The following is a 47,664-nucleotide window of genomic DNA, read 5'->3' as shown; positions in this document are numbered from 1 at the left end:
CGACACGCTGACCTCCTCGACCACGGGCCATCAGTTGGTCGGCGGCGACGGCGATGACGTCTATGTCGTCGGCGACCCGAGCGTCACGATCACCGAAGCGGCCGGCCAAGGCTATGACGAGGTCCGCACGGGCTTTTCTGCGCTTAGCATCGCCAACTGGGCCAATGTCGAGCAATTGACCTATACCGGCACCGGCAACTTCAACGGCATCGGCAATAGCGGAAACAACATCATCGTCGGCGGCATCGGCAACGACGTGCTGACGGGCGGCGCCGGCGCGGACGTGCTCAATGGCGGCAACGGCACCGACACCGCCGGCTATTCGAACGCAGCTGCGGCGGTAACGATCAACCTGAAGACCGGCGTCCACACCGGCGATGCCACCGGTGACACCTTCATCAGCATCGAAAAGTTCATCGGCTCCGGCTTTGCCGACACCTTCATCGCCGATGCCAACGCCACCGATTTTAATGGCGGTTCCGGCACAGACACCATCGACTACTCCACCTCGACCGCTGCCGTGCAGGTCAATCTGACGGCAGGCACCGGCGCCGGTGGCGATGCCGAGGGCGACAGCTACGGCAGCATCGAAAAGGTGATCGGCACCGCCTTCAGCGACACGCTGACCTCCTCGACCTTGGGGCACCAGTTGGTCGGCGGCGACGGCGATGACGTCTATGTCGTCGGTGCCCAAAGTATCACGATCACCGAAGCGGCCGATGAAGGCATCGATGAGGTCCGGACAACGCTCCCCAGCTACACGCTAGGCCCCAACCTCGACAATCTTACCTACACCGGCTCCTTAAACTTCGTAGGAAATGGCAACGGCTTCGACAACGTTATTACCAGCGGCGCCGGGAACGATATGCTAACCGCCGGCGCCGGAAACGACACGGTGATCGGCAACGACGGCGCAGACAAAATCGATGGCGGTGATGACTCTGACACCTCCGTCTACGCCGGCTCTGATGAGGGTGTGAGCATAGACCTGGCAAACAACACGGCAGCCGGCGGATATGCCGACGGTGATGTGCTGATCGGCATTGAAAATCTCCTGGGGTCGCAATATGCTGACAGCCTGCTCGGCAGTTCGGCCGCAAACTGGCTCAACGGGCAGGACGGTGATGACACGCTGGATGGGCGCGAGGGCGACGATGTACTCATCGGCGGCGCCGGCGCGGACATCCTTATCGGCGGAACCGGTACAGACATGGCAAGCTATACGATGGCTTCGTCCGCTGTCTCGATCGATCTCGCTATCGGCGTTCACACCGGCGATGCTGCTGGAGACACCTTCGCTAGCATCGAGGAATGGCACGGCTCCAATTACGATGATGTCCTCGTCGGCAGCGCTTCCGGCGAGACCTTCCGCGGCGGTGCTGGGGATGATCTGCTCGACGGCGGTGCCGGCGCTGACATTCTCGATGGCGGCGCTGGTTTCGACTCGGCCGGCTATGCTGCGTCCTCTGCAGCGGTCTGCGTCGACCTTTCAACGAATGTCAACTCCGGTGGCGATGCCGAGGGCGATATTCTGCTTTCGATCGAATACATCGCCGGTTCGTCCTTCAATGATACGCTGATTTCTTCCACCACCGGACAGGTCTGGGAAGGCGGCCTCGGCGCCGATACAATCATCGGCGGCGCGGGCTTTGACACGTCGAGTTATCAAAGCTCGGCAAGCGGCATCTCTGTCAACCTCGACACCGGAACCGGAACCGGCGGCGATGCCGAGGGCGACATTCTGACGTCGATCAACCGCATCATCGGCACGGCCCACGCCGATACGCTCACCGCTTCAGCTCAACAGGTCCTCGAGGGCGGAAAGGGCGATGATGTCTACATCGTCGGCTCCGTAGACGTCGTAATCGTTGAAGACACTGGAGCAGGAACAGACGAAGTCCGCACCGCGATCGCAAACTTCGCGCTTGCCGCGAACGTGGAAAATCTCACCTACGCGGGGACGGGCTCGTTCACCGCTCAGGGCAACGCGCTTGCCAATGCCCTCACGGGAGGAGACGGAGATGATGTGCTAATCGGAGCCGGCGGCGCCGACACTCTCATCGGAGGCGCAGGCATCGACACCGCCAGCTACGCTACGGCCGGCGCTACAGTGACAATCGATCTGCAAACAGGTATTCACACGGGGGACGCCGCAGGCGACACCTTCTCCAGCATCGAGAAGTTCAGGGGGTCGAGTTACAACGACACCTTCGTGGCCGACAGCCCGGCAAATAATTTCGATGGCGGTAGCGGTATAGATACGGTCAACTACAGTGCATCAGCGTCGGCAGTAACCGTGAACCTCGCTACAGGCGTGAACAGCGGCGGTGATGCCGAAGGCGACATCCTCTTCTCCATCGAAAAGGTGGTCGGGTCGGCTTTCGATGACCACCTTACAGCTTCGGCGGGTGGCCAAGTCCTCCAAGGGGGTGCGGGCGACGACGTCTATGTCGTCAATGTTTCTTCCGTTACTGTGACCGAGTCGGCATCCAACGGCAATGACGCAGTCTATACCTCGCTGAGCTCCTATAGCTTGGGAAGCAACTTAGAGACTTTGATCTATACTGGAAGTGTCAATTTCATAGCGATCGGCAACTTGGGTAACAACACCATCGTGGCCGGCGGTGGCGACGACACGTTGCGCGGCGGAGGTGGTGGGGACTTGCTCGTTGGCGGCGCCGGAACGGACACGGCCAGCTATTCCAATGCTGGTATCGGCGTTGGCATCGACCTCGGAACCGGCATTCACACAGGCGATGCCGCAGGCGATACATTCGACAGCATCGAAGCCTTCCAGGGGTCGAATTATGCCGACGCCTTTGCTGATGGCAGCATTGCCACAACGTTCAGGGGCGGAAGCGGTGACGACAAATACGTCGTAGATTCTGCTTCGACAGTCATAATCGAGCTTTCTAGCGGGGGCTCGGACTCCGTCGAGACCACCTTAGCCATCTACGCCCTTGGCGCAAATGTCGAGAACCTGGATTATACGGGCACATCGTCCTTTATCGGCTCCGGAAATGATCTGGACAACTCTGTTTCCGGGAACGCCGGAAACGACATCTTGAACGGCGAAGCCGGACTGGATGTTCTCTTCGGCGGCAGCGGTGCCGATACCTTCGTCTTCGACAGCGCAAGCGAAGCGACGACAGCGGGACAGGGCGACCTGATCCAAGATTTTGCGCAGGCGCAGGGGGACTTGATTGATCTCAGCCAGCTCGGCTCCCTAAAGTTCGTGGGCACGGATGGATTCGCTAATACAGCCGGCGAGCTCCGTTATGAAGCGAGCGAGGGTCTGACTACTATCTTCGGTGACCTGGATGGTGACGGAACTGCCGATTTCCAGATCCAGCTCACCGGCTCCATCACGCTAACCGCAGCGGACTTCATGATCTGATCTAAACAACGAAGCGGTGCGGACGTCCATAGTCCGCGCCGCTCTTCACTCCGATGAAGCCTCCTCTTGATGCGCGAAAGCCGCACCTCTCGCAAGGTGCGGCTTTCTACCACTGGCCATTCCGAACGCGAGGGATCGTCGAATCCCTGGTACGACGCTGCCGATTAACGGAAGAGCTGGAGGATATTTTCCGAGCTGCTGTTCGCGATCGACAGCGATTGGATGGCGAGCTGCTGCTGCGTCTGCAGAGCCTTCAGTCGGGTCGATTCCTCGTTCATGTCGGCGTCGACGAGACGGCCGACGCCAGAGTCGATCGAGTCCGACAGTTTCGCGACGAAGTCCTCCTGCAGGCCGATGCGCATGGAGATCGAACCGAGCTCCGAGGCGGCGCTTGTCATGGCCTGAAGACCGGCCTCGACCAGCTTCAGCGCCTCGGCGATACCCTGGGTCTCATTGGCAGCAGTGAAGGCGCCGATATTGAGCGTATAGATAGATGAGGCACCGATCACGCTCGCGGCATCTACACCGGCCACGCTATCGTTGAAGTCCACGCCGGTCCAGGCCGATGCCGCGGTGCCGAGGATGCCGGTGGCGCTATCGATTGCGCCCGTCGCGTCGCCACCGAAGAGCACATTCATAGAGCCCGTCGCGGCCGCGGCTGTGGTACCATCGAGCGTGTAGGTCGTCGTCTTGACCGAGACAGCGCCGCTAGCGTCGCGCACGAAACCAGAGACGACGGAGACGTTAAGCGTCGCGGTTCCGGTGTTGAGACCGCCGGCGATCCAGTTTTCGCCCGAGAAAGAGGCGGATTGCCCGATCGACATCAACTGTTGCTGAAGCTGCGAAATTTCTTCCTGCACCTTCTTCTTGTCGACGCCTTCTTCGGTGGCGGCGACGATCTTCTTCTTGATTTCCTTCACGACTTCGATGGCCGATTCCATACCCGCGTACGCCGTATCGACCTTGGCGGCGCCGAGGCCGAGAGCGTCTTCTACAGCGGAGAGCGCCATGTTGTCGGAACGCATGGTGGTCGCGATCGACCAATAGGCGGCGTTGTCGGAAGCTTCGCCGACGCGCAGGCCGGAGGAGACGCGGCCCTGGGTGGTTTCCATGTTGGTGCCGATGGTCCGCAGCGTCTGGAGTGCGGACATGGCTGCGATGTTGGTAAGAATGCTTGTCATTTTTGAGTGCCCCTTAGTGGCTGATTAAGAAGGGACATTCCGGAGTGCACCGGGAAGCGACGGTCAGCGTCATGCCTGCTAACCACTTAATTTTCTTGGTTAACCCGCCGTTTCGATGGTGCTAGGAAACAGCAAGATGGTTAAGGAATACTGAAGCGAAATAAAAAACATGAAAAAGCCGCGACCGGGTTCGGTCGCGGCTCTTTTTCAGCGTTGCGGCACGGTCAGCCTCCGTGCCGGTTCGCCGATTAGCGGAAGAGCGACAGGATGTTCTGCGAGTCCGAATTGGCGATCGAGAGCGCCTGAATAGCGAGCTGCTGCTGCGTCTGCAGCGCCTTCAAGCGGGTCGACTCTTCGTTCATGTCGGCATCGACGAGGCGACCAATACCGCGCTCGATCGAGTCGCTGAGCTCGGCGACAAAGTCTTCCTGCAGGTCGATGCGGGTGGAGATCGAGCCCAGCGACGAAGCGGCGCTGGTCATTGCCGTCAGCGCGGATTCGACGTCAGTGAGCGCGTTGGCGAGCTGGGCCGCAGTCATGGCGGAAATATTGAGGGTTGCAACAGTGTTGCCGTTGGCTTGCGCCGTGCCGAGGACGCCGCCCGTGCCGGCAGTCGCGTCAGTGAAAAGGAGCGTGCCGTTGGCCGCATCCGTCAGCGCATAGTTGGTCGTCTTGACGGATACCGCACCAGCCGAATCGCGTACAAAACCGGTAACGACGGTCTTGGTCGCGGCAGCACCCGCGATCCAGTTTTCGCCATTGAACGAAGCCGATTGGGCCACGCTCAGCAGCTGTTCCTGGAGCTGATCGATTTCCCCCTGGACTTTCGCTGCGTCGACGCCCTCTTCTGTCGCGGCGACGATCTTTGCCTTGATTTCCGTGACGACATCGATTGCCGCTTGCATACCGGAATAGGCTGTATCGACCTTCGCGGCACCCATGCCGAGTGCGTCGGTCACGGACGACAGAGCGGCGTTGTCCGAGCGCATGGTGGTCGCGATCGACCAATAGGCGGCGTTGTCGGAAGCCGAGCCAACACGAAGGCCCGACGAAATCCGGTTCTGCGTGTCTTCCATGCCGGAAGAGATCGAACGCAGCGTCTGCAGCGCGGCCATTGCGGAGCTGTTGGTGAGAATGCTTGCCATATTCGTTGTCCCTTTTACGAAATACTGATGGGGGGACATACCGGACTAAAGAACGTTACCGGTCACGACGGCCCGGCATCATGCCACTCGGCTCCGCTCAACTCGTGAAGGACACCAAACCCGTCGTGTGAGGACGAAATTCGCAGCCATTCATTGCCAACTACTTAACCGGAAAGGCGCGTCTGAGCCCGCGCAAAAACGTGGTGAATCGCGCGTGAAATCCTATACTTAACGGAATCTTATTGCGGGCCGAGCGCGGCCGGAAAGGCGATGCGGACGCCTCCCCGGCTTGCGTCAGATGAACGATCGCACCAGGCTGCCGACGAGCAGGTTCCAGCCGTCGATCAGCACGAAAAAAAGGATCTTGAAGGGCAGCGAGATCGCCGTCGGCGGCAGCATCATCATGCCCATGGCCATGGTGATCGTCGAGACGATGAGGTCGATCACCAGGAATGGCAGCATGATCAGGAAGCCGATCTCGAAGCCGCGGCGGATTTCCGAGATCATGAAGGCGGGCACGACTGCGCGCAGATCAACCTTGTCGTCGACGACGACCGTCTGGCCTTTTTCCTTGGCAATATCGATGAAGAGCTGCAGGTCCTTGTCGCGAGTATTAGCGAGCATGAACTCGCGGAAAGGTTCCGCCATGCGCTGCATTGCGTCGGTCTCGGAGATCTCGTTCTTCAAGAGCGGATCGATGCCGTCGCGCCAGGCGCGGTCGAAGGTCGGCGCCATGACGTAGAAGGTCATGAAGAGTGCCAGCGACACCATGATCATATTGGAGGGCGTCGTCGCGAGCCCCATGCCCGAACGCAGGATCGCGAAGGCGATGACGAAGCGCGGGAAGCTCGTCACCATGATCAGGATCCCCGGTGCCACCGAAAGAACGGTCAGAAGACCGAAGGTGCGGATGATCCACGAGGCGACGGAGCCCTCGACCGGCGTGTTCAGGATATCGGCGGGAAACCCTTGAGCCCCGGCAATTCCCGACATCGCCATCATGGCGACTATAAAGGTGGCAATCCGGAGCATCAGCGAATCATTGGATGACGAAGGTGCGGAACATCACATTCGTTACGCGTCCCTCGGAGCGCAGGTCAACCCGCTCCTGGATGTCATCCCGGAGATATTGAAAGCCGCGCGGCCCCTGGATTTGCTGCAGCGACACGGTCTTGAGATAGGCGGCAATGTCCTGGTGTATCGTTTCCGCCAGCGTGACGTCGGGAGCGCCATCGAACTGAAGCGCGACTTCGAGGCGGACCCAGTTTTCTGACGGATAGGCGAGATTCGTCGTGATCGGCTCGAGCTCGACGATACCGTTTGCTTCCGTGGCGATCTTCGGAACCTCTTCCTCGCCGGTGGCGTTCGGCGCGATTTCGGCTGTCCCCGTCTTTTCCGCCGGTGGCGGCGCCAGCATCGCGCCGACGAGCCAGCCGCCACCGCCTGCGACGAGTGTCAGCACGGCCACGGCTGCAATGGTCATCACCAGCGAGGGGGACTTCGTTTCTTTGCTCTCGGTTTCTTCCATCGTGTCGTTCCGTACGGTCTCGTTCTCCGGGTTTCGTCGATCAAATCGGCGAGACGAGATCCACGACCTGCTGACCCCATGGCGGCTGCTGCACTTCCATCAGGCGGCCGCGACCGCCATAGGAGATGCGGGCTTCGGCGATGCGGTCGTAAGAGATGACGTTGTCTGCATCCACATCCCGCGGCCGGACGATGCCGGCGACGTTCAAGATGCGCAGTTCGTGGTTGACGCGCACTTCCTGGGAACCGCTGATCAGGAGGTTGCCGTTTTCGAGAACGCCGGTGACGACGGCGGCGACGAGCAGCCTGAGCTTCTCCGAGCGCTCCGTCTTGCCGTCGCCCTCGGTCTTGGTGTTCGAGCCGTATTCGAGATCGCCCGACCAGGCGAAGTCGCTCGTCTGCGACTCGCCGCGGGCGCCGAGATTGAAGCCGCTCGAGTTGGTTCGGCTGCGATCCGTCTCGTTTTCGAAGGACGCCTTGTCGTCGATCCTTATATCAACCGTCAGGATGTCGCCGATGTTGATCGCGCGCGCGTCCTTGAAGAGCGCCGCCTGCTGATCGTTCCAAAGCGAGTATCCATGTGTGACCTGGCGCGGCTGCTTCGGATACATGGCGAGCTGCGGTGTCTGCGTGTATTGCAGGCCGCTGCCGATCGGGCTCATGGAGGGCGCCCGTCCGATTTCGTTGAAGGCCTGGTTCTGGCACCCCGCCAGGAGACCTGCGGCCAGTACGGCCGTGATACGCGTTCTCATGATGGCTCCTTCGAGGTGTTGGGGTCGCTCGCGCTCGAGATGATGTTGGTGAGCACCGCTGCCTTGTCGTCGCTCATTTCGCTTAGGATCAGCGAAGACTGGCGCGGCGGCAGCTTCATGACGATCGCCGCGGCGATCTCAGGGCGCACCATCTCGAGCTTGCCCGCGGCGGCATCGGGCTTCATCGTCTTATAGATGTCGACAAGGCCCAGCTCCGCCTGCTTCAGGAAATCGTTGCGGCGCTTCAGCCAGTCCTCATATTCGGCACGGCGCTTCTCGAGCGTAGCGATGCGCCCGTCGACGCTCGCCTGCAGCGCCTCCAGGTCCTTGCGCTGCAGGAGATAGCGCTGGTCGCGTGCGGCGTCGGCGATATTGGTGCAGAACTTCTCGATTTCGCTTGCAGTGGCGTCTTCCGCCGGCGCCGCCGTCACGTCCTGCGCGAAGGCGCCCGGCATCGCCAACATCAGCGCGCCGGCGACCGAGGCGAGGAGAGGGCGGAGCGGAGTGCCGCGAAGATGGTCCAAATGTCCGGTCATTGCAGAACAAGCTCCGCCTGTAGGGCTCCCGCCGACTTGATGCTCTGGAGGATCGCGATGATCCCGTCCGGCTTGACGCCGATGCTGTTGAGGCCGGCGACGAGCTGACGAAGGCTCGACCCGTTGAGGATCGCCACCGTGCCGCCATCGGCCTGGGCCTCGATCGTCGTGTTGGGTTCGTAGGCCGTCTGGCCGCGCGAGAACGGCTCCGGCTGCACGATGGTCGGCGTTTCGGTGACCTGTACCGTCAGCGTACCGTAGCTCACCGCCACCTCGGAGACGCGGACATCCTGACCGATGACGATCGTTCCCGTCCGCTCGTTTATGACGACGCGAGCCGGCGCATCGGTCTCGATCACCAGACTCTCGACATCGGCCATCAGCCGCGCGAGATCCGCCATCTTCGGTTTCTGGACCAGGACCGATTGCGAGTCCAAGGCTTCGGCGATGCGGCCGCCGAACTGCGCTGCGGCATATTTGTTGATCGCCGCCGCCATGCCGACGGCCGTCGAAAAGTCGGGGTTGCGCAATTGCAGCACGAGGTTGAAACCGTCCTTGAACTTGGACGGCAATTCCCGCTCGATGATGGCGCCGTTCGGAACACGACCAGCCGTGGTCACGCCCTGCGACAGTTCAGCGGCTTCCCCTTGAGCGTTGAAGCCGCTGACGACGACGGAGCCCTGCGCCACAGCGTAGATCTGCCCGTCGGCGCCTGAAAGCGAGGTCATGACCAGCGTACCGCCGCGCAGCGACGTCGCATCGCCCAAGGAGCCGACGGTCACGTCGAGGCGACTGCCGGGGCTTGCGAAAGGCGCCAGCGTCGCGGTGACGAGGACCGCCGCCACGTTGCGCGTGCGCGACTGGCCGCCTTGGGTGGAGATGCCGAGATTCTGCAGCATTGCGCGGATGGACTGATCGGTGAAAGGCGAGGAGCGCAGGCTGTCGCCGGTTCCCTGCAGCCCCACGACCAGGCCGTAGCCGATGAGCTGGTTGTCCCGGCCCGCCTGCAGCGAGGCGACATCCTTGATGCGCGAGGCGGCATGGACAGGGGTCAGGGCCGCGGCAAAAGCCACCGCGAAGGTCAACAGCCAATTCAAGGCGCGCATCTTCATTTCGCCACCACATGGATCGTACCGTCCGCCATCACCGTTCCCGAAACGATGACGCCGGTATCAATGTTACGCACGCGGATCAGCTCGCCGACCGCAGCATCCTGCAGCGGAGAGCCAGCCGCCGTGATCATCAGTCCGCCGTTGTTGAAAACGAGCCGTATCGTGGAACCGCGCTCGACCGCGTATTGCTCGCGCAGCGCCGAGGCGAGGATCACACGCCCGGGAAGAAGGGTGCGCTTCGTCACCTTGCCTTCGATCTCCTCGAGCGAGCGCACATAGCCGTCGCGCAGATCCGGATTGGTGACGTCGACGACCTCCAGCATGCTCGCATCAAGCGCTTCGCCGGGATAGATCGTCTGCTTCGGGATGACCGCCGTTGGCGGCTCGGCGGAGGCGGCCGAAGGCGACAGGAAGGCGATGGCCATCGCGGCGAATGCGATGGTCCGCAGCCGGGCGGCGAGGCCGCTTCCGACAGCTGTCCTTTCGACGGATCGGCGAAACGTCATGTTTGCCTCCTCTTGCCCTTACCTGAGGTTCTTGCTCACCGTGGCCGCCATTTCGTCCGCGGCCTGAATGATTTTGGAGTTCATCTCGTAGGCGCGCTGGGCCGAGATCAGGTCGGTGATCTCCTTCACCGGATCCACGTTCGAGGCCTCGAGATAGTTCTGCTTGATCTGCGCGAAACCCGGGTCGGCCGGCGTACCGACGATCGGATCGCCCGAGGCCGGCGTCTGCCGGAAGAGGTTCTCGCCCATCGGCTCGAGGCCGGCCTCGTTGACGAAATTCGCGATCGTCAGCTGACCGATCTCCTGCAGTTCCGTGTCGTTGCCGATGCGCACCATCACCTGACCCGAGGAGGTGAAGGTGATTTCGGTCGCATCCTGCGGCACGGTGATGCCAGGGACCACGGTGTAGCCGTCGATGGTGACGAGCTGGCCGGTGGCATTGGTGTTGAAGGCGCCGGAGCGCGTATAGACCGTCTCGCCGTCCGGAGTCTCGATCTGGAACCAGCCGCGACCGACGAGCGCGAGATCGTAGTCGTTGCCGGTATTGACGAGGCTGCCCTGGATATGGAGGTTGCGGACGGCGGCGGTCTGCACGCCGAGCCCGATGATCGCGCCTTCCGGCACGATCGCCTGGTTGGAACGGTTCGGCACGCCCTGGGCGCGCTCGGTCTGGTAAAGCAGGTCCGAAAACTCGGCGCGCGCCCGCTTGTAGCCCGTCGTGTTGATGTTCGCGATGTTGTTCGCGATGACCTCGAGGTTCAGTTGTTGGGCGCTCATGCCCGTGGCGGCGATGGAAAGGGCCTTCATGTCTCGTTCCCTCAGATCTGCATGCGCGCGATTTCGAGATAGGCGGTGACCACCTTGTCGCGGATGGCGAGCGCCGTCTGCAGCGACTGTTCCGCATTCATGACGGCGTCGACCACTTCACGGGTGTTGGCTTCGCCGCGGACCGCCTGTAGCGACACCCCTTCGGCGGATTTCATCGACTGGACGACGTCGGTGGTCATGTTGCCGAGGACTTCCGCAAAGCTCTGCGATTGCGGGACGGCAGTCCCGGCTGCCGGCGTGACGAGCGCGGAGGATGAGGTGAGGCTCGTCCCTTCGGCCTCCTTCATGGCCGAAAAGGCGCCGATGGACTGGATTGCGTCGATCATTATTGCGAAGCCCTCAACAGGTCGATTGTCTGGGAGATGAGATCGCGAGACTGCTTGATGGTTTGCAGGTTGGCCTCATAGGCGCGGTTCGCCTCGCGCATGTCGGCCATTTCGATCAGGATGTTGACGTTCGGCATCTTGACCATGCCTTTCTCGTCAGCCGCCGGATTGCCGGGATCGAACTCGATATTGAAGTCCGAATCGTCGGTGCCGAGGCGCTGCACCTCGACGAGAGCTGCGCCGCTCGCCCGATCGACCTCTGCGGCGAAACTGATCGTCTTGCGGCGGTACGGATCGGCGCCGGGCACGTCGCCGGACGAACGGGCGTTGGCGATGTTTTCCGACACGATGCGCAAGCGGGTCGATTCCGCCTGCAGACCGGAGGACGAGACTTTCAGCGCAGAGGTCAATGGATCCATGGTTCTTACTTCCGTACCGTCATGAGCATCATCCGGTGAAAGGCCTTCACCAGCCCCGCATTGAGCTCGTAGTCGCGCTTGATCTCACCGGTCTTCATCATTTCCTCTTCGAGCGCGACGCTGTTGCCGGACTGCTGCACCGCGACGTCATCGAGCGCACTCACCTCGGTCACCTGGGCGGCTTCCGGGCTCTGGGTGAAATGGGCGCGATGGGTCGCGGCCATCTGGATGCCGGTGTTCTGGAGAACGCTTTCGAAGGGCTGCACGTCCTTCGCCTTGTAGTGCGGCGTGTTGGCATTGGCGATGTTGCCAGCCACGACGTTCTGGCGAACGGTCAGCCATTGGGCCTGCCGTGACGCGAGTTCGAAAAGCTGAATCGGTTCCATCAAGAGCTCCTGCTGCTGATGGCGAACCTAGGCAGGCAATCTTGCGTGGGACTTGTCGGGAGATGCCGAACACGAGAATGTTCGTGTGTTTCCGGGCGGGCCTCCCGCGGTGGCGCGCCAAAATCCTCCGACCCGGATGCGGCGAGCGACAACAGAAGGTCGTGGAGAGGGGGAATAACAGCGTGGCCGGGATTCGCAGGACGACCTGCAGCCGCGCTACCTGGCCTCGTAGACCTCACCCTTGGAGGTGACCATCACCCAGCGGCCGCCGCGCTCCTCGAAGGTGGCGAGCCGGCTGTTGTCCGGCAGAACCGAACCGACGCGGACGATATACATGCCGCTCGCATCCTCGATCAGGGCGCGGCCATTGGCGACGTGCATCAGCTTGAAGCCCGCACGTCCCGGAAAAGGCTGGTCGAGGCCCTCTTTCGCGCTCTCCTTGTCCTTGGCCGTTTCCCCATCGAGACCGGGTACCGTCGCCGTCGTCAGACGATCGACCGCAGCGGCGGTCTCGCTGTCCATGTCCGTCATCGCCAATGGCGAGACCGACACGACCGAGCGGCCCGGGCGTTCCGGCAGGTCGCGCGTCGTTCCTTGCCAGAGCGGAGGAATCGAAAATTTTTCCGGGTGCAGAAAGACGTACCAGGGTAGGAAGGTCGCGGCAGCGGCCATCGCCAGCCCGATCGCCCCCAGGATCTTGTCGATCAAGGGCATCTTGGCTTCGCGCCGCCGTTGGCGAACGATTTCGTCTGCGTCGGAGTCCCTCATTCCTATCCTCCGGATCACGATGACCTCCAGTGGCGGCGATCGGAAATCAACGAGCCTAGTAAGTTGAAGCGGGATGCGCGCGGAACACGGCGCCTGCGTTTTCTCATCCCGCTCTTCCCCGCATGCCGGCACCGGCGCCCGGCTGGTTCCCCATTGCTGCCGCCTTCAGCGCATTGGCGAGATCGGTGAAGGCGTCGAAGGCCGGCCGCTCGCCGGGAGTCTGCTTGAGGACATCGTAGACGACGGGCACTTGCTTGATCGCCATGTCGAGATCGGCGTCGCCGCCCGGGCGATAACCGCCGATCAGCCTCAGATCGCGCGTTTCCTCGAAGCGGTGGATCAGCGATTTTAACCGGGCGACGAGCTTCTCCTGGTCCGATGTCCAGGCCTTCCTGGCGAGGCGCGATATCGAGGCGAGCGGGTTGATCGGCGGATAGCGCCCCTCCTCCGCGAGACTGCGGTCAAGCACAATGTGCCCGTCGAGAATGCCGCGCGCCGAATCGGCGACCGGATCGTTGTGATTGTCGCCGTCGACGAGAATCGAAATGATCGCGGTGATCGTGCCCGTCCCCTCCGCGCCGGGGCCGGCGCGTTCGAGCAGGCGCGGCAGTTCGGTGAATACGGAGGCCGGGTAGCCGCGCGCGATCGGCGGCTCGCCGGCCGCCGTCGCGACCTCGCGGATCGCATGGGCGAAGCGGGTGACGCTGTCGACGATGAGCAGGACATTGTCGCCCTTGTCGCGGTAGTGCTCGGCGATCGTGACGGCGGTAAGCGGCGCCATTTTCCTGAGCATCGGGCTTTCGTCACTGGTGGCGACGACGGCGACCGATTTGGCGAGGTTGTCGCCGAGCGTATCCTCGATGAATTCGCGCACCTCGCGCCCGCGCTCGCCGACCAGCGCGATCACCACCTTGTCGAAGGCGTCGGCACGCGCCAGCATGGAAAGCAGCGTCGACTTACCGACGCCGGAGCCGGCGAAGATGCCGAGACGCTGCCCGAGGCAGAGCGGCGAAAAGATGTCGATCGCGCGCACACCTGTCTTGAAACCCCGCTCGACGCGCTTGCGAGTCATGGATGGCGGCGCGGTGTTCGAGATCGAACGGCGGATGTCGCCTTGGAGGAGCGGGCCGAGACCGTCGATCGGCTCGGCCAAGGCGTTAATCGTGCGGCCGCACCACTTGTCGGTCGGCGCAATCCGGAAGGCGCCCTTGCGGATGACGACGTCATGAATGCCGATCGGATCGCCTGGCTCGATCGGGCAGACGACCACCCGCTCGGGCTCGACCCGCACGACTTCGCCGAGATGCGTGCCGGTTGCGCTCTTGTGGGCGACGAAATCGCCGAGCCGGACGTGGCGGGAAAGGCCGGTGACGGTATAGTGCCCCGGCGAAATCGTCTGGACATGGCCCCCTGGCGCGATCGCAAAATCGGGTTTCGCATAACGTTCGACAAGGCCGGCAAGCGCCGCCAGCGATGTCGAGGTCGCGATGGTGTCAGAGCTTTGGCGTTCCATGATTTCCGTCAGGTCAGCACTGGTCGAGACGCGGGCGAAGACCGCCGGCGCATATCAGAGGTGGGTCTAGCGGCTACCGCCGAGCGTCTTGATCGCTTCATCGAGCGATCCCTCGCTGTCACGCATCAGCGCGGTGATGTTGTCGAAGGCGCGGGTAATCATGATGAGCTGCGACATTTCCTGAATGGCATTGACGTTCGATTCTTCAAGGAAGCCCTGCATCACGCCGACGCCGAAGCGGTCCACGACAGGCTCGGGCGGGGCGGCCGGCATCACGGCGCTATTGTCATAGCGCATGAAGCCCTTGCTGAAATCGGCTTCATAGAGCCCCAGCAGCGCGACCTGGACGCCGTTCTGGTGAATGGCGCCGTCGGCGCCGACGGTGATCTCACCCGCTCCGCCGTTCAACTGTATCGGCGCGCCGCCGGCATCGAGCACCGGATACCCCTTGATGGTCACGAGTTCGCCGGTCTCCGTCAGCATGAACCGCCCGTCGCGTGTCAGCGCCGGCCCGCCTGGAGTGTCGATCGAAAACCAGGCCTCGCCCCTGACGGCAAAATCGAGCGCAGCGCCGGTGCGCGCAAGAGCGCCGTTATTGGTGTTGAGAAATTCCTCGCCTTCGGAAACATAGGAGACTTTCGTCGGCTTCGTATCGCCCAGCACCTGGTTGAACTTCACTTCCGTGCCGCGGAAGCCGACCGTGTTGGAATTGGCGACGTTGTCGGCAAGCGTGTTCAGGCGCTTTTCGAGCGCCATCTGCGACGAGAGCGCCACATAAAGGCCGGTCTGCACGTCAGCGTCCTCCGAGTTTCAGGTTGTTGATGGTGAGAAGCAGGTCGGGAGAAATTCCGTAGCCGCTCGACGAACCGAATACGGCAAGCGGATCGTAGCTATCGGAGGAATTTTCGATTTCCCAAAGAGCGGTGAAGCGATCGAGAAAAGCCGCGAGCTTTTGGGGATCCTGGAAGTCCTTGAGATCGATCGCCGTCTCGTAGGCCTCCGCCTGGCGATCCACGTCCGCGGCCGCGAACTCGTCCGGCAATTGCAGCGCGGTCCGGAACACCTCGGAAAGCGCCTCGTCGGCAATGATTTCGTAGCCGTTGGTGATCGTCGGCGCCATGCGCTGAAAGTAGAGCGCCAGCCGTACGCCGGTATTTTCCTCGCCGGCATTCTGCTCCAGCGTCTGGCGCGTATATTTGTCGACGACGCCTTTCTGCGCGCGGTCGAACGAAGTCGCCGCTTCGCCGTGGCGGGCAAAATCCAGGGACTCGACCAGAGCTTTGTAGCGCGAGTCCGCGAGCTTGTTGGCGAAGGCGTCCTCTTTGTCGACGCCTTCGGAAAGCACCTTACGGATAAATGCCTTGGCATAGGCCATGTCCTCGAGGCCATGCGCCTTCATCGCGTAATTGTAGAGCCGGTTATCGGCAAAAAAGTCGTCGATCGTTTTGATGCTGCCGATCTTCGCCAGGTAATATTCGGTCTCGCGGGCGACGTCCGGCTGTTCGGAGACGCGCTGCAAAGACCTCGTAAGGTCTGCGGTTATCAGCCTGTAGCTCGTATAGGTCGTGGTCACGATCGGTTCGCCCTGTCCCATAAACGGGCGCCGCGGCCCGAGCTTGCAAAATCTGACCGCGTTGGCTTGCGCGAACCTGTCTCGACCGCCGCATCCGCACCGGATTCGGGGCCAGCCTCACGCAAGGATCAGAGCCTATTCCCTCGGAGGAAAATCAAGGATCGCGACAGGTATCGGCAATGAACATCATCATCGGGCTTCTTGTGACTTTCGGCTGTATCCTCGGCGGATACATGGCGATGGGCGGCCATCTCGAAGTCCTGAACCAGCCCTTCGAGCTGATGATCATCGGTGGGGCAGGTATCGGCGGCTTCATCATGGCCAACTCGATGAAGGTGGTCAAAGACACCGGCAAGGCGCTTTTGGAGGCCTTCAAGCACAAGGTTCCGAAGGAGCGGCACTATCTCGACACGCTCGGCGTGCTCTACAGCCTGATGCGCGACCTGAGGACCAAGTCTCGCAACGAGATTGAAAGCCACATCGACAATCCGGAAGAATCCTCGATCTTCCAGTCCGCACCGACCGTCCTGCAGAACAAGGAACTGACCGCCTTCATCTGCGACTATGTGCGCCTCATCATCATCGGCAACGCCCGCTCGCACGAGATCGAGGCGCTGATGGACGAGGAAATCCAGACGATCACCCACGATAAGATGAAGTGCTATCACGCTCTGACAACCATGGGCGACGCACTGCCGGCGATCGGTATCGTCGCGGCGGTCCTCGGCGTCATCAAGGCGATGGGAGCGATCAGCGAAGCGCCGGAAGTGCTGGGCGCCAAGATCGCCGCCGCGCTCGTCGGGACGTTGCTCGGCGTGTTCCTTTCCTATTCGATCGTCAGCCCGCTCGTCTCGAACATCAAGGCCGTACGCGAGAAGCAGAACCGGCTTTACGTCATCGTGAAACAGACGCTGCTTGCCTATATGAATGGCTCGGTTCCGCAGGTCGCGCTCGAATACGGCCGCAAGACCATCTCCGCCTATGAACGGCCGTCTATCGACGCAGTCGAACAGGAGATGATGAACCCGGGCGGTGGCAGCGAGAGCAAGGCGGCTTGATCATGAGCATCGCATCGAACGTCCACGCATTCGACAAAAGGCTACTTGCCCGCATGATCGGTGCGCTTGGTGAAGACAAGATCATCGGCCGTATTGCGCTCGAGCTCGGCCAGGTCTTCAGCGAACTTCTGCCGGACATGCTCGAGGCGGAGACCGGGTGCGACATCACGATCGGCTACGCAGGCTTCCGCACCGGGCTTCGCAACGAAGTGATCGCGGATCTCGGAGACGGGGCCGTGCTCGGCGACGTTTCACTGCGCAACTGGTGCACGGATTTTCAGATCGGCTGCGACAGCCCGGTGCTTATCGCCCTGGTCGAAGCCGTGCTCGGAGCCGAGCCGACGAGCATCGAGGAGCCGCTGCCGCGGCCTCTCTCGAAAATCGAGATCGATGTCGGCGTGCCGGTGTTCCACAAGGTCGCGGAGGTTCTGCGGACCGCGGTAGACGCGCCAGGCGGGTTCGAACCGGTCGTCGGCCGCCCCTACAACAGCCCCGAACGACCGAAGCCTGACCCCACGATCGAGGATGTCTATGCGGCCGCGATCGACATGACCATTGGCCTTGGGCCAGTGCTTTCCACTTTCTCCGTGATCGTTCCGCAAAGCGTGCTTCTCAAGACCGAGATCGCCTCCGTCAGAGGCGCAGGCGAGAACCAAAACGCGAAGAGCGAGTGGGCGGAACAGCTCGAAGAGCAGGTTCGCCGTTCGGCAGTGACGCTCGAGGCGCGCATTCGACTGGAAAGCCTGACGCTGAACACGATCAGTCGCCTGCAGCCGGGGGACGTGATCCCGTTTCACGATGGCTCTGAGGTGCGTGTCGACGTGAACGCCAATGGCCGCGACCTCTATGTTTGCGAGTTCGGCCGCTCGGGTTCGAAGTACACGGTCCGCGTCAGGGATACCCACGGTTCCGAACAGGACATCCTTCGCCACATCATGAGTTAATCAGCCTCGTCGGCAGAATGCCTGAGGCAAGGTTCAACTGGAATATTCCGCACATGGCACCAAAGAAAGCAGCACCCACCGCAGAACCGGCCGCATTCACGGCAGACGTCGAACTCGACCAGGCGATCGACGACCTGCGCGGCGTTCTCAAGAAGGACGGCGGAACGAGCGACTTCGGCGCAGACTTCGCCGCCGAGCCGCTCGCTTCGCCGGCGGATTTCGGCAGCGACTTTGGGGCTAGCGGCGGCGCCGCATTCGGCGGCGATTTCGACGCCGGCGGTTTCGGCGGCGATTTCGCCGATACGGGCAACGTCGGTGGCTTCGACGCCGGCACCGGCTTCATGGGCGGCGATTTCGATTCGGCAGCAGCTGTGAGCGAACCGGCACCGGGAAGCGCCATGACGGCCAATATGGACCTGATCATGGACATTCCGATCGATGTCCAGATCGTGCTCGGCACCAGTCGCATGCAGGTTTCGGGTCTGATGGGGCTCAACGAGGGCGCCACGATCGCGCTCGACCGCAAGATCGGCGAGCCGGTCGAGATCATGGTCAACGGCCGGGTGATCGGCCGCGGCGAAATCACCGTCCTCGAGGGCGATGTGACCCGCTTCGGCGTCAAGCTCATCGAGATAATAGGCAGCAAGAAGTAGCAGCCCGATGATTGGGCGAGGGATGAATCCATGACGGATTTCGGAAGTTTCGAGCAGGCGTTGGCGCAACCGCTGAGCCAGACGGAAAAGGCGGCGGCCGTGCTGCTCGCCATGGGCAAATCCGTGGCCGGGAAGCTCTTGAAGTTCTTCACGCAGGGCGAGTTGCAGGCGATCATCGCCGCGGCGCAATCGCTCAGAGCCATCCCCCCGCATGAACTCGAAGCGCTCGTTAACGAATTCGAGGATCTCTTCACGGAAGGGGCCGGCCTGATGGACAATGCCAAGGCGATCGAGAGCATCCTCGAAGAGGGCCTGACGCCGGACGAGGTGGACGGCCTGCTTGGCCGCCGGGCCACCTTCCAATCCTACGAGGCGAGCATCTGGGATCGGCTCATGGATTGTGACCCAACCGCCATTGCTCAACTGCTCGCCGAGGAACATCCGCAGACGATCGCCTATGTGCTGTCGATGATGCCGTCGAGCTTCGGCGCCAAGGTACTGCTGCAGCTCTCCGACAAGCAGCGGCCGGATGTCCTCAACCGCGCCGTCAACATCAAGAACGTCAGCCCGAAAGCGTCCGCCATCATCGAGGCGCGCGTGATCGAGATGATCGAGGAGATGGAGGCCGAACGCAATTCGCCCGGACCGGCCAAGATCGCCGAAGTGATGAACGAGCTGGAGAAGCCGCAGGTCGATACGCTGCTTGCCTCGCTCGAAAGCATCAGCACCGATTCGGCCAAGAGGGTCCGGCCGAAGATCTTCCTCTTCGACGACATCCTCTACATGCCGCAAAGAAGCCGCGTGCAGCTCTTCAACGATGTCTCGACGGACGTCATCACGATGGCGCTCAGGGGCTCGGCCCCGGAACTGCGCGAATCGATTCTAGCCTCCATCGGCGCCCGCCAGCGGCGCATGATCGAAGCGGACCTCGCGATCGGCGACGCCGGCATCAACCCGCGCGACATCGCGATCGCCAGACGCTCGATCACCCAGGAAGCGATTCGTCTGGCCGCCAGCGGACAGCTCGAGCTCAAGGAAAAAGAAGCAGAAGCCGCCTGACGCCGAGTCATCTCCCGCTCGGCAAGCCGGCGCCTGGTGCTGATTTCTGTTGAACCTAGGCAATTGCCGGCTTTCGGCTCTTGCGCGCGAATGCCTCCGGGTTCACGACAGGAGCCGGCGTCAGCAATTCCGAGCGCTGCGGTGACCTTTATCCGTCCAACTAGGTGCTCGGCTGCAGCTCCGCCTCGTTGACGTTCGTTTGCCAGGCGGCCGGGGGCTTCCTCTTTCATGTCGGAAGAGCAGGACAAGGAAAGCAAAACAGAGGCGCCGTCGGAAAAGAAACTGTCCGATGCGGCCGAAAAGGGCAACGTCCCCTTCTCTCGCGAAGTCACCGCGTTCGCGTCGATGCTCGCGATCTACATCTTCGTCGTCTTCTTTCTTTCGGACGGCGCGGCCACGACGGCCGAAGCACTGAAGGACATCTTCGAACAACCGGAAGCCTGGCGCCTCGATACGGCCACCGACGCCGTCGCGCTGATTTCACACGTCCTCCTGAAGTCCGCAGCGCTTCTCGTGCCGATCTTCATCCTGCTCATCCTCTTCGGCGTCGGATCGTCGATCTTCCAGAACCTGCCGCGGCCGGTGCTCGACCGCATCCAGCCCAAATGGAACCGCGTGTCGCCGGTCGCAGGCTTCAAGCGCATTTACGGCGTCCCGGGACTGGTGGAGTTCGGCAAGTCGCTGTTCAAGATCATCGCCATTTCGGCCATCGTCGTCTTCGTTCTGTGGAACGACTACTTCGCCGCGCTCGACCTGATGTTCTCGGATCCGGTGACGATCTTCACGGCAATGGTCTCAGACCTCAAGCAGATCATCATCGTCGTTCTTTTCGCGACCGCGGTGCTTGCGATAGTCGATCTCTTCTGGACCCGCCATCACTGGTACACAGAACTCAGGATGACCAGGCATGAGGTCAAGGAGGAGCTGAAACAGTCCCAGGGCGACCCGATCGTCAAATCGCGATTGCGATCGATGCAGCGCGATCGCGCCCGCAAACGCATGATCGCCTCGGTGCCCCGCGCCACTTTGGTGATCGCAAACCCGACCCACTATGCCGTCGCGCTGCGCTATGTTCGCGAAGAAAGCGAGGCGCCGGTCGTCGTCGCGATGGGACAGGACCTCGTGGCCTTGAAGATCCGCGAGATTGCCGAAAAGAACGGCATCCCCGTCTTCGAGGATCCGCCGCTCGCACGCTCCATGTTTGCACAAGTCTCGGTAGATAGTGTCATTCCACCGGTGTTTTACAAGGCAGTCGCCGAGCTCATTCACCGGGTTTATTCGGCTCAGCCGCAACAGAGACGGGTGACATAATCTTGAGAAAGAGCGAATTCTCCGAAAAACGCGAACAGATTGTGGCGGAAGCGATCCGCCCGATTGCAACGGAACTGCGCCTGATCGACGCTGCGGATTTCATCGCGCTGCTGCGGTTTGAGTCCTATGCGAGCCTGGCCGATCTCGTGGAATCGGCGGCGGAACTCTATTTCCTGCCCGGCACCGTGAACTTCGGTCTCGGCGGCAACTACAATCTGGACTGGAACAGTTGCCCGGAGATCATCCTCGACCTTGAGCTGAAGCCGCGCGGCGTCACCGTCTATGCGCGTCTTGTGCTCGCGGCCGACACGGCGGGCATCGAGATCAGCCACATCAACTTCCAGCAGCCCTCGAGCGATCCGGACGAAAACACGGCCTTTCTCGCAAAGAGCCTCGAGGAAGCGAAGTTCGTCAAGTCCTACCCGCTGCCGCTGGCGAGCTGATCGGGAGCAGGCTCGCCCCCTAACCCTCTCCCCGCGCATGCCCCCGCGCGGCGAGAGGGACTTAAGCGAAGCGCTACCGCGAGTTCCCGTCGCCCGCTCGCGGGAGAACGTGGCCGGCAGGCCGATGAGGGGCGAATTTGATGAACAGCCGCTGTTAGCTGATGTAACCGAGCCGTATCGCCTTGGCGATCGCCTGGATCCGGTTGACCGAATCGAGCTTCGTCGTCGCCGCGCCGAGATAGGCGTTCACCGTGTGCACGGAAAGGCCCATCTTTTCGGCAATCTCCTCGCTGATATGACCGTCGCCCGCCATCTGCAGGCAGGCGATCTCGCGATCGCTCAGGGCCTCGGCCTTGAAGAAGCGTTTCTCGTCTGCCGCGAGCATGTCGGTCATGATGTGCGCGCTGCGGCCGTGCAGGTCGACGATCTGTTCGCCCGAGGCGTCGAGGTAGCTTCCCGCAAAGACGACATAGCCATTGCCCTGCGCGCCGAGCCGTATCGGAAACGCAATCCCCGAATAGGAGAGCTGCCGCCCCTCCAGCCGCCGGGTGAATTGACGGAAATCGGTTGCTTCGGCGGCCTGGTGCTCGCCCTGCCCGTCCCAGAGCACGGGCAGCAGCGAACGATCGAGATGCTGAAGCAGTTCGTCGCCGTAGACCTTGATCAGATCATATGCGTTCGCTTCCGAGGCGACGCCCCAATTGTGGAGGACGCAGGTGAGCTTGCGCGCCGCGGGCATGCCCCTTCCGTTGATGCGCAGGACGGCGAAGTTCTTTGCGTTGATCTGCCGCTGCATCGCCTGCAGCCGCGTCACCAGGGTTGCGGCCCGCGCCGCGCGCCCGGTTCGGCCGGATCGGCCGGCGTCGTCGCCATCTTCCATCACGAAATAGGACATCCTCGTCACTCCTAAACGAGATTGTTGCGCACCGCGTGGGCGATCGCTTCCGATCTGGTGCGCGTCGCCGTCTTCCGCATCACGCTGGTGATGTAGTTGTTGATCGTGTTGCGGGAGATGCCGAGGATGACGGCAATCTCCTCACTCGTCTTGCCTTCAGCGATCCAGAAAAGGCATTCGAGTTCGCGCTCGGTCAGCTCGAACTCCCGATCCTGGCGGATTCCGACTTCGGTCTTCAGGCTTGCGACATAGCCCGCCAAGACGGCGACGTCGCGCAGCGCCTCCTGCGAGAGAATGACGTCCGCGGGAAACAGGAGCATCAGGGAGAACCGGCATCGCCCCACGTTGAACGCGACGGCGCAATAGGTTCGGCTGACGCCACGCGGCAGATCGATGTCGTCGGGCACCGTTTGGAACGTGGGCTGGAGGACGGCGAGGCACTTTTCCAGTTCCGTCGTCTTCGCATTCAGTCCGGCGACGATGCCCGACAGGCGCCGGACGATATCGAAAGGCCAGTCAGAGCAGACGACAAAATCAAGCCCGCCGTCCTGGGAAAGATCATGGCGGGCGAGAAGGTAGTGCGTTGCGCCGACATATTCCGTCAGCGCCGCCAATCCGCTGCCGAGACCGCTGCGCCCAGCCAGTTCCCCGAGCCTTCGGATCAATTGTTCCCGCGAAATTCCCCGACCAGACACCCGCGACACAGCGGTCTCAAAAGACCAGACTGCGTCGACCCGCGACATCTCCATGACTTTCAGCCCCCGTGCCCCGATTCACCGCCCTTAATTTTGCCCTGCCGGTCCAACCCGGTATCTGTGCCACCACTCGCAAATCAGGACGCGAATCAATTGCTAAACTATACATCGCTTCCCCCCAAATGACACGGGCGCGTGTCGGCCGTTTACTTGCGCATTTTCTCGTGAAGGAACCTCGCATTCCGCCATCGCTCTCCTATTGAAAACATGACTCTCCGGAGCGGAGGCGAGTTGAGCAATAATATGATATTTAAAGGTTTTCCGAAAAATCGCAGCCCGCTGCGCGTTGCGGCGCGGGCTGGAATGCGGCGTCCGTGAGAAGCAAAGCGAGGCGCTTTCTGCAGCGCCGACGCCGTCGCGCACGTCAAACGCTTCGAAATGATAACGCGCAACATTACTTTATCGTCTCCGCTGTTGCCAAAATGCATCAAATCGACAGCGGAGAAACCACAGCAACACGAGGAATAACAGGAACTATACACGAAATTATATTTCATCCTTTCGAAGTTATAGTTACTGGAAACCTCGAGAGCTGCAAACAACGGCCAGTAATCGGCTGCCCCACCCGGGCGGCATCGGCGCTCTCGAATCTAAAAGCGTTAAATTTCTATTAAATTGTGTGAGGAATGCAGGGACCGTGACTCCGACGCGCAATATGGATTCTTATCGCGGATTCCGCCGCGCCAGCGTCGAAATCTATTAGACTTCGCCAATATTCACCGCGCGAGTTACGTTGCACTATCCGCGCAAGGCGGCAGCGCAGGCGCCAACGCGAAGCGGGCCGAAAACAAGGCCCATCTTCCGATACCCTCAAAAGAGAAATCCCGCCTCCAGGGCGGGATATGTCTTTTCCGTTGCGACTTGCGTCAGGCGGCGCGGTCGAGAGCCCATTTGCGCAGGATTTTCGCGGCCCGCTCCTCGCTGATCTCCACCATCCGCGCCAGCCGCCGTTCCGGTCCTTCCTTGACGCGGCGGTTGAAGCTGCTTTCGTCGCCAAGATTGAGCAGATCGTCCGCGCCATCGAAGCCGAAGTCGGAACCGAAGCCCTCCATGAGGGCGCCTCCCGCACCTGCACCGGCGGGCGAGAAATCCGGCAGCTCCAGACCGGCGGCTTCGCCTTCGAGCTGACCGGCCCGGCCGCCGAAGCCCAATTGGCGCGCAAGCGGCCGCATGCCCATCCAGACGACCAGGAAGGCGACGGCGACGAAGGCGAGCGCGTTGATGATGCCGCCGAGATTGCGCGTCAGCATTTCCATGATGCCCGGCCCCGGGACCGCCTGATCGAGCAGTTGCGTCTCGACGAAATCCATCGCATTGAGCGTGACGACGTCGCCCCGGCTCGGATCGACGCCAGCGGCCGAGGACACGATCCCCTGCATTTCCTTGAGATAAGCGTCGATCTTGGCCTGATCGGCCGCCTCGCCGACCATGGCCGCAAGCCGGCCGCGATTGACGACGACAGCAATCGACAATCGCTCGATCGAATAGCTGTTCTTGACGGTGGCGATCGTCTTGCTGTTGATCTCGTAATTCGTCTGCTCTTCCTTTTTCGCCGCCTCATCGCTCGACTGCGGCCCGGCGCCACCGCGCGGCGCCGCCTGAGGAATGTTCTGCTGCACGGTTGCGGCATTGTCCGGCTGCTGCTGACTGGACTTCTGCTCTTCCTTGATCACCCGCGTGGAGCGCTCGACCCGCGATTCGGGGTCGAAGACGGTTTCCTGGATTTGCTGCGCGTCGGTGTTGAGCTTGGCAGTGACGCTGGTACGGAAATTGTCCATGCCGAGAAAGGGCGCCAGCGCATTGTCGATCTTCTTCTCGAGGTCGCTCTGCACGTTCTGGACAACGCCGAGCGACTGGTTGAGGGCGCTGTTCGCCGGGTCGTCGCCGGAGGCGAGAAGCTGGCCGGTCGAATCGAGCACGGTCACGTCGTCTACATCGAGCCCCGGCACCGACGATGCGACCAGATGGCGGATCGAGGCGGCGGCGTTTCGGCCGACCGTGGCGCTCGCGCGGATCATCACCGACGCCGTCGGCGTCTGTTCGGCTTTCCGGAACCTGCCGCGCTCCGGCATGACGATGTGCACGCGCGCGGCGGCGATACCGGAGATCTGCTGGATCGTGCGGGCGATTTCGCCTTCAAGCGCGCGCACGCGCGTCACTTCCTGCATGAAGGAAGTGAGACCCAGCGAGCCGACATTGTCGAAGAGTTCGTAGCCGGCGTTGGCACTGCTCGGCAGGCCGCGCTCGGCAAGCAACAGACGGGCCTTGCCGGTCATACCGACCGGCACCTGAATGCTGCCGCCATCGGTACCGACCTCGAAATCGATATTGGCCTCGGCAAGCGCAATGCTGATCTGGGTGACATCGCTGCGCTCGAGACCGACATAGAGCGTCTCGTAGGACGGCCTGTTGACGTAAATGCCGGCGCCGAGAACGAAGCCAATCGCCACGATGCCAGCCACAGCAAGCGCAATCAGCTTGCCCTGCCCGAGATTGCTCAGATTTTTCGTGAACGCCGAAAATTGATCGAACAGATTCATTCTGTTTCCGCACCCAGTATCGCAGGGCAACCGATCCGTCTATCCGGCCGGCGCCATGCGCAGCTCCAACATTCGGGTTTGCTGGGTATCGGCCTGCGCTCAGCCGATCGTCGATACGCGCGAATCTACCAGCCCCGATGCGAAGCTAGGGAACGAAACTTGCGCGAACTTGACGAAGTGCAGGGATCGGGCGAGCTGCGCGGGGACTCCGCGGCCCTTCATCCGCCCGCCGGCATCTTGTCCCCGCAAGCGCGGCCGCCTGCAGAGAGGGCAATGGACGGCAATACCTATCGTCAGAACGCCTCGAAATCGCCCGCGACTTTCGTCAGCGGCTGCGAGTGTCCGTGGCGCAGCATGCCGCTGGCGAGAGCCTTCTTCATATCGGCAAGTTTGACCAGATTGACGGCCGTGCTGATATCGACCAGCCAGTCGTCGGGGATGGAGGCGGTGATGGTGTCGATGAATTCGGCGAGACCGCGCGTCTTCTGAACCGCAAGGTCGATGCCCTGGAGCACCATCATCTTGTCGGCCGCATCCGCGGATGTTGCGCCATCGAGGAGTTGGGGCTCGATGCGTTCGATGAGGTAGGCGACGTCATGAAGCTCGGTGACGATGCGCATCAGCACGTCCGGCAAGGATTCGTCCGCGAGAGGCGTAGTGTTATAGTCAATCTGCATCATCTCTCTCACGTGGCTTGGGGACGCGTTTCGGTTCGCCTGCCCGTACAGGCGGCATGCTCAAAAGAATTCGATCGAACTTTCCGCTGGCTTCGGCACGGGCGCAGGTCGCTGATCCATCTGGATCGCGCGCTGGGCTTCCACGCCCGTGAGCGCATATTGGCGCGCGCGCCCCGAGAAGGGCCAGTACTCGAGCTTGCGCCCATGCTCGCCGCCGGTGCTTTCGCCGACGATGCGGATGCCCTCATCCATCAGGAACTGGCGCGCGAAGGCGGCATTCTGCTCCCCGACATTCGAGAAACGCGCGATCGTCCTGGCGCCGCCGAAGATCTTCGCCTCCAGCCGGTCGCGACGCGCGCCCTGCTTCAGAAGACCGTTTATGAGCAGCTCCATGAGATGCACGCCGTAGCGCGTGGCATCGCCGCCCGAGCTTGGCGAGGTCGCCGAGCCCGGCAGCAGGAAGTGGTTCATGCCGCCGACGCCCGCGACAGGGTCGCGCATGCAGGCGGCCACACAGGAGCCGAGAATGGTCGAAAGAACGATATTCGGATCGTTGACGACCTTGAACTCGCCCTGAATGACGTGCACGCGCTTGCCGGCAGCTTCCATGCTCATTTCAGCGCTCCGAACACGGCTTCGATCGCCGCCTTCATCTTTTCGATCGTGAACGGCTTGGCGAGAACATTGTTGGCGCCGAGCGCGGCCGCCTTCTGCACCAGCGCCCGATCGCCCTGGGCGGTCAGGATGATGAAGGCCGCTTTTTTGGTGGCTGGGTTCGAGCGCACCGCCTGCAACAGGCCGAGGCCGTCCATCTTCGGCATGTTGAAATCCGAGATGACCAGATGATGCGGGTTCTGAGCCATGATCTTCATGCCCTGCTCACCGTCACCGGCGGCAGTGATCTGCTTGAAGCCGAGTTGCTGCAAGGCGTCACCCAAGAGTAAGCGGCTCGTGACCTGATCGTCGACGATCAGTACTTTTATCTTTTCAGCGAGGGACATTATTCGCTTCCTTCTTTGCGGGCTGCAGCCGTCTTCAATATTTCCTCCCCGATCGATCCGAGGGGGAGCTGTGTTTCGACCGCGCCCAATTCATAGGCGACTCTCGGCATGCCGTAGACGACACAGGTTTTCTCGTTCTGGCCGAAGGTGCGCGCTCCGGCATGCCTCATTTTAAGCAGGCCGGACGCGCCGTCGCGGCCCATGCCGGTCAGGATGACGCCGATGGCGTTACGTCCCGCCACTTCGGCAACCGAATCGAACAGCACGTCGACGGACGGGCGATGTCCGTTGACGGGGTCGCGGTCGACAAGGCGGCAACAGGGTGCGGCGGCATTGGCGACCATAAGATGCCGTTCGCCACCAGGCGCCAGATAGATCTTGCCGATCTCGAGCCGCGCTCCGTCGGTTGCTTCCTGGACGGTCGGTGCGCAAAGCCGGTTCAGCCTTTCGGCAAAGCTCCTGGTGAAGGTGTGCGGCATGTGCTGCGTGATCACCGTCGGCGGGCAATTGGCCGGAAACTTCTGCAGCACCGTGATCAAGGCTTCGACACCGCCGGTCGAGGCGCCGATGGCGATGATCTTGCGCCCTGCCCTGTATTCGGAAACCGCGGTCGCCGCTGGTGCGGCTGCCCTGTTGCTGGTGATCATCGCCTTTCGCTGCGAGCGCGCCGCCGCCTTGACCTTCTCGATCAGGCCGCCGAAAGGATTGGGGTCTCCCGGATGAGGCTTGCCGACGCAATCGAAGGCGCCGATTTCGAGGGCGGCAATCGTCGCTTCCGCGCCCTTGTGGGTGAGCGTCGAGACCATGATGACCGGCATGGGCCTTAGCCGCATGATCTTGTCGAGGAATTCGAGGCCGTTCATGTTCGGCATCTCGATGTCGAGCGTCACGACATCCGGGTCGAGCTGTTTGATCGCCTGGCGCGCCTCGAGCGCGTCGGCCGCCTGACCGACGACTGTTACCTCCGGATCGGCGTTCAGCACGGCCGAGATCAGGCCGCGCATTGTAGCCGAGTCATCGACGACGAGAACACGTGCGGGAGCGCTCATGCCCGACCTCCATGGAACTTGCCGGTATGGCGATAGGTGGTGATGCCGATATTGTCGAAGAGCGCCTTGGCTTCCCCTGAAACGCGCTCCGAATGGCCGATGTAAAGATGCCCGCCGGTATCGAGCACGCCGGCGAAGCGCGACCAGATCTTCATCTGCGTCGGCTCGTCGAAATAGATCACCACATTACGGCAGAAGATGACGTCGAATGGTCCCTTGAGCGGCCATTGCGCCATGAGATTGAGCTCGTTGAAGGTGATCAGCCGCTTGACGCGGTCATCGACCTGCCACTTGCGGCGGCCGGCGACCTCGACCTCGCTGAACCATTGCTTGCGCATGGCGGGGTTGACCGTTTCGAGCGCGGTCGCGTCATAGGCGCCGGCGCGCGCGAGTGCCAGAATCTTCGGGTCGATATCGGTCGCGAGGATGCGGAAGTCGTAATCCGCGGCATTCGGCAGGAGCGACAGTACGGTGAGCGCGATCGAATAGGGCTCCTGGCCGTCCGAACAGGCGGCCGACCAGATGCGCACCCGGCCGCCGTTTTTCGCGCGCGCGATCAGATCCGGCAGAACCTCCGTCTTCAGATGCTCGAAGTGATGATTCTCGCGGAAGAAGCGGGTGAAGTTCGTCGTCAGATGCGAGAGCATGTCGCGGCGGGCAGCAGCACCCGCGGGAGACGCGACGAGCTGGCAATAATCGCGAAAGCCCCCGAGCGCCAAGTTGCGAATATGCTTCGAGAGCCGCGAATAGACGAGCGACGCCTTGGATTCATTCAGATAGATGCCGGCATCGGCATAGATCATCGCCGCGATTTCGGTGAGATCGCGACGGGTCAGCGGATATTCGCCGCTTGCAAGACATTCGTCCGGAGACAATCGTTGTTCGAGAGTGGCCTGGGCTTTCATGCCGCCTCCCTTTCTTCGTGAGGGAATACGGAGTCGAGCTCGACGAGGCAAATCATTCGACCCTCGATCGCCAGCACGCCGCGCGCGAAACTTCTTTCGAAATCGGAGGCAATATCCGGCGTCGGCTGAATGTCGCTGTCCGAGACCGTCAGGATATCGGAAACGGCGTCGACCAGGAGTCCGACCACCTGGCTCTTCACCTGCGCGACGATGATCACATGTCGGACCGTCGGCTCGGCAGGTTTCATGCCAAGGCGAGCAGAGAAATCGATGATCGGCAGCACGGCGCCGCGCAGATTGATGACGCCGAGCACATAGGCGGGTGCGTGCGGCATGGGAGTTGCCGGCGTCCAGCCGCGAATTTCGCGGACTGACATGATGTTGACGCAGAATTCCTGGTCGCCGACGCGGAAAGCGATCAGCTCCCGTCCGCCAGTGGTCAGATTTTTTGCGGCATAGGTCATGAGTATTATCCGGCTGCAGCAAGTGACATTTCAGGTTTCAAGGCTTGGCCGCGCGATGCGGCGACAATGGCATCGACGTCGAGAATGAGCGCAACCCGCCCGTCACCGAGAATGGTCGCCGCCGCGATCCCGGGAACGTGGGTGTAGTTGGCTTCGAGGCTCTTGATCACCACCTGGCGCTGGCCCTGGATCGCATCCACCATCAGAGCCCGCTGTCCACCGCCCTCGGATTCGACGAGGAGCGCCACGCCGTCGACGGGGTTCGCCTGCGTCGCCCGGAAGTTCAGGATCCGGCCGACATCAACGAGCGGGCAGAAGGAGTTGCGAATCGAGATCAGCCGCTGGTTGGCGCCGAAGCTGTGGATTGCCGACGCCTCGGGCTGCAGGGTTTCCACGATTGCCGTCAGCGGCACGACGAGAGTCTGGTTGGCGACCGTCACCACCATGCCATCGAGAACGGCAAGCGTCAGTGGCAGGCTCATCGTGAAGACCGAGCCCTGCCCCGGCTTCGAGGAGATATTGATGCGGCCGCCGAGCGCCTGGATCGAGCGCTTGACGACGTCCATACCGACGCCGCGGCCGGAAATGTCGGAGATCTTGTCGGCGGTCGAGAAGCCCGCGTGGAAGATCAGGTTGTCGATCTCCTCGTCGGAAAGGTTTGCATCCGCCGCGATCAGATCGTTGTCGATTGCCTTCTGCCGCACCTTCTCACGGTTGATGCCGGCGCCGTCGTCGGCAAGCTCGATGACGATGCGGCCAGAGCGGTGCTTGGCCGTCAGCCGCACCGTGCCTTCCGGGTTCTTGCCGGCGGCAATACGCTTTTCCGGCGTCTCGAGGCCGTGATCGACCGCGTTGCGGATCATGTGCGTGAGCGGCTCGGCGAGCTTGTCGATGACCGTCTTGTCGACTTCCGTATTCTCGCCCTCGGTGACGAGACGAACGGACTTGCCGGTCATGTCGGCGATTTCGCGCACGATGCGGGACATGCGCTGGAAGACCGGCTTCACCGGCTGCGCACGGATCGCCATGACGCTGTCCTGGATTTCGCGGGTGAGCTGCTGCAGCTCCTCGAGACCCATGTTGATCGACGACGTGCCGTTGGTGTCGTTCTCGATCACGCTCTGCGACAGCATCGCCTGGTTGATGACGAGCTCGCCGACGAGATTGATCAGGCGGTCAACGCGATCGAGGTCGACGCGGATCGTCGGCGTCGCCGCCGAGGCGGCCTGCTGGGAAGCGGCCGACTGCGCTGCGGCCGACGCCGCGCTCCTGCCGCTTTCGGCGGGCACGCGTGCAGCGCTCGGCGTCATCTGCACCACGTTCGAGGTCGCTTCCGCGGCCGACCCCGCCAATTCGCGAATGTCGCGCTCTCCCGCAACGGTCCGATCCTCTTCCTCGACAGACGCGCGCGGCTCTTCGTCGAGCATAGAGAGATCGAACGGCACGGGCTGCATCGGCAGTTCCTCGTGCGCCTGGGCCTGATCGTCTGCAAGCATCACCTCGAGCTCGCAGTCCCATTCGGCGAACTCGAAAACGGAGCGGATCGCCTCTTCAACCTTGTCGGTCTTCAGCGAGATCTTCCAGGCGAAATAGGCCGCCTCCGGGTTCATGCGGTCGAGCGCCGGCAGGCCGTCCATGTCGCAATGGATGCTCATCTCGCCGAGACGCGACAGATCGCGCAGGAGCAAGGTCGCGTCGTTGCCCTTGGCGTAGAGATCGGACTTGGGCCTGAAGAGGATCTCGTAAGTGGGCAGATCGATCGCCGGCTCTTCGCCCGTTTCGAACTCCTCGAAGGAGAAGGCAACGGGCTGGAAGCCTTCCTCGTTCACCGGAGGAACAGGCGCGGCAGCAGCCGGCGGGGCTGCCTTCGGCGCGGGTTCGGCGGCGGCTTGCGGCACTTCGCCGTTCGCGAGCGCCTCGAGTTCCTTGATCAGTTGCCGGCTGCGCGCCTCGTCGACGCTGCCACCGTCGCGGGCGGCATTGGTGAGGTCGGCGAGCACGTCGGCCGATCTCAGCATGACTTTCAGGACTTCCTGATTGGGCTCCAGCCTGTTGGATCGAACGCAATCGAGCGTTGTCTCGAACACGTGCGCGAACGAGACGAGGTCATCCAGCCCGAACGCGCCGGCGCCACCCTTGATGGAATGGACTGCGCGAAAGACGGCATTGACCGTTTCCGGATCGCGGTCGCCGTCGTTGAGCTTGAGGAGACCCGACTCCAGTTCCGCGAGTTGCTCCTCGCATTCCTGGAAGAAAATCTCTTTGATTTCGTTCATATCCATTGGAGGCTATCCCCGGATTTTCAGGCCGTTACGCGCTCGATCGCATCGATCAGCTTGGTGGGGTCGAACGGCTTGACGATCCAGCCGGTGGCGCCTGCCTGCCGCGCGCGGTTCTTCTTCTCCGCGTCGCTTTCCGTGGTCAGCACGAGGATCGGTACGGCGCGATAGCGGTCGTTCCTGCGTACGCCCTCGATGAAGCCGAACCCGTCGAGGCGGGGCATGTTGATGTCCGTGACGATCACGTCCGGGTTGGCGTCCTCGAGCTTTTCGAGCCCCTCGACGCCATCCTCAGCCTGGATCGTTTCGAATCCGGCATTGTTGAGGGTAACGAGAAGCATGTTCCGGATTGTCCGGGAATCATCGACAGTCAGCACTCTCTTCTTCATGGCTCAAATCTCCTTCGCCATCAGGGGGGCAACGTCCACGCCGATGAGCTGTGTCGTTTTAATGAAAGCGTCCGACACCTCGGCAAAGGTGAAAGACAAGTGATCCTCTTCCCAGCTTCTGGCGGCAGCCATCAGCACCTGGACGCAGAGCGCACCTACCCGCTCGACGGCGGATGCATCGATCGTCACGGCGCCGCCCTTCAGGGCCAGGAGCCTTTCATGCAGCGCCGTCGCCTCGTTCAAATCCAGAACCGGAGCGAGCTTCAGCTTTTTTCGAGCGGTATTCCTGCTGGCCATTTTGTTCCCTCAACTAGCGCCGCCATCCGGCGAAATGCCGCTCCGAGACGGCGTCATCGCCGAACGGCATCTGCAGTTCGTCTTCGTGCTTTTCCGGCAGCAGGGCGGGCGATTGGGCGAAGGCCGCTGCCGAGGATCGCGCCTGCCGCTCGAAACGGAAGCGGCGGATCGTCTGCCCGAGTTCGAGGATGACGCTGTGAAGATCCTCCGACGAAGCCGCCGTCTCGCCGGCGAGCGCCGCACCGCGGCCCAGCGCCTCGGAGATGCCGCCGATGCCGGACGCTGCCGCGGCAACATCATTCACCTGACATTCCGAATTCCGTGCGATGCCGGTAACGGCCTCGTTGATGGAGATGACCTGCTCGGCGATGCTGCTGATCGCATCCTGGGTGCGGCCGACGATCTCGACGCCGACCTCGACCTGGGTCTTCGTTCCGCTAACGAGTTGTTTGATCTCGCGCGCCGCTTCGCCGGAACGCTGCGCTAGCGCGCGGACCTCTTGGGCCACGACCGCGAAGCCGCGTCCGCTCTCGCCGGCGCGCGCCGCCTCGATGCCGGCATTGAGCGCCAGAAGATTGGTCTGGAAAGCGATTTCGTCGATCACGCCGATGATCTGGCCGATCTTCTCCGCCGAAGCTTCGATGTCGGCCATGGCCGAGATCGCCTGGCCGGCGATCTCGCCGCTCCGTTCCACCGCCACGCGCGTCGCGCTCGCCTTGGCCTCCGTCTCGCCGATGCGGATCGAACCGGAGCGCATGCGTTCGGTCACGGCGCCAAGGGCGCCAACGTGCTGACTGAGGGCTTCAGCCTCTCCTCCAATCTTGCCGGAGAGTTCGGTCACCTTGCCCTGCAGCTCCGAGACGATGGTTTCGGCCGCGCGGGCGCGTTTATCCGCCGTGAGCAGTGCTTCCTGAATTTGGGTCAATGCCGCATTGAGACTGGCGACGATCGCGCGATAGGCCTCCGGCACGTCCTCCGGAAGACGAGCGGCGAGGTTCCCGTCGCTAAGAGCCGCGACGAAGTCCGAAAACAGCGCCGCCACCTCGGTTTCGTCGCTCCGGCGCTGCTCGGAGAGTTGGCGCTGATGCTGTTGGCGAAGCGCGTTGAAGCGCAGCGAAACGGCAATCTCGGTGTCGACGAAGGCAGCGCGGACGAGAGCGGAGACGAGGTCGCTGAGTTCCTTCCTGCGCGCCCTGCCGAAGGGAAGCAGGGATTTCGGCCAGGCGTCCTCGATCGCGCCGACGATGAGATGCTCCAGCACGACCGCGTGACTCGCGATCTGCCAGCGCGGGTCGAGGCCCATGCGGCCTTCCGTATCGGCGAGCACCTTGACGCGCTCGGCATAGAGCCCGTCGAAACGAGCGTCCGTAAGCACGTTCCAATGCGATGATTGCAGGTCGTGAAGGCGGTCGATCTGGCGATCGCTCTCGAAGTGGCGCGCCGCCTCCGGATGGCCTTGCAGGCGGTTGAAAAGCTCGCGCAGCGCAAGCTCGACGCGCGGCGACAGCGCCTGCCGATGACCGCGAAGGAGTGCACAGGTCTCTTCGTCGAGACCGGCAAAGCGCAGGCGCTCCAGCAGGCTGCCGGCCTGGCCCCTTTTTGCCTGTTCTGACGCTTCCTGCTTCACGCTAATCCCCGGCTACTGACGCGCGGCGCTCAAGTGCGCAATCGAAATTGCCTGAGGGAGGATCGCCCGCCGGCGGCCGGTCACGCCAAGTCGATAAGATCAGCGCGCCCTAAGCGTCTGCTATCGTCCGCCCCACAAGTAATTTCGGTGAAGAATGGATACCGGACCGGAACCGGTACGGCGGTGCGGCATCATGCCTGGTGAAGAACCTGAAAAACTTCCCATTCCGACGTGTGGGACCATGTTTATGGTTAATTCCTTGCTTGAAGGTTAACGGTTCCCGGCCCGTAGTCGGAATCGCTAAAATTCAACCACAGCTTTACCGATCACTGTTTCTGCACTGTCTATAGAGGCGCGAAGCAACAGGTTTTCAATCACAAGAGTTTAGAATTGCGGTTCTACTTGCCGTCCAGTATCGAGACGGATGTGTAAATGGCGCGGACCACGCGTGCAGTACGATCGTCAGGTACAGGGCGACACCATGAGGGTGCGCCCACGGGAAATGAACAATGATTGTTCTTGGGATAAGCGCCATCATCACTGCAACACTCGCTCTGGCCGCGATTTCGATCGTCGTCAATCTCGAGCACAGGCGCCCGGCGAGCAGAAACTCCGTATTCTGACAGCTTTAAGCCAGCCGAACCTGCTTCTCTTGAACCCGCACTTGTCTTGCGCGAGATGACGCGCTCGCATTACTCTGTCGTCCACAGATGGGTTATGAAGGACGACCGTCCGCCTGCACATGCGCGGCGGTCAGGCGGCGCCATTCGTCGGCATAGTCGGCATAGACTTCGCCTGTCGCATCCGTCACCGGTTCCGCGCCTGTTCTGACGCGGGCGCCCGCGACGAGGCAGGCCGCACCGAGGCTGGTTCCCGTGCTGCTGAGCCTGTTGGCGAGGACCGGCCGTCCGCTGGCGGCGGCAAGCATCCTCAAATAGGCGTCGTTCGCGGCGAAGGGGCCTTCGACGACGATCTCTCCCTTGGCACCGATGAGATCGAGGCAGGTCGCCGTCATCAGAGCGAGATGGAAGGAGACGACGGCGAGCCGCTCGGACGGGGTGAGTTTCTCCTCCCCGGTTGTCCAAAGCGGATTTGCGGAGGGGAAAGGACCGGAACCGCCGGGCACCGACGGCAGCAGCATGTGTCTCGCCGCAAGGACACGCGCCTCGGCCTCGCGCGAGGGCGGCGGCGGATTGTCTCCAACAAGCAACGAAAAGGCGCGACCGCCCATGAAGCGGGCCGACGGGACCGGATCGCCAAGCGCGTTGACATTCACCAGCGTATCGCGGTGCTCATCGAGTTCCACTGCGTCGGCGCCGACGGCGAGCATGACGACCCAGGTTCCGGTCGACACCACTGAAAAGGGGGCACGGCGCGTCAAGAGATGCGGCAGCAGCGAAGCGTTGGAGTCGTGGATGCCGCAATAGACGGGCAGGCCGCGCGACAGGCCTGTTTCGCCCGCGAGCGGCGGCAGTAGCCCGCCGATCACGTCGCCCGCCCTACGCACCGGCGCAAAGAGATGGCGCCAGCCCTGTTCCTCGACCATCGCCGAGAAGCTTGCCGCCTTCGGGTTCCAAAGGTCGGTATGACAGCCGAGCGAGGTCAGTTCGTTCGTCCGCACGCCGGTCAGCCGATAGGACCAGTATTGCGCATAGGTGAGGATCGTCGCGACGCGGGCGAAATGCTCCGGAAACATGCGCTGCTGCCAGAAGAGCTGGGCACCGACATTGAGCCCCATCGGCAGGCGGGCCGAGCCGGTTTCCGCAAAAGGCGGGCGCGCTCGGTCATAGTCGTCGGCGAGCGCATCCGGCCCGGCGAACTCGTAGTCGAGCACAGGCAAGGCAAGTTCGCCCGTCTCATCGAGCAGCGCTGCGGTCGCGCCATGCGTCGTCACGGAAATCGCGTCGACCGGTCGCTCGCGATTGAGCGCGCCGAGGCCGTCGAGAATGAAGCGCCACAGCCGTTCGGTGTCGAAATGCGGATAGAGCCCGCCGTCGACCACCGCGTTGGCCGTCTTGCGCACGGCAATTTCCTCGAAGCGATCGAGGTCGACCAGCGCGACCTTGGCATTCGTCTTGCCGATGTCGATGACGGCGACGGTTTTCATGGCCCGATCAGCTCAGGTGGAAGACGGTTTTGAGCGGCACCGCGACCGGCTCGTTATCCGCGCGGGTTTCCATGATGTCGGCCATGTAGGCCCACCATTTCTGCATGACCGGATGTGATGGCAGGTCGGCCATCTTGTGATCGTCGGTCCGCCAGAGAACACCGAAGAGCAGGTTGGTTTCTTCGTCGAGATGGATCGAATAATCCGAGATGCCGGCGTCCTTGAGAAGCTCGACCAGCTCGGGCCAGATCGCATCGTGGCGCGCCTTATACTCCTCGGCCATTCCCGGATTGAGCCGCATGCGGAAAGCGTATTTTTCCATGGGGATCAGACCTCACTGCGCAAGACGGCGACGGGCGCGCTGCCAGAGGATCGGCAAGGCGATGACCGAGATCAGGAGCAGGCCGATGAAGATCGACATGACGATGCCGGGAACGTTAAGCAGACCGAAGCCGAAGGTGACCATACCCATGATCAACGCCGCCAGCACGACACCCGGTATGGTGCCCGAACCGCCGAGAATGTTGACGCCGCCGAGCACCACCATCGTCACGACTTCGAGTTCCCAACCGAGCGCGATCGAGGGACGGGTGGAGCCGAGACGCGACGTGAGGCAGATCGAGGCAAGGCCCGCCATCAGGCCGGTGAGCAAGAAGAGGGTGAATTTCACCCGCGCCACGCGGACGCCGGAGAACAGTGCTGCCGTCTGGTTGTTGCCGATGGCATAGACGGCGCGGCCAAAATTCGTCTTGTGCAGGAGCACGCCGTAGACGACGGCGAGCAGAACGAAGAGCGTGAACTCGAAGGAGAAGACCCACCAGACATAGCCTTGGCCGAACCAGGCGAAGCTTTCCGGATAGCCGGTGAAGGCCTGGTCGCCGAGGACGATGAAGGAGAGGCCGCGAAACAGACTCATGGTGCCGATCGTCACCACGATCGACGGCAGGCCGAGGCCGGTGATCAGGAGCCCGTTTACGATGCCGCAGATGAGTCCGACACCGAGGCCGATCGCAACGAGCGCCGGCGTGTCGAAGCCGAGCTGGACGGCATAGCCCATGGCGGTCGAGGCAAGCGCAATGATCGACGCGACCGAGAGGTCGATCTCGCCGGAAATGATCACCAGCGCCATGGCGAAGGCGATCACCGCCTTTTCGGTGAAGTTGAAGGTGGCGTCGGAGAGGTTCCACGGATCGAGGAAATAGGGCGAGGCGAGCGAATTGCCGAGGAAGATGGCGGCCGCCACGACGATGAGCAGCGACTCCCAGCTTTTGAGGAGGCGCGCGCCGCGCCCCTCAAGACGATCGGGGATGTTGCGGGGGGAGATTTGGGCGTCCGCCATCAGACAGCCTCCGCTTTCTTGAGAATGACCCTGCCCTTGCGGCGCTCGGCGCGCGCGTTGACGGCAACGGCGATGATGATGACCGTCCCGGAAATCGCCATCTGCGCGAAGGGCGAGATGTTGATGACCGGCAGAGCGTTCTTGATCACGCCGAGGAACAGCGCGCCGAGCACGGCTCCCGGCACCGAGCCGATGCCGCCGGCGATCGAGATGCCGCCGATGACGCAGGCAGCGATAATGTCGAGCTCGAAGCCGGCGGCGATGTCCACATACGCGACCGCATAGCGTGAGACCCAGAGATAGCCCGAAAGCCCCGCAAGGGTGCCCGACAGGCAATAGGCGAAGAAGCGCGTGCGGCCGACATCGATGCCGGTGTAAACGGCAGCATGCGGATTGCCGCCGACGGCATAGAAGGCGCGGCCGAGCGGCGTGCGGCCCATGATCATGAACATAAGCGCGATCATCGCGAGCGACACCCAGGAGAGTACCGGCATGCCGGCAACATCCAGCCGCGGCAGAGCCTTGAATGCGTCGCTCATCTCATGCGCGTTGATCCACTTGCCGTCCGTCAGGAGGAAGATCAGGCCACGATAGATCGTCAGCGTCCCGAGGGTGACGACGATCGGCGGGATGTTGAGCTTCCAGACGAGCGTTCCGTTGATCGTGCCCAGCACGCCGCCGAGTGCCATGGCGGCGATGATGACGAGCGGAACCGGCAGGCCGGGAACGGCGCTGTTCAGCATGGCCGCGACCATGCCGCAGAGCGCGAGATTCGCCGCCATCGACAGATCGATGCATCGGGTGAGGATCACGGCCATCTGCCCGAGCGCTAGGATGATGAGGATGGAGGTGTCGTTGTAGACGCGGGCGAGGTTTGCCGGCGCCACGAAAGCGGGAAAGCGCAGCGCGATCAAGGCAACGAGCACGGCGATCGCCACTACGAGCAGGATTTCGCGATTCTTGAGGAGCTTTGCCATCATGCGGCCCTGCCATTGACTTGCGCTTCGATGCCGGCGGCGGCGCGGACGAGCTTTTCGGCCGTCAGTTCGACCCGGTCGAACCGGCCGGCGATGCGGCCCTCGCGCATGACGATGACGCGATCGGACATGCCCATGATTTCGGGAATTTCCGAGGAAACCATGATGACGCTCAAGCCCTGGGCGGCGAGTTCGCTCATGAAGGCGTGGACGGCGGCCTTGGAACCGATATCGATGCCTTTGGTCGGCTCGTCCAGGATGATAACCTTCGGCCTCGTCGCCAGCCATTTGGCGATCACCACCTTCTGCTGGTTGCCGCCGGAGAGCGTGCCGACATCCTGGTCGAGCGAGGCCGCGCGCAGATCGAGGCGCGACGTATATTCGCGCGCCAGCGCGAATTCGTTAGCGAGCTTCAGGAAGCCCGAGCGTGAGGTGTGTGAAAGCGACGGAAGGGTGACGTTCTGGAAGATCGGCATGCCGATGATCGCGCCCTGGCGGCCGCGCTCCTCCGGTACGTATACGATGCCGGCGCGGATCGCTTCGGCGGGACTGCGGATCACCAGCACCTCACCATCGAGCCTGACTGCGCCGGCCGATGGTCGGGTGATGCCGATCAGCGACTGCATGAATTCCGAACGGCCGGCGCCCACGAGGCCGTAGAAGCCAAGGATTTCACCGCGCCTCAATTCGAAATTGATGTCTTCGAACTCGGTCGGATGGCGATAGCCCGAAACGGTCAGCACCGGCTCGCCGCTCGCGACCTCCTTCTTCGGGTAGACCGAACCGACGGCGCGGCCGACCATCATGCGCACGAGATCGTCCTGGCTCACATCGGCGATCAGCCCCTCGCCGACCATCGCGCCATCGCGGAAGACGGTGTAGCGGTCGGCGATGCGGAATATCTCGTCGAACTTGTGGCTGATGAAAAGGATCGCCTTGCCGTCGGCCTTGAGCCGCTCGACCAGAGCGTAGAGTTCGTGGATCTCCTTGTGCGAGAGCGCCGCCGTCGGCTCGTCCATGATGACGACGCGGGCGTCAACCGAGAGCGCGCGGGCAATCGCTACCAGATGTTTCTTGGCGATGCCGAGGTCGCGTAGGCGGATCGTCGGGTCGAAGTCGGCGCCTGCCCGGTGCAGCAGCGCTTGCGCATCCGCATTGAGCTTCTTCCAGTCGATCAGGCCGAAGCGGTTGCGAGGCGCATGGCCGAGAAAGATGTTCTCCGCAACGGAGAGCTCGTCGAAGAGCACGGTCTCCTGATGGATCGCGGTCACTCCGGCGCGTGCCGCGGCAAGCGCGGTCGGGAACGTCGTCTCCGCGTCGGCGACCCGGATCACCCCGGCATCGGGCTGATAAATGCCGGTCAGGATCTTGACCAGCGTCGACTTGCCGGCGCCGTTTTCACCGATCAGTGCCGTCACCGACCCCGGATAGAGCGCGAGCGAGACATCCGAAAGAGCGCGCACGCCGGGGAAGGATTTCGAGATGCCCTCGAGCGTGATGGCGGGCTTCATCCGCGATGTGGTTTTATCCTGCAACAAGAGAGAGTCCACTAATTTCAGTCGTTTCAATCGAGCGGCGGTCGTTCATGAGGCTCTCACGGCGCGGCTGCCCATCTCCTCGGGTTTAACCCCAGGACTAACCCGCTCCCCGCTCGCGGGAGAGGGGACCCCCTCGGAGCCCGCGGTTTCCGCTAGCGTCAATAAGGGGCGAGGCGTCGCCGGCTGTTCCCTTCTCCCCGCCTGCGGGGAGAAGGTGACCGGCAGGCCGGATGAGGAGCGAAACACCCCTCATCCCCTCAGATCAAAAGATCTTCGCGAATTCCTCGACGTTCTTGGCATCATAGACGAACGGATCGGCCATGGCGCCTTCATTGTTTTCGTCGAGTTTGACCGTGCCCATGCGGCCCATCTTCAGTTCCGCGCCGGGCTTGGCTTCGGCACCGTTGATCAAGTCATAGGCGATCATGGTTGCCGAATAGCCGAGGTCGATCGGGTTCCAGATGGCGAAGGACTTCGAAGCGCCGGATTTCACGTGGCCGGCCATTTCGGACGGCAGCCCGAGGCCGGTGACGTTGATCTGGCCGATCTTGCCGGCGTCGGTGACGGCCTGCGCCGCGGCGACGATGCCGACCGAGGTCGGAGCGATGATCGCCTTCAGGTTGGGATAGGACTGGATGAGACCTTGCGTCTCGCGATAGGACTTGTCCGCAAGGTCATCGCCATAGACGGTCGTCACGACGTTGATGCCCTTGTAGTTGCCCTGGACCTTCTTCATCTCGGCGATCCAGGTGTTCTGGTTGGTGGCGGTTGCCGATGCCGAGAGCACGGCAACGTCGCCGCCTTCCGGCAGATGGTCAGCGGCGAGCTTGATGATCATGTTGCCGATCAGCGCGTTCGAGGACGGATTGAGGTGCATCATCCGGCCTTCCTTGGCCACACCCGAATCCCAGGAAATGACCTTGATGCCACGGTCCATCGCCTTCTTCAGGGCCGGGACGAGCGCATCGGTATCATTCGCCGAAACCGCGATCGCATCCACCCTCTGGGCGATCAGCGAGTTGATCACCTCGATCTGACCTTCCGCCGTCGTCGAGGTCGGGCCGGTATAGATGACCTCGACGTCGCCGAGTTCCTTGGCGGCTTCCTGGGCGCCCTTGTTGGCGGCCTCGAAGAAGCCGATGCCGAGCGCCTTGACGACGAGCGCGATCTTCTTCGTCTCCGCATGAGCGGCATTGGCCATCAGCGAGACCGCAACGACGGCCGTGACCATCAATGATTTCAGGATCTTCATCACTTTCTCCTCCCTTGGGCCCGCATACGGAATGGATGCGTCCGGCCCGACAACTCTGGACACCTTCCCGGGCTTCACCGGGAAGGCCGTTCCCCCTCTCCTCATCCGCCTCCGGCGGATGTTGAAGCAGTTTCGGCGTCGCTCGCCGCCTTCGCATTGGCGATGATCAGATTGACGCCGGCATTTTCGAGCATCGAGGCATGCCTGTCCTCGATGCCCGAATCGGTGATCACGGTGGCGATGCGCTTGAGCCCGCAGAGAATGAGACTCGATCGCCTGTGAAATTTCGAGGAATCGACGAGCACCACCAGCTCGTCGGCTTGGTCGATCAGCTTCTGCTCGGCCTGGATCAAAAGCGGATCGGCCTCCATGAGGCCGAGCGGCCCGAGCCCCTGCGCACCCATGAACATGCGCCGCGCATAGAAGTTGCGCGTCACGTCGTTGTCGAAGGGGCTGAGGATGATGTTCTGCTCGCGATAGATCGTGCCGCCTGACAGCATCACCGTATTCTTCGAGTGCTTGAGCAGGTGCTCGGCAATCGGAAAGGAATTGGTGAAGACCTGCATCCTTCGGTTCGCCAGGAAATGCACCATCTGGAAGGTCGTCGTGCCGCCATTGATGATGATCGGCTCGCCGTCCTGGCAAAGTGCCACCGCCTCCCGGGCGATCGCCTGCTTCTCCCGCGCATGCAGACCTTCGTTGACGCTGAAGGGGCGGCCGGCGAGGCCGACGAACTGCGGCGGATTGATCGCTTCGGCGCCGCCGCGCACCCGCCGCAGCCGCTTCTGCACATGCAGCGCGGCGATGTCGCGGCGGATCGTCGCCTCCGAGCTACCGGTCAGGTCCACGAGCTCAGGCACGGTCACGACCGGCTTTTCCTGCACCGCCGACAGGATGATCCTATGTCTTTCTTTCTCGTGCATGCGCTCCTCCAATGTCGTGCATGCTTCCACCAGTCCCGAGCATTGTCAATCATGATCAATCATATTTTTCCATTGTGCGACGCAATATGCGCGTTTTTGATCGTTTTTGATTGACATCCATGCATTCACCGTGTGATCTGAGTGCAACGATATCGCCGCGGTCCTGTGCGCCGCGGCCAGCTGACCCGGGAGGAATGAAGATGCTCGACAAGCAACAGGGCGCACGCCTGACCAATCTCTGGGACGAGGGCAAGGCGGCAGGAATGACCGAGCCGGAAAAGCTTCTCTACCGCTCGAATCTTCTCGGATCGGACAAGCGTATTACCAATTACGGCGGCGGCAATACCTCCGCCAAGGTCATGGAAAAGGACCCGCTTACCGGCGAGATGGTCGAGGTCCTGTGGGTCAAGGGCTCAGGCGGCGACGTCGGCACGATCAAGATGGACGGCTTCGCGACCCTCTACATGGACAAGCTCCGGGCGCTCAAGGGCATCTATCGCGGCGACGAATTCGAAGACGAGATGGTCGGCTACCTGCCGCATTGCACCTTCAATCTCAATCCGCGCGCCGCCTCGATCGACACGCCGCTGCACGCCTATGTGCCGAAGGCGCATGTCGACCACATGCATCCGGACGCGATCATCGCCGTCGCCGCCTCCAAGAACAGCAAGGAATTGACGCAGAAGATCTTCGGCGACGAGATAGGCTGGCTGCCGTGGAAGCGTCCGGGCTACGAGCTCGGCCTCTGGCTCGAGAAGTTCTGCCTCGAAAACCCCAGCGCGCGCGGCGTAGTGCTCGAAAGCCACGGCCTCTTCACCTGGGGCGACACGGCGAAAGAAGCCTACGAGACGACGATCGAGATCATCAACCGGGCCATTGCCTGGTTCGAGGCTGAAAATGCTTCCCCGGCCTTCGGCGGGCAGGCGAAACCGACGCTTGCCGCCGCCGAACGCGCAGCCATCGCCAAGAAGCTGATGCCGGTGATCCGCGGCCTGATCAGCGCCGAAGAGAATAAAGTCGGCCACTTCGACGACAGCCAGGCGGTGCTCGACTTCGTGACCTCCACCAATCTGGAGCCGCTGGCGGCGCTCGGCACGAGCTGCCCCGACCACTTCCTCAGAACGAAAATCCGGCCTCTGGTGATCGATTTCGACCCGGCGAAGCCGGACATTGAAAAGACACTTGCCGGCCTGCCCGAGGCGGTGGCCGCCTACCGCGCCGACTACGCCGCCTATTACGAGCGCTGCAAGCGTGTCGACAGCCCGGCGATGCGCGACCCGAACGCCGTCGTCTATCTCGTGCCGGGCGTCGGCATGATCACCTTTGCCAAGGACAAGGCGACGGCGCGCATTTCCGGCGAGTTCTACGTCAACGCCATCAACGTGATGCGCGGCGCTTCGGGCGTGTCGACCTATGTCGGCCTGCCCGAGCAGGAAGCCTTCGACATCGAATACTGGCTGCTGGAGGAAGCGAAACTCCAGCGCATGCCGAAACCGAAGAGCCTCGCCGGGCAGATCGCGCTCGTCACCGGCGGCGCCGGCGGCATCGGCAAGGCGACGGCCAACCGGCTGATGCAGGAAGGCGCCTGCGTCGTGCTCGCCGACATCGATGAGACGGCGCTGGAAGCAGCGCAAATCGAGCTTGCCGGGCGTTACGGCAAGGACTTCGTCCGCTCCGTCAATATGAACGTGACCAGCGAAGCGGCGGTCGAATCGGGCTTCGGCGACGCGCTTCTCGCCTTCGGCGGCCTCGATATCCTCGTCTCCAATGCCGGCCTCGCCTCGTCGGCGGCGGTCGAGGACACGACGCTGGCGCTCTGGAACAAGAACATGGACATCCTCGCGACCGGCTATTTCCTGGTGTCGCGCGAAGCCTTCCGCATCTTCCGCAATCAGAAGGCGGGAGGCAATATCGTCTTCGTCGCCTCGAAGAACGGCCTTGCCGCCTCGCCCGGCGCGTCCGCCTATTGCACCGCCAAGGCCGCCGAGATCCACCTTGCCCGGTGCCTGGCGCTCGAAGGCGCGGCGGCGCAGATCCGCGTCAATGTCGTCAATCCCGATGCGGTGCTGCGCGGTTCCAAGATCTGGACCGGCGAATGGAAGGAACAGCGCGCAGCCGCCTACAAGATGGACGTCGACGAGCTGGAGGCGCATTACCGCGAGCGGTCGATGCTGAAGCGCAGCGTCTTCCCGGAGGACATCGCAGAGGCCGTTTACTTCCTCGCTTCCGACATGTCGGCGAAATCGACCGGCAACATCATCAATGTCGACGCGGGCAATGCCCAGTCCTTCACCCGCTGAGTCGGAGGCAATCATGACAGAGATGATCAGCACGTCCGTTCTCAATGCCGAGAACGCAAGCCGCGAGCCAGAGCTCAAGCGTGACTACGACAGTCTCGGCGAGCGGCTCTCGGGCCGCGGCATCGACATCGATGCGATCAAGAACAAGGTTGCCGCCTATGGCGTCGCCGTTCCCTCCTGGGGCGTCGGCACGGGCGGTACGCGCTTCGCCCGCTTCCCCGGCCCGGGCGAGCCGCGCAACATCTTCGACAAGCTCGAGGACTGCGGCGTCATCCAGCAACTGACGCGGGCGACGCCGACCGTTTCGTTGCACATCCCGTGGGACAAGGTGGCCGATCTCAGGGCGCTGAAGGAGAAGGCAACGTCGCTCGGCTTGGGCTTCGACGCGATGAACTCCAACACCTTCTCGGACGCGCCCGGCCAGGCCCACTCCTACAAGTTCGGCTCGCTCAGCCATACCGATGCTGCCACGCGCCGGCAGGCCGTGGAACACAATCTCGACTGCATCGAGATCGGCAAGGCGCTGGGTTCGAAAGCGTTGACGGTCTGGATCGGCGACGGCTCCAATTTTCCGGGGCAGAGCAGCTTCACCCGCGCCTTCGAGCGTTATCTCGACTCGATGAAGGCGGTCTATGCCGCACTTCCCGATGACTGGCGCGTCTTCACGGAACACAAGATGTATGAGCCGGCTTTCTATTCGACTGTCGTGCAGGACTGGGGTACCAACTACCTGATCGCACAAGAGCTTGGGCCCAAGGCCTTCTGCCTCGTCGACCTCGGCCATCATGCGCCGAACGTCAATATCGAGATGATCGTCGCCCGGCTCATCCAGTTCAGGAAGCTCGGCGGCTTCCACTTCAACGATTCGAAATATGGCGACGACGACCTCGATACGGGTTCCATCGACCCCTACCGCCTGTTCCTCGTCTTCAACGAGCTCGTCGATGCCGAGACACGGGCCGCGGAAGGCTTCAAGCCGGCGCATATGCTCGACCAGAGCCACAATGTGACAGACCCGATCGAGAGCCTGATGACGAGCGCGATGGAGGTGAGCCGCGCCTATGCCCAGGCGCTCCTCGTCGACCGGCGAGCGCTCGAGGCCTATCAGCAGGATAACGACGCGCTGATGGCCTCGGAAACGCTCAAAGCCGCCTTCCGTACTGACGTCGAGCCGATCCTCGCCATGGCAAGGCTCGAAAGCGGTGGCGCAATCGCACCGGTCGCCACCTATCGAGCGGGCGGCTACCGCGCCAGGGTGGCCTCCGAACGCCCGGCGGTCAGCGGCGGTGGCGGCGGCATCGTCTGAATCTGCTACTATAGAATGGTGTGTTCCGACTCACGATCCCGGTCGATGCGGCCCGGGATCGTCCGGGCTTTTAGGCAAACAGGCCTTTGTTCACCCCGCGTTACGCAGCGGCAGCAGACCAACCATAGCCGGTCCGTGCCGGCATCCCGTTTGCGCAGAAAAATCGCCGCGCGATCGAATTGCCCTCTACTGATCCAAGATCATCGGCTATCTTTTTCCTCCGGGTACAACCGAAAGGAACATTGATGGGTATCGAAAGCATTCTGGTTTTGCTGATCGTCGGCGCCGTTGCCGGCTGGCTCGCCGGCCTCATCGTTAGCGGCTTCGGATTCGGCCTGATCGGCAACATCGTCGTCGGCATCATCGGCGCCCTGATTGCCGGCTATCTCTTTCCGGCGATCGGCATCACCCTCGGCACCGGTATCATGGCGGCGATCATTCACGCGACGATCGGCGCCGTGATCCTTCTGGCGCTCATCCGCATCGTCAAACAGGCCTGAAATGGCGATATCCGAGTGAGGATTCGCCTACCATCGGAACCGGTTTGAGGACAAGATCATTCAGCGATAACAACCGCTACGGCGACCTCCGTCCGACCAATCAGGCGCGGACGCGGGAGCGACACGCTCCGGTCGTGGTCGCCGCGCAATGACAAAGCGGAGGGAAAGATGACCGAGCTCTATGCCGAGAAGGTCGAAACGGCATTGCAAACCTATATCGACGATCACTCCGGCACGTTGACGCGCGAGCAGGCGATATCGACGATCCTCGAAAAGTGGTTCGCCAGCCACGGCTATCTGCCGCCGCAGCAGGAGGGCCGACGCCCCGAAGATCTTGACGCCTCGAACGACGACTGAGACATTCGCTTTCCTCCACGAATTCGCAGAGACCGCCGAAACGGCGTTTCGTCGCCGCCTCTCTTTCGTTCAAGAGCATAGATAGCCCGAAATGAGCCTAGCCTCTGTCAAGCAGTTCTTTTCTCAACACGCACCGGATATCGACGTCGTCGAGCTCGAACAGAGCACCGCGACCGTGGCGCTCGCAGCTGAAGGCCATGGCGTCGAACCGGCGCAGATCGCCAAGACGCTTGCGCTCCGGGTCGGAGACGACGTTATCCTGATCGTCACACGCGGCGATGCGCGCCTCGACAACAAGAAGTACAAGGCACGTTTCGGCACCAAGGCGCGCATGCTGGACCTCGATGAGGTCGAGGCGGAGACGGGCCATCCGGTCGGGGGCGTCTGCCCCTTCGGTCTTGCCAAACCCCACAACGTCTATTGCGACGAATCCCTCAAGGCTTTCGACGTCGTCGTGCCCGCCGCCGGCGCGACCAATGCCGCGGTACACATTAGCCCGTCGCGCATCGCCGAGTTGACCGGTGCGGAATGGATCGACGTGTCCGCACTGTGATTCCTTGATTCTCTCTAGAGAATAGCGATGAGGAACATCACCGAGCCGAGCGAAAGTGCGGCAATGATGCTCATCAACACTCTCATCATGTGTTCGGTCATTTCGTACATCCTTATCCTCAACTCCCTACTGCATGTTTCCTTAAATCGTAGCCGATTTAAGGATGAAACATGCAGCATTCAAAGTGCTACAGCGAC

48 protein-coding genes are annotated in these 47,664 nt (G+C 62.2%); 12 read left to right on the top strand and 36 right to left on the bottom strand.

From position 1 onward, the window contains the following. The first annotated feature begins 34 nt into the window (after positions 1-34). Positions 35-3,397, top strand: coding sequence for a calcium-binding protein (locus AYK65_RS33450; protein WP_210190400.1), 3,363 nt, complete (start codon positions 35-37; stop codon positions 3,395-3,397). A 164-nt stretch (positions 3,398-3,561) separates the two neighbouring features. On the opposite strand, the gene AYK65_RS03240 is transcribed toward AYK65_RS33450, so the two are convergent. The 16 genes from AYK65_RS03240 to AYK65_RS03165 all read right to left on the bottom strand — a co-directional run bounded on the left by AYK65_RS03240 (position 3,562) and on the right by AYK65_RS03165 (position 15,969). Beyond that, a complete protein-coding gene (locus AYK65_RS03240; protein WP_046119788.1) occupies positions 3,562-4,578 on the bottom strand; it encodes a flagellin N-terminal helical domain-containing protein in 1,017 nt (338 codons plus the stop codon). Between the two features lie 248 nt (positions 4,579-4,826). After that, positions 4,827-5,723 (bottom strand): flagellin N-terminal helical domain-containing protein, encoded by an 897-nt coding sequence (locus tag AYK65_RS03235; RefSeq protein ID WP_046119789.1) that lies wholly within the window; start codon positions 5,721-5,723, stop codon positions 4,827-4,829. Positions 5,724-6,017: 294 nt separating this feature from the next. Then, positions 6,018-6,755, bottom strand: coding sequence for a flagellar type III secretion system pore protein FliP (fliP, locus tag AYK65_RS03230; RefSeq protein ID WP_046119790.1), 738 nt, complete (start codon positions 6,753-6,755; stop codon positions 6,018-6,020). A 7-nt stretch (positions 6,756-6,762) separates the two neighbouring features. Further along, positions 6,763-7,251 (bottom strand): flagellar basal body-associated FliL family protein, encoded by a 489-nt coding sequence (locus tag AYK65_RS03225; protein WP_046119791.1) that lies wholly within the window; start codon positions 7,249-7,251, stop codon positions 6,763-6,765. A gap of 40 nt (positions 7,252-7,291) precedes the next feature. Next, positions 7,292-8,002: a flagellar basal body L-ring protein FlgH gene (gene flgH, locus AYK65_RS03220; protein WP_046119792.1), complete on the bottom strand. Its 711-nt coding sequence runs from the start codon at positions 8,000-8,002 to the stop codon at positions 7,292-7,294. Further along, complete coding sequence (locus tag AYK65_RS03215; RefSeq protein ID WP_046119793.1) at positions 7,999-8,538, bottom strand: MotE family protein; 540 nt, start codon at positions 8,536-8,538, stop codon at positions 7,999-8,001. Before AYK65_RS03215 ends, flgH begins: the two co-directional genes overlap by 4 nt. Then, positions 8,535-9,650, bottom strand: a complete 1,116-nt coding sequence (locus tag AYK65_RS03210) for a flagellar basal body P-ring protein FlgI (RefSeq protein ID WP_046119794.1) — start codon at positions 9,648-9,650, stop codon at positions 8,535-8,537. The genes AYK65_RS03215 and AYK65_RS03210 overlap by 4 nt, the downstream gene beginning before the upstream one ends. Next, complete coding sequence (gene flgA / locus AYK65_RS03205) at positions 9,647-10,156, bottom strand: flagellar basal body P-ring formation chaperone FlgA (protein WP_046119795.1); 510 nt, start codon at positions 10,154-10,156, stop codon at positions 9,647-9,649. The genes AYK65_RS03210 and flgA overlap by 4 nt, the downstream gene beginning before the upstream one ends. An 18-nt stretch (positions 10,157-10,174) precedes the next feature. Then, positions 10,175-10,963, bottom strand: coding sequence for a flagellar basal-body rod protein FlgG (gene flgG, locus AYK65_RS03200; protein WP_081157901.1), 789 nt, complete (start codon positions 10,961-10,963; stop codon positions 10,175-10,177). An 11-nt stretch (positions 10,964-10,974) separates the two neighbouring features. Then, complete coding sequence (gene fliE / locus AYK65_RS03195; protein ID WP_046119796.1) at positions 10,975-11,310, bottom strand: flagellar hook-basal body complex protein FliE; 336 nt, start codon at positions 11,308-11,310, stop codon at positions 10,975-10,977. Further along, positions 11,310-11,729, bottom strand: a complete 420-nt coding sequence (flgC, locus tag AYK65_RS03190) for a flagellar basal body rod protein FlgC (protein WP_046119797.1) — start codon at positions 11,727-11,729, stop codon at positions 11,310-11,312. The genes fliE and flgC overlap by 1 nt, the downstream gene beginning before the upstream one ends. Positions 11,730-11,734: 5 nt before the next feature. Continuing rightward, positions 11,735-12,115 carry a flagellar basal body rod protein FlgB gene (gene flgB / locus AYK65_RS03185; protein WP_046119798.1) on the bottom strand — a complete coding sequence of 127 codons (381 nt, stop codon included), beginning with the start codon at positions 12,113-12,115 and terminating at the stop codon, positions 11,735-11,737. A gap of 216 nt (positions 12,116-12,331) precedes the next feature. After that, positions 12,332-12,883, bottom strand: a complete 552-nt coding sequence (locus tag AYK65_RS03180) for a flagellar protein (RefSeq protein ID WP_139793116.1) — start codon at positions 12,881-12,883, stop codon at positions 12,332-12,334. Positions 12,884-12,986: 103 nt separating this feature from the next. Then, positions 12,987-14,396 carry a flagellar protein export ATPase FliI gene (gene fliI / locus AYK65_RS03175; protein WP_046119863.1) on the bottom strand — a complete coding sequence of 470 codons (1,410 nt, stop codon included), beginning with the start codon at positions 14,394-14,396 and terminating at the stop codon, positions 12,987-12,989. A 66-nt stretch (positions 14,397-14,462) separates the two neighbouring features. Further along, positions 14,463-15,188, bottom strand: coding sequence for a flagellar basal-body rod protein FlgF (gene flgF, locus AYK65_RS03170; protein ID WP_026613227.1), 726 nt, complete (start codon positions 15,186-15,188; stop codon positions 14,463-14,465). A 1-nt stretch (position 15,189) separates the two neighbouring features. Beyond that, entirely contained in the window at positions 15,190-15,969 is a 780-nt protein-coding gene (locus AYK65_RS03165) for a DUF1217 domain-containing protein (RefSeq protein ID WP_026613228.1), read from the bottom strand. Between the two features lie 179 nt (positions 15,970-16,148). On the opposite strand from AYK65_RS03165, the gene motA reads away from it, so the two are divergent. The 6 genes from motA (at position 16,149) to AYK65_RS03135 (ending at position 21,437) form a co-directional block, all read left to right on the top strand. Beyond that, positions 16,149-17,027 (top strand): flagellar motor stator protein MotA, encoded by an 879-nt coding sequence (gene motA / locus AYK65_RS03160; RefSeq protein WP_026613229.1) that lies wholly within the window; start codon positions 16,149-16,151, stop codon positions 17,025-17,027. Further along, on the top strand, positions 17,024-17,971 hold the full coding sequence (locus AYK65_RS03155; protein WP_139793115.1) for a FliM/FliN family flagellar motor switch protein: 948 nt from the start codon (positions 17,024-17,026) through the stop codon (positions 17,969-17,971). Before motA ends, AYK65_RS03155 begins: the two co-directional genes overlap by 4 nt. Positions 17,972-18,024: 53 nt before the next feature. Next, positions 18,025-18,624 (top strand): flagellar motor switch protein FliN, encoded by a 600-nt coding sequence (gene fliN, locus AYK65_RS03150; RefSeq protein ID WP_081157900.1) that lies wholly within the window; start codon positions 18,025-18,027, stop codon positions 18,622-18,624. 30 nt (positions 18,625-18,654) lie between these two features. Next, on the top strand, positions 18,655-19,683 hold the full coding sequence (gene fliG / locus AYK65_RS03145; protein WP_081157899.1) for a flagellar motor switch protein FliG: 1,029 nt from the start codon (positions 18,655-18,657) through the stop codon (positions 19,681-19,683). A 228-nt stretch (positions 19,684-19,911) separates the two neighbouring features. Then, positions 19,912-20,994, top strand: coding sequence for a flagellar biosynthesis protein FlhB (gene flhB, locus AYK65_RS03140; RefSeq protein ID WP_081157898.1), 1,083 nt, complete (start codon positions 19,912-19,914; stop codon positions 20,992-20,994). After that, positions 20,991-21,437 (top strand): hypothetical protein, encoded by a 447-nt coding sequence (locus AYK65_RS03135; RefSeq protein ID WP_081157897.1) that lies wholly within the window; start codon positions 20,991-20,993, stop codon positions 21,435-21,437. Before flhB ends, AYK65_RS03135 begins: the two co-directional genes overlap by 4 nt. A 154-nt stretch (positions 21,438-21,591) precedes the next feature. On the opposite strand, the gene visR is transcribed toward AYK65_RS03135, so the two are convergent. The 20 genes from visR to AYK65_RS03035 all read right to left on the bottom strand — a co-directional run bounded on the left by visR (position 21,592) and on the right by AYK65_RS03035 (position 42,451). After that, entirely contained in the window at positions 21,592-22,332 is a 741-nt protein-coding gene (gene visR / locus AYK65_RS03130) for a transcriptional regulator VisR (protein ID WP_046119869.1), read from the bottom strand. An 11-nt stretch (positions 22,333-22,343) separates the two neighbouring features. Then, positions 22,344-23,081, bottom strand: coding sequence for a transcriptional regulator VisN (visN, locus tag AYK65_RS03125; RefSeq protein WP_046119870.1), 738 nt, complete (start codon positions 23,079-23,081; stop codon positions 22,344-22,346). 872 nt (positions 23,082-23,953) lie between these two features. Beyond that, entirely contained in the window at positions 23,954-25,627 is a 1,674-nt protein-coding gene (fliF, locus tag AYK65_RS03120; protein ID WP_081157896.1) for a flagellar basal-body MS-ring/collar protein FliF, read from the bottom strand. 293 nt (positions 25,628-25,920) lie between these two features. Beyond that, on the bottom strand, positions 25,921-26,304 hold the full coding sequence (gene cheT, locus AYK65_RS03115) for a chemotaxis protein CheT (protein WP_081157939.1): 384 nt from the start codon (positions 26,302-26,304) through the stop codon (positions 25,921-25,923). 60 nt (positions 26,305-26,364) lie between these two features. Continuing rightward, entirely contained in the window at positions 26,365-26,919 is a 555-nt protein-coding gene (gene cheD, locus AYK65_RS03110) for a chemoreceptor glutamine deamidase CheD (protein ID WP_026613239.1), read from the bottom strand. After that, positions 26,916-27,305 carry a response regulator gene (locus tag AYK65_RS03105; RefSeq protein WP_026613240.1) on the bottom strand — a complete coding sequence of 130 codons (390 nt, stop codon included), beginning with the start codon at positions 27,303-27,305 and terminating at the stop codon, positions 26,916-26,918. The genes cheD and AYK65_RS03105 overlap by 4 nt, the downstream gene beginning before the upstream one ends. Next, complete coding sequence (gene cheB / locus AYK65_RS03100) at positions 27,305-28,354, bottom strand: protein-glutamate O-methylesterase CheB (RefSeq protein WP_026613241.1); 1,050 nt, start codon at positions 28,352-28,354, stop codon at positions 27,305-27,307. The genes AYK65_RS03105 and cheB overlap by 1 nt, the downstream gene beginning before the upstream one ends. Next, a complete protein-coding gene (locus AYK65_RS03095) occupies positions 28,351-29,259 on the bottom strand; it encodes a protein-glutamate O-methyltransferase (RefSeq protein ID WP_046119872.1) in 909 nt (302 codons plus the stop codon). The genes cheB and AYK65_RS03095 overlap by 4 nt, the downstream gene beginning before the upstream one ends. After that, complete coding sequence (locus AYK65_RS03090) at positions 29,256-29,723, bottom strand: chemotaxis protein CheW (RefSeq protein WP_026613243.1); 468 nt, start codon at positions 29,721-29,723, stop codon at positions 29,256-29,258. Before AYK65_RS03090 ends, AYK65_RS03095 begins: the two co-directional genes overlap by 4 nt. Positions 29,724-29,728: 5 nt before the next feature. Then, the gene (locus tag AYK65_RS03085; RefSeq protein ID WP_081157895.1) at positions 29,729-32,005 is read right to left on the bottom strand and encodes a chemotaxis protein CheA; all 2,277 of its coding nucleotides are present in this window, start codon (positions 32,003-32,005) and stop codon (positions 29,729-29,731) included. A 20-nt stretch (positions 32,006-32,025) separates the two neighbouring features. Next, positions 32,026-32,391: a response regulator gene (locus tag AYK65_RS03080; protein ID WP_026613245.1), complete on the bottom strand. Its 366-nt coding sequence runs from the start codon at positions 32,389-32,391 to the stop codon at positions 32,026-32,028. A 3-nt stretch (positions 32,392-32,394) separates the two neighbouring features. Next, the gene (locus AYK65_RS03075) at positions 32,395-32,688 is read right to left on the bottom strand and encodes an STAS domain-containing protein (protein ID WP_026618227.1); all 294 of its coding nucleotides are present in this window, start codon (positions 32,686-32,688) and stop codon (positions 32,395-32,397) included. A gap of 13 nt (positions 32,689-32,701) precedes the next feature. After that, on the bottom strand, positions 32,702-34,315 hold the full coding sequence (locus AYK65_RS03070; protein ID WP_046119874.1) for a globin-coupled sensor protein: 1,614 nt from the start codon (positions 34,313-34,315) through the stop codon (positions 32,702-32,704). A 715-nt stretch (positions 34,316-35,030) separates the two neighbouring features. After that, the gene (locus AYK65_RS03065) at positions 35,031-36,422 is read right to left on the bottom strand and encodes an FGGY-family carbohydrate kinase (RefSeq protein ID WP_081157894.1); all 1,392 of its coding nucleotides are present in this window, start codon (positions 36,420-36,422) and stop codon (positions 35,031-35,033) included. Between the two features lie 7 nt (positions 36,423-36,429). Then, positions 36,430-36,744 carry an L-rhamnose mutarotase gene (rhaM, locus tag AYK65_RS03060; RefSeq protein WP_046119876.1) on the bottom strand — a complete coding sequence of 105 codons (315 nt, stop codon included), beginning with the start codon at positions 36,742-36,744 and terminating at the stop codon, positions 36,430-36,432. 12 nt (positions 36,745-36,756) lie between these two features. Continuing rightward, entirely contained in the window at positions 36,757-37,761 is a 1,005-nt protein-coding gene (locus AYK65_RS03055) for an ABC transporter permease (RefSeq protein ID WP_081157893.1), read from the bottom strand. Beyond that, complete coding sequence (locus tag AYK65_RS03050; protein WP_046119878.1) at positions 37,761-38,741, bottom strand: ABC transporter permease; 981 nt, start codon at positions 38,739-38,741, stop codon at positions 37,761-37,763. Before AYK65_RS03050 ends, AYK65_RS03055 begins: the two co-directional genes overlap by 1 nt. Further along, a complete protein-coding gene (locus AYK65_RS03045; protein ID WP_046119879.1) occupies positions 38,738-40,249 on the bottom strand; it encodes a sugar ABC transporter ATP-binding protein in 1,512 nt (503 codons plus the stop codon). Before AYK65_RS03045 ends, AYK65_RS03050 begins: the two co-directional genes overlap by 4 nt. Before the next feature lie 289 nt (positions 40,250-40,538). Continuing rightward, positions 40,539-41,528 carry a rhamnose ABC transporter substrate-binding protein gene (rhaS, locus tag AYK65_RS03040; protein ID WP_046119880.1) on the bottom strand — a complete coding sequence of 330 codons (990 nt, stop codon included), beginning with the start codon at positions 41,526-41,528 and terminating at the stop codon, positions 40,539-40,541. A 101-nt stretch (positions 41,529-41,629) separates the two neighbouring features. Further along, positions 41,630-42,451, bottom strand: coding sequence for a DeoR/GlpR family DNA-binding transcription regulator (locus AYK65_RS03035; RefSeq protein ID WP_026613254.1), 822 nt, complete (start codon positions 42,449-42,451; stop codon positions 41,630-41,632). Between the two features lie 200 nt (positions 42,452-42,651). On the opposite strand from AYK65_RS03035, the gene AYK65_RS03030 reads away from it, so the two are divergent. The 5 genes from AYK65_RS03030 (at position 42,652) to AYK65_RS03010 (ending at position 47,467) form a co-directional block, all read left to right on the top strand. Beyond that, the gene (locus tag AYK65_RS03030; protein WP_026613255.1) at positions 42,652-44,751 is read left to right on the top strand and encodes a bifunctional rhamnulose-1-phosphate aldolase/short-chain dehydrogenase; all 2,100 of its coding nucleotides are present in this window, start codon (positions 42,652-42,654) and stop codon (positions 44,749-44,751) included. Positions 44,752-44,764: 13 nt separating this feature from the next. Next, entirely contained in the window at positions 44,765-46,057 is a 1,293-nt protein-coding gene (rhaI, locus tag AYK65_RS03025) for an L-rhamnose catabolism isomerase (protein WP_046119881.1), read from the top strand. A 245-nt stretch (positions 46,058-46,302) separates the two neighbouring features. Further along, positions 46,303-46,557 (top strand): GlsB/YeaQ/YmgE family stress response membrane protein, encoded by a 255-nt coding sequence (locus AYK65_RS03020; protein ID WP_026613257.1) that lies wholly within the window; start codon positions 46,303-46,305, stop codon positions 46,555-46,557. Positions 46,558-46,725: 168 nt separating this feature from the next. Next, positions 46,726-46,914: a hypothetical protein gene (locus tag AYK65_RS03015; protein WP_081157892.1), complete on the top strand. Its 189-nt coding sequence runs from the start codon at positions 46,726-46,728 to the stop codon at positions 46,912-46,914. Between the two features lie 91 nt (positions 46,915-47,005). Further along, on the top strand, positions 47,006-47,467 hold the full coding sequence (locus AYK65_RS03010; protein ID WP_046119883.1) for a YbaK/EbsC family protein: 462 nt from the start codon (positions 47,006-47,008) through the stop codon (positions 47,465-47,467). Positions 47,468-47,664: the final 197 nt, after the last annotated feature.

Source organism: Ensifer aridi, assembly GCF_002078505.1.
Taxonomy (GTDB): domain Bacteria; phylum Pseudomonadota; class Alphaproteobacteria; order Rhizobiales; family Rhizobiaceae; genus Sinorhizobium; species Sinorhizobium aridi.
Note: the sequence above shows the minus strand (reverse complement) of the source record. Positions and strands in the feature narration are given on the sequence as shown.

Bases quoted from the DNA above. Each gene is read 5' to 3' on its own strand.
- AYK65_RS03240 (WP_046119788.1), bottom strand. From the start codon at position 4,578: ATGACAAGCATTCTTACCAACATCGCAGCCATGTCCGCACTCCAGACG.
- AYK65_RS03235 (WP_046119789.1), bottom strand. From the start codon at position 5,723: ATGGCAAGCATTCTCACCAACAGCTCCGCAATGGCCGCGCTGCAGACG.
- fliP (WP_046119790.1), bottom strand. From the start codon at position 6,755: ATGCTCCGGATTGCCACCTTTATAGTCGCCATGATGGCGATGTCGGGA.
- AYK65_RS03225 (WP_046119791.1), bottom strand. From the start codon at position 7,251: ATGGAAGAAACCGAGAGCAAAGAAACGAAGTCCCCCTCGCTGGTGATG.
- flgH (WP_046119792.1), bottom strand. From the start codon at position 8,002: ATGAGAACGCGTATCACGGCCGTACTGGCCGCAGGTCTCCTGGCGGGG.
- AYK65_RS03215 (WP_046119793.1), bottom strand. From the start codon at position 8,538: ATGACCGGACATTTGGACCATCTTCGCGGCACTCCGCTCCGCCCTCTC.
- AYK65_RS03210 (WP_046119794.1), bottom strand. From the start codon at position 9,650: ATGAAGATGCGCGCCTTGAATTGGCTGTTGACCTTCGCGGTGGCTTTT.
- flgA (WP_046119795.1), bottom strand. From the start codon at position 10,156: ATGACGTTTCGCCGATCCGTCGAAAGGACAGCTGTCGGAAGCGGCCTC.
- flgG (WP_081157901.1), bottom strand. From the start codon at position 10,963: ATGAAGGCCCTTTCCATCGCCGCCACGGGCATGAGCGCCCAACAACTG.
- fliE (WP_046119796.1), bottom strand. From the start codon at position 11,310: ATGATCGACGCAATCCAGTCCATCGGCGCCTTTTCGGCCATGAAGGAG.
- flgC (WP_046119797.1), bottom strand. From the start codon at position 11,729: ATGGATCCATTGACCTCTGCGCTGAAAGTCTCGTCCTCCGGTCTGCAG.
- flgB (WP_046119798.1), bottom strand. From the start codon at position 12,115: ATGGAACCGATTCAGCTTTTCGAACTCGCGTCACGGCAGGCCCAATGG.
- AYK65_RS03180 (WP_139793116.1), bottom strand. From the start codon at position 12,883: ATGAGGGACTCCGACGCAGACGAAATCGTTCGCCAACGGCGGCGCGAA.
- fliI (WP_046119863.1), bottom strand. From the start codon at position 14,396: ATGGAACGCCAAAGCTCTGACACCATCGCGACCTCGACATCGCTGGCG.
- motA (WP_026613229.1), top strand. From the start codon at position 16,149: ATGAACATCATCATCGGGCTTCTTGTGACTTTCGGCTGTATCCTCGGC.
- fliN (WP_081157900.1), top strand. From the start codon at position 18,025: ATGGCACCAAAGAAAGCAGCACCCACCGCAGAACCGGCCGCATTCACG.
- fliG (WP_081157899.1), top strand. From the start codon at position 18,655: ATGACGGATTTCGGAAGTTTCGAGCAGGCGTTGGCGCAACCGCTGAGC.
- flhB (WP_081157898.1), top strand. From the start codon at position 19,912: ATGTCGGAAGAGCAGGACAAGGAAAGCAAAACAGAGGCGCCGTCGGAA.
- visR (WP_046119869.1), bottom strand. From the start codon at position 22,332: ATGTCCTATTTCGTGATGGAAGATGGCGACGACGCCGGCCGATCCGGC.
- visN (WP_046119870.1), bottom strand. From the start codon at position 23,081: ATGGAGATGTCGCGGGTCGACGCAGTCTGGTCTTTTGAGACCGCTGTG.
- fliF (WP_081157896.1), bottom strand. From the start codon at position 25,627: ATGAATCTGTTCGATCAATTTTCGGCGTTCACGAAAAATCTGAGCAAT.
- cheT (WP_081157939.1), bottom strand. From the start codon at position 26,304: ATGCAGATTGACTATAACACTACGCCTCTCGCGGACGAATCCTTGCCG.
- cheD (WP_026613239.1), bottom strand. From the start codon at position 26,919: ATGAGCATGGAAGCTGCCGGCAAGCGCGTGCACGTCATTCAGGGCGAG.
- AYK65_RS03105 (WP_026613240.1), bottom strand. From the start codon at position 27,305: ATGTCCCTCGCTGAAAAGATAAAAGTACTGATCGTCGACGATCAGGTC.
- cheB (WP_026613241.1), bottom strand. From the start codon at position 28,354: ATGAGCGCTCCCGCACGTGTTCTCGTCGTCGATGACTCGGCTACAATG.
- AYK65_RS03095 (WP_046119872.1), bottom strand. From the start codon at position 29,259: ATGAAAGCCCAGGCCACTCTCGAACAACGATTGTCTCCGGACGAATGT.
- AYK65_RS03090 (WP_026613243.1), bottom strand. From the start codon at position 29,723: ATGACCTATGCCGCAAAAAATCTGACCACTGGCGGACGGGAGCTGATC.
- AYK65_RS03085 (WP_081157895.1), bottom strand. From the start codon at position 32,005: ATGGATATGAACGAAATCAAAGAGATTTTCTTCCAGGAATGCGAGGAG.
- AYK65_RS03080 (WP_026613245.1), bottom strand. From the start codon at position 32,391: ATGAAGAAGAGAGTGCTGACTGTCGATGATTCCCGGACAATCCGGAAC.
- AYK65_RS03075 (WP_026618227.1), bottom strand. From the start codon at position 32,688: ATGGCCAGCAGGAATACCGCTCGAAAAAAGCTGAAGCTCGCTCCGGTT.
- AYK65_RS03065 (WP_081157894.1), bottom strand. From the start codon at position 36,422: ATGAAAACCGTCGCCGTCATCGACATCGGCAAGACGAATGCCAAGGTC.
- rhaM (WP_046119876.1), bottom strand. From the start codon at position 36,744: ATGGAAAAATACGCTTTCCGCATGCGGCTCAATCCGGGAATGGCCGAG.
- AYK65_RS03055 (WP_081157893.1), bottom strand. From the start codon at position 37,761: ATGGCGGACGCCCAAATCTCCCCCCGCAACATCCCCGATCGTCTTGAG.
- AYK65_RS03050 (WP_046119878.1), bottom strand. From the start codon at position 38,741: ATGATGGCAAAGCTCCTCAAGAATCGCGAAATCCTGCTCGTAGTGGCG.
- AYK65_RS03045 (WP_046119879.1), bottom strand. From the start codon at position 40,249: ATGAAGCCCGCCATCACGCTCGAGGGCATCTCGAAATCCTTCCCCGGC.
- rhaS (WP_046119880.1), bottom strand. From the start codon at position 41,528: ATGAAGATCCTGAAATCATTGATGGTCACGGCCGTCGTTGCGGTCTCG.
- AYK65_RS03035 (WP_026613254.1), bottom strand. From the start codon at position 42,451: ATGCACGAGAAAGAAAGACATAGGATCATCCTGTCGGCGGTGCAGGAA.
- AYK65_RS03030 (WP_026613255.1), top strand. From the start codon at position 42,652: ATGCTCGACAAGCAACAGGGCGCACGCCTGACCAATCTCTGGGACGAG.
- rhaI (WP_046119881.1), top strand. From the start codon at position 44,765: ATGACAGAGATGATCAGCACGTCCGTTCTCAATGCCGAGAACGCAAGC.
- AYK65_RS03020 (WP_026613257.1), top strand. From the start codon at position 46,303: ATGGGTATCGAAAGCATTCTGGTTTTGCTGATCGTCGGCGCCGTTGCC.
- AYK65_RS03015 (WP_081157892.1), top strand. From the start codon at position 46,726: ATGACCGAGCTCTATGCCGAGAAGGTCGAAACGGCATTGCAAACCTAT.
- AYK65_RS03010 (WP_046119883.1), top strand. From the start codon at position 47,006: ATGAGCCTAGCCTCTGTCAAGCAGTTCTTTTCTCAACACGCACCGGAT.